This is a genomic window from Teredinibacter purpureus (assembly GCF_014217335.1).
GTDB lineage: Bacteria > Pseudomonadota > Gammaproteobacteria > Pseudomonadales > Cellvibrionaceae > Teredinibacter > Teredinibacter purpureus.
The window spans coordinates 173,015-230,685 of the sequence record NZ_CP060093.1 but is presented as its reverse complement, the minus strand read 5'-3'; the positions used below and the strand labels follow the sequence as shown (position 1 = coordinate 230,685).

The 57,671-nt window shown below is 43.0% G+C and carries 54 protein-coding genes (1 of these 54 cut by a window edge); 41 read left to right on the top strand and 13 right to left on the bottom strand.

Annotation, left to right across the window (positions count from 1 at the left end; all coding sequences use genetic code 11):
* The first annotated feature begins 176 nt into the window (after positions 1 to 176).
* From H5647_RS21830 to H5647_RS21805, 6 genes are all read left to right on the top strand, one after another.
* Positions 177 to 362 (top strand): hypothetical protein, encoded by a 186-nt coding sequence (locus tag H5647_RS21830; RefSeq protein WP_045861806.1) that lies wholly within the window; start codon positions 177 to 179, stop codon positions 360 to 362.
* Positions 355 to 1,053, top strand: a complete 699-nt coding sequence (locus H5647_RS21825; RefSeq protein WP_045861805.1) for a hypothetical protein — start codon at positions 355 to 357, stop codon at positions 1,051 to 1,053. The genes H5647_RS21830 and H5647_RS21825 overlap by 8 nt, the downstream gene beginning before the upstream one ends.
* Positions 1,054 to 1,070: 17 nt before the next feature.
* Positions 1,071 to 1,649 carry a phosphoribosyltransferase gene (locus H5647_RS21820; RefSeq protein WP_045861804.1) on the top strand — a complete coding sequence of 193 codons (579 nt, stop codon included), beginning with the start codon at positions 1,071 to 1,073 and terminating at the stop codon, positions 1,647 to 1,649.
* A gap of 170 nt (positions 1,650 to 1,819) precedes the next feature.
* Complete coding sequence (locus tag H5647_RS21815) at positions 1,820 to 2,437, top strand: hypothetical protein (RefSeq protein WP_162926489.1); 618 nt, start codon at positions 1,820 to 1,822, stop codon at positions 2,435 to 2,437.
* A 73-nt stretch (positions 2,438 to 2,510) separates the two neighbouring features.
* Entirely contained in the window at positions 2,511 to 3,089 is a 579-nt protein-coding gene (locus H5647_RS21810) for a hypothetical protein (RefSeq protein ID WP_045861802.1), read from the top strand.
* 270 nt (positions 3,090 to 3,359) lie between these two features.
* Complete coding sequence (locus H5647_RS21805; protein ID WP_045861801.1) at positions 3,360 to 3,632, top strand: hypothetical protein; 273 nt, start codon at positions 3,360 to 3,362, stop codon at positions 3,630 to 3,632.
* 31 nt (positions 3,633 to 3,663) lie between these two features.
* On the opposite strand, the gene H5647_RS21800 is transcribed toward H5647_RS21805, so the two are convergent.
* Complete coding sequence (locus H5647_RS21800) at positions 3,664 to 4,941, bottom strand: Fic family protein (RefSeq protein ID WP_052692311.1); 1,278 nt, start codon at positions 4,939 to 4,941, stop codon at positions 3,664 to 3,666.
* A 243-nt stretch (positions 4,942 to 5,184) separates the two neighbouring features.
* Between H5647_RS21800 and H5647_RS21795 the strand changes: the two genes are divergently transcribed.
* The 8 genes from H5647_RS21795 (at position 5,185) to H5647_RS21760 (ending at position 9,180) form a co-directional block, all read left to right on the top strand.
* Positions 5,185 to 6,255 carry a hypothetical protein gene (locus H5647_RS21795; protein WP_045861800.1) on the top strand — a complete coding sequence of 357 codons (1,071 nt, stop codon included), beginning with the start codon at positions 5,185 to 5,187 and terminating at the stop codon, positions 6,253 to 6,255.
* A gap of 95 nt (positions 6,256 to 6,350) precedes the next feature.
* A complete protein-coding gene (locus H5647_RS21790) occupies positions 6,351 to 6,518 on the top strand; it encodes a hypothetical protein (RefSeq protein WP_162926488.1) in 168 nt (55 codons plus the stop codon).
* Positions 6,519 to 6,534: 16 nt separating this feature from the next.
* Positions 6,535 to 6,969 carry a DUF6908 domain-containing protein gene (locus tag H5647_RS21785; protein ID WP_045861799.1) on the top strand — a complete coding sequence of 145 codons (435 nt, stop codon included), beginning with the start codon at positions 6,535 to 6,537 and terminating at the stop codon, positions 6,967 to 6,969.
* Between the two features lie 144 nt (positions 6,970 to 7,113).
* Entirely contained in the window at positions 7,114 to 7,731 is a 618-nt protein-coding gene (locus tag H5647_RS21780) for a hypothetical protein (protein WP_052692310.1), read from the top strand.
* A 125-nt stretch (positions 7,732 to 7,856) separates the two neighbouring features.
* Positions 7,857 to 8,015, top strand: coding sequence for a hypothetical protein (locus tag H5647_RS21775; protein ID WP_162926487.1), 159 nt, complete (start codon positions 7,857 to 7,859; stop codon positions 8,013 to 8,015).
* A 16-nt stretch (positions 8,016 to 8,031) separates the two neighbouring features.
* The gene (locus H5647_RS21770) at positions 8,032 to 8,265 is read left to right on the top strand and encodes a hypothetical protein (protein WP_162926486.1); all 234 of its coding nucleotides are present in this window, start codon (positions 8,032 to 8,034) and stop codon (positions 8,263 to 8,265) included.
* Positions 8,266 to 8,532: 267 nt separating this feature from the next.
* Positions 8,533 to 8,850 (top strand): hypothetical protein, encoded by a 318-nt coding sequence (locus tag H5647_RS21765; protein ID WP_045861797.1) that lies wholly within the window; start codon positions 8,533 to 8,535, stop codon positions 8,848 to 8,850.
* Positions 8,851 to 8,955: 105 nt separating this feature from the next.
* Entirely contained in the window at positions 8,956 to 9,180 is a 225-nt protein-coding gene (locus tag H5647_RS21760; RefSeq protein WP_045861796.1) for a hypothetical protein, read from the top strand.
* Positions 9,181 to 9,520: 340 nt separating this feature from the next.
* Here H5647_RS21760 and H5647_RS21755 read toward each other — a convergent pair whose 3' ends face one another.
* Positions 9,521 to 10,732, bottom strand: coding sequence for a hypothetical protein (locus H5647_RS21755; RefSeq protein ID WP_162926485.1), 1,212 nt, complete (start codon positions 10,730 to 10,732; stop codon positions 9,521 to 9,523).
* A 597-nt stretch (positions 10,733 to 11,329) separates the two neighbouring features.
* Between H5647_RS21755 and H5647_RS21750 the strand changes: the two genes are divergently transcribed.
* On the top strand, positions 11,330 to 11,947 hold the full coding sequence (locus H5647_RS21750; RefSeq protein WP_045861793.1) for a hypothetical protein: 618 nt from the start codon (positions 11,330 to 11,332) through the stop codon (positions 11,945 to 11,947).
* Between the two features lie 36 nt (positions 11,948 to 11,983).
* Here H5647_RS21750 and H5647_RS21745 read toward each other — a convergent pair whose 3' ends face one another.
* Positions 11,984 to 12,178 carry a hypothetical protein gene (locus tag H5647_RS21745; RefSeq protein ID WP_045861792.1) on the bottom strand — a complete coding sequence of 65 codons (195 nt, stop codon included), beginning with the start codon at positions 12,176 to 12,178 and terminating at the stop codon, positions 11,984 to 11,986.
* A 229-nt stretch (positions 12,179 to 12,407) separates the two neighbouring features.
* On the opposite strand from H5647_RS21745, the gene H5647_RS21740 reads away from it, so the two are divergent.
* The 12 genes from H5647_RS21740 to H5647_RS21685 all read left to right on the top strand — a co-directional run bounded on the left by H5647_RS21740 (position 12,408) and on the right by H5647_RS21685 (position 25,422).
* Entirely contained in the window at positions 12,408 to 13,199 is a 792-nt protein-coding gene (locus H5647_RS21740; protein WP_045861791.1) for a hypothetical protein, read from the top strand.
* 161 nt (positions 13,200 to 13,360) lie between these two features.
* Positions 13,361 to 13,843, top strand: coding sequence for a hypothetical protein (locus tag H5647_RS21735; protein WP_045861790.1), 483 nt, complete (start codon positions 13,361 to 13,363; stop codon positions 13,841 to 13,843).
* Positions 13,833 to 14,177 carry a hypothetical protein gene (locus H5647_RS21730; RefSeq protein WP_162926484.1) on the top strand — a complete coding sequence of 115 codons (345 nt, stop codon included), beginning with the start codon at positions 13,833 to 13,835 and terminating at the stop codon, positions 14,175 to 14,177. Before H5647_RS21735 ends, H5647_RS21730 begins: the two co-directional genes overlap by 11 nt.
* Before the next feature lie 181 nt (positions 14,178 to 14,358).
* Positions 14,359 to 15,198 (top strand): hypothetical protein, encoded by an 840-nt coding sequence (locus H5647_RS21725; RefSeq protein WP_045861789.1) that lies wholly within the window; start codon positions 14,359 to 14,361, stop codon positions 15,196 to 15,198.
* A gap of 116 nt (positions 15,199 to 15,314) precedes the next feature.
* Complete coding sequence (locus H5647_RS21720) at positions 15,315 to 15,716, top strand: hypothetical protein (RefSeq protein WP_045861788.1); 402 nt, start codon at positions 15,315 to 15,317, stop codon at positions 15,714 to 15,716.
* 13 nt (positions 15,717 to 15,729) lie between these two features.
* Entirely contained in the window at positions 15,730 to 15,987 is a 258-nt protein-coding gene (locus tag H5647_RS21715) for a hypothetical protein (protein WP_045861787.1), read from the top strand.
* Positions 15,988 to 16,092: 105 nt separating this feature from the next.
* Positions 16,093 to 16,593 (top strand): LPD11 domain-containing protein, encoded by a 501-nt coding sequence (locus H5647_RS21710; protein ID WP_162926483.1) that lies wholly within the window; start codon positions 16,093 to 16,095, stop codon positions 16,591 to 16,593.
* Between the two features lie 232 nt (positions 16,594 to 16,825).
* Complete coding sequence (locus H5647_RS21705; RefSeq protein WP_045861786.1) at positions 16,826 to 18,010, top strand: ribonucleotide-diphosphate reductase subunit beta; 1,185 nt, start codon at positions 16,826 to 16,828, stop codon at positions 18,008 to 18,010.
* Between the two features lie 252 nt (positions 18,011 to 18,262).
* Positions 18,263 to 21,043, top strand: coding sequence for a ribonucleoside-diphosphate reductase subunit alpha (locus tag H5647_RS21700; RefSeq protein ID WP_052692308.1), 2,781 nt, complete (start codon positions 18,263 to 18,265; stop codon positions 21,041 to 21,043).
* Positions 21,044 to 21,524: 481 nt separating this feature from the next.
* A complete protein-coding gene (locus tag H5647_RS21695; protein ID WP_045861784.1) occupies positions 21,525 to 22,343 on the top strand; it encodes a SprT-like domain-containing protein in 819 nt (272 codons plus the stop codon).
* Between the two features lie 698 nt (positions 22,344 to 23,041).
* Positions 23,042 to 24,268, top strand: a complete 1,227-nt coding sequence (locus H5647_RS21690) for an AAA family ATPase (RefSeq protein WP_045861783.1) — start codon at positions 23,042 to 23,044, stop codon at positions 24,266 to 24,268.
* 2 nt (positions 24,269 to 24,270) lie between these two features.
* Positions 24,271 to 25,422 (top strand): ParB N-terminal domain-containing protein, encoded by a 1,152-nt coding sequence (locus H5647_RS21685; RefSeq protein ID WP_045861782.1) that lies wholly within the window; start codon positions 24,271 to 24,273, stop codon positions 25,420 to 25,422.
* A gap of 5 nt (positions 25,423 to 25,427) precedes the next feature.
* Here H5647_RS21685 and H5647_RS21680 read toward each other — a convergent pair whose 3' ends face one another.
* Positions 25,428 to 26,447 (bottom strand): site-specific integrase, encoded by a 1,020-nt coding sequence (locus tag H5647_RS21680; RefSeq protein ID WP_052692307.1) that lies wholly within the window; start codon positions 26,445 to 26,447, stop codon positions 25,428 to 25,430.
* A 461-nt stretch (positions 26,448 to 26,908) separates the two neighbouring features.
* Here H5647_RS21680 and H5647_RS21675 point away from each other — a divergent pair, with 461 nt between their 5' ends.
* The 8 genes from H5647_RS21675 (at position 26,909) to H5647_RS21640 (ending at position 32,754) form a co-directional block, all read left to right on the top strand.
* Positions 26,909 to 27,298, top strand: a complete 390-nt coding sequence (locus tag H5647_RS21675) for a DotD/TraH family lipoprotein (protein ID WP_200911677.1) — start codon at positions 26,909 to 26,911, stop codon at positions 27,296 to 27,298.
* Positions 27,299 to 27,308: 10 nt separating this feature from the next.
* Positions 27,309 to 28,178: a type IV secretory system conjugative DNA transfer family protein gene (locus H5647_RS21670; protein WP_045861780.1), complete on the top strand. Its 870-nt coding sequence runs from the start codon at positions 27,309 to 27,311 to the stop codon at positions 28,176 to 28,178.
* Positions 28,175 to 29,428, top strand: coding sequence for a type IV pilus twitching motility protein PilT (locus H5647_RS21665; protein WP_045861779.1), 1,254 nt, complete (start codon positions 28,175 to 28,177; stop codon positions 29,426 to 29,428). Before H5647_RS21670 ends, H5647_RS21665 begins: the two co-directional genes overlap by 4 nt.
* Positions 29,425 to 29,715 (top strand): IcmT/TraK family protein, encoded by a 291-nt coding sequence (gene icmT, locus H5647_RS22515; RefSeq protein ID WP_045861778.1) that lies wholly within the window; start codon positions 29,425 to 29,427, stop codon positions 29,713 to 29,715. The genes H5647_RS21665 and icmT overlap by 4 nt, the downstream gene beginning before the upstream one ends.
* On the top strand, positions 29,708 to 30,757 hold the full coding sequence (gene parM, locus H5647_RS21655; protein ID WP_052692306.1) for a ParM/StbA family protein: 1,050 nt from the start codon (positions 29,708 to 29,710) through the stop codon (positions 30,755 to 30,757). The genes icmT and parM overlap by 8 nt, the downstream gene beginning before the upstream one ends.
* A 10-nt stretch (positions 30,758 to 30,767) precedes the next feature.
* The gene (locus H5647_RS21650; protein WP_162926482.1) at positions 30,768 to 31,286 is read left to right on the top strand and encodes a hypothetical protein; all 519 of its coding nucleotides are present in this window, start codon (positions 30,768 to 30,770) and stop codon (positions 31,284 to 31,286) included.
* A complete protein-coding gene (locus H5647_RS21645) occupies positions 31,283 to 31,891 on the top strand; it encodes a hypothetical protein (protein ID WP_045861776.1) in 609 nt (202 codons plus the stop codon). Before H5647_RS21650 ends, H5647_RS21645 begins: the two co-directional genes overlap by 4 nt.
* Before the next feature lie 467 nt (positions 31,892 to 32,358).
* Positions 32,359 to 32,754 carry a hypothetical protein gene (locus tag H5647_RS21640; protein WP_162926481.1) on the top strand — a complete coding sequence of 132 codons (396 nt, stop codon included), beginning with the start codon at positions 32,359 to 32,361 and terminating at the stop codon, positions 32,752 to 32,754.
* 880 nt (positions 32,755 to 33,634) lie between these two features.
* Here H5647_RS21640 and H5647_RS21635 read toward each other — a convergent pair.
* A complete protein-coding gene (locus tag H5647_RS21635) occupies positions 33,635 to 35,887 on the bottom strand; it encodes a DotA/TraY family protein (RefSeq protein WP_162926480.1) in 2,253 nt (750 codons plus the stop codon).
* A 238-nt stretch (positions 35,888 to 36,125) separates the two neighbouring features.
* Between H5647_RS21635 and H5647_RS21630 the strand changes: the two genes are divergently transcribed.
* The 6 genes from H5647_RS21630 to H5647_RS21605 all read left to right on the top strand — a co-directional run bounded on the left by H5647_RS21630 (position 36,126) and on the right by H5647_RS21605 (position 42,177).
* On the top strand, positions 36,126 to 36,620 hold the full coding sequence (locus tag H5647_RS21630; protein ID WP_045861772.1) for a type IVB secretion system protein IcmW: 495 nt from the start codon (positions 36,126 to 36,128) through the stop codon (positions 36,618 to 36,620).
* Positions 36,613 to 37,239 (top strand): hypothetical protein, encoded by a 627-nt coding sequence (locus tag H5647_RS21625; RefSeq protein WP_052692305.1) that lies wholly within the window; start codon positions 36,613 to 36,615, stop codon positions 37,237 to 37,239. Before H5647_RS21630 ends, H5647_RS21625 begins: the two co-directional genes overlap by 8 nt.
* A gap of 9 nt (positions 37,240 to 37,248) precedes the next feature.
* Positions 37,249 to 38,400 carry a hypothetical protein gene (locus H5647_RS21620; protein ID WP_045861771.1) on the top strand — a complete coding sequence of 384 codons (1,152 nt, stop codon included), beginning with the start codon at positions 37,249 to 37,251 and terminating at the stop codon, positions 38,398 to 38,400.
* The gene (locus tag H5647_RS21615; RefSeq protein ID WP_045861770.1) at positions 38,400 to 39,596 is read left to right on the top strand and encodes a hypothetical protein; all 1,197 of its coding nucleotides are present in this window, start codon (positions 38,400 to 38,402) and stop codon (positions 39,594 to 39,596) included. The genes H5647_RS21620 and H5647_RS21615 overlap by 1 nt, the downstream gene beginning before the upstream one ends.
* The gene (locus tag H5647_RS21610; RefSeq protein WP_045861769.1) at positions 39,593 to 40,726 is read left to right on the top strand and encodes a hypothetical protein; all 1,134 of its coding nucleotides are present in this window, start codon (positions 39,593 to 39,595) and stop codon (positions 40,724 to 40,726) included. Before H5647_RS21615 ends, H5647_RS21610 begins: the two co-directional genes overlap by 4 nt.
* Before the next feature lie 110 nt (positions 40,727 to 40,836).
* The gene (locus H5647_RS21605; RefSeq protein ID WP_045861768.1) at positions 40,837 to 42,177 is read left to right on the top strand and encodes a hypothetical protein; all 1,341 of its coding nucleotides are present in this window, start codon (positions 40,837 to 40,839) and stop codon (positions 42,175 to 42,177) included.
* A 100-nt stretch (positions 42,178 to 42,277) separates the two neighbouring features.
* Here the strand turns inward: H5647_RS21605 and H5647_RS21600 are convergent, their stop codons facing one another.
* From H5647_RS21600 to H5647_RS21565, 8 genes are all read right to left on the bottom strand, one after another.
* On the bottom strand, positions 42,278 to 44,839 hold the full coding sequence (locus H5647_RS21600) for a TraM recognition domain-containing protein (protein ID WP_052692304.1): 2,562 nt from the start codon (positions 44,837 to 44,839) through the stop codon (positions 42,278 to 42,280).
* A gap of 2 nt (positions 44,840 to 44,841) precedes the next feature.
* On the bottom strand, positions 44,842 to 46,170 hold the full coding sequence (locus H5647_RS21595) for a secretion/conjugation apparatus DotM-related subunit (RefSeq protein WP_045861767.1): 1,329 nt from the start codon (positions 46,168 to 46,170) through the stop codon (positions 44,842 to 44,844).
* A complete protein-coding gene (locus H5647_RS21590; RefSeq protein WP_045861766.1) occupies positions 46,160 to 46,651 on the bottom strand; it encodes a lytic transglycosylase domain-containing protein in 492 nt (163 codons plus the stop codon). The genes H5647_RS21595 and H5647_RS21590 overlap by 11 nt, the downstream gene beginning before the upstream one ends.
* The gene (locus tag H5647_RS21585) at positions 46,644 to 47,348 is read right to left on the bottom strand and encodes a hypothetical protein (RefSeq protein ID WP_045861765.1); all 705 of its coding nucleotides are present in this window, start codon (positions 47,346 to 47,348) and stop codon (positions 46,644 to 46,646) included. The genes H5647_RS21590 and H5647_RS21585 overlap by 8 nt, the downstream gene beginning before the upstream one ends.
* On the bottom strand, positions 47,348 to 48,151 hold the full coding sequence (locus H5647_RS21580) for a hypothetical protein (protein ID WP_045861764.1): 804 nt from the start codon (positions 48,149 to 48,151) through the stop codon (positions 47,348 to 47,350). The genes H5647_RS21585 and H5647_RS21580 overlap by 1 nt, the downstream gene beginning before the upstream one ends.
* Positions 48,141 to 48,584, bottom strand: a complete 444-nt coding sequence (locus tag H5647_RS21575) for a hypothetical protein (protein ID WP_162926479.1) — start codon at positions 48,582 to 48,584, stop codon at positions 48,141 to 48,143. The genes H5647_RS21580 and H5647_RS21575 overlap by 11 nt, the downstream gene beginning before the upstream one ends.
* A gap of 176 nt (positions 48,585 to 48,760) precedes the next feature.
* On the bottom strand, positions 48,761 to 50,938 hold the full coding sequence (locus tag H5647_RS21570) for a DNA topoisomerase 3 (protein ID WP_045861762.1): 2,178 nt from the start codon (positions 50,936 to 50,938) through the stop codon (positions 48,761 to 48,763).
* An 83-nt stretch (positions 50,939 to 51,021) separates the two neighbouring features.
* Positions 51,022 to 57,671: the 3' end of a hypothetical protein gene (locus tag H5647_RS21565; RefSeq protein WP_045861761.1), read on the bottom strand. It continues 7,582 nt past the right edge of the window; only the last 6,650 of its 14,232 coding nucleotides appear in the window; its start codon lies beyond the right edge, outside the window; it ends in the stop codon at positions 51,022 to 51,024.

The window sequence follows — 57,671 nt, the reverse complement described above, 5'->3', positions numbered from 1 at the left end:
ACCCCCACCCCCAGCGAACCCCTTTATTCGCCGAATAGGCAGCTGAGCGGCTTGTATAAGCGTTCCCACCCGTACATCCAATGAGAAATGTGACTTTTCCCAACAAACTGGTGGTTTAGACCCATAAGATCACTTAACCTTTTGAGGAGACTCTCAGGGTAAATTGGTGAATCCCCATGGCTACAGACAAAAGTGATACTAAATCGAAGAAATACATTCCTAAATTCTATGTCTCTCAGGCGGTATATGATTCAACCCCTCCTGAAGAGAGACAATTATTGAATTATGCGATTGACACGGATGAGCCGCTAACGCTACCAAAGACCTTCAATATGCCAAAGGATGCCAATCCTCATGAGTAAGGGGTTATCGGTCGCCGAGGCTCAAGCAGTAGCTCTTTCCTTTGTTGAATCTATGAACTATCAGGTACCGCTCGATTATAAGATCCGAGATTCTTGGAAAGAACTCTATGGTTTTGATAGCCTTTGTGGGGGTGCGTTCCACTCAGCAGAAGGGCAAGGTGATCGTGGATTTGCCACTATTGCAGCAGGAAATCATAGAAGCAAAGAAGCGTTGCAGAGAACATTGCAGCATGAAGTACTCGGGCATTATTTAATTAACACATATACCCCGACTGAAAAGAGCGATGTGATTAAAAAAATCATGGACGCCGGCCAAAGTAATGAGCCTTCACTTGAAAGGCATTGGAATCAGGTAAGAAACCAATATTCCGAAAAACATCCTTCGGTTCAAGCAGAGGAAGTATTCGCTTTAATTGCCGAACGTGTGGAGGTTAACCACAATCACCACTTTAAAACTACGGATGACATTCTAAACAGTCCGGGAGTAACCCTATCGGGGATTCAATCTACTATTCAGCACCGAATAGATTTGCTAAAGGCAGGAGACCTTGAGCAACAGACGTTCCCCAGTAACGACGTACATTCTCAGATCAATCTGAAAGGATTTGAACGTCGTGCAGGAGATTGGATGGCAGACCATCAACGAACGGAAACCCCTTCCCCAACCCCGTCACCAAGACTCGGTTCCTAGTAGCGGAAACGACTCTAATGCCATTTATTGAAGTCCGATCCGCAGCTAATTATTATCACACGCCACAAGCAAGAGAACTCGCCCATCAGCTAAAGGAGGGCTGTGTGGTTGCCGCAGCCGCCATGGCCAAGGAAATGATTCGGCTGCTACCACAAAACTGTACGCTGATACCCATACCGGGCAGGGATGGGAAGGCAACAACCAGTCTCACTCTGGCAAATAAACTTTCCGAACTCACAGGCCTACCCGTTAGCGATGTGATAAAGGGTGCTAAGAGAGAATCCCTTTACGGCATTAAAAAAAGAGGCGATATCATCGATGGAAGCTTTTATGGGTATTCATTGTCGTGTGCAAACGTTCCTGATCGCGTTGTTCTGATTGATGGTGTATGTGATACGGGGGCAACAGCCCTTGCTGCAGCTAGCCTCTTTAAATTTAAGGCTGAGTTGGTGGCTCACTCAAGCCACTTCGCTGCAGGATTAGGCACCTTGCAATCCACACCACCTAATTTAGGTTCTCGAATTGATTCTTGGTTGAACCAGTGTGAGTCGCCGGAACCAGGCAAGCAACAATCAAAGACATCACTTCGAAATTAACAGCCCTACGTTGATATGTATATCGCTATCGCGAAAACATTTTAATTCAGTGGGCGGGTGGCCGTGCGTGTCGCCAGATTTCTTCTAAAACTGCACACCTCCCAATAACGCGTTACGTTATTCCTACCAAGCAGTCATGGTGGCTGCAAAAACTTTCAGGAGACGGTTATATGATGACACATTCAGTATTATCCATGACTAATGAGCTAATGTTCGAGCGGGCGAAAACTATTCCGAATGTTACCTTTAATGCTAAAGCATATTGCGAGTCCTTGGGATGCTATTGCTTAGAAGTTACATTTAATGATCCCGACTATCCAGAAGCGAACGGCCTGTCTATGTATAGCGTTATTGATGGCGTTCCAATGGAGTTAGATCACGGAAGTAATGATGATTGGTCGCCTATTGTTAGTGCGTTCTCTCAGGCAGAGGCCGACTTCATTAAATCGGTTTTTGCCTTGGATGTTCCTATTATTCCACCGGCTGGAGGTGAAGACTTTTATACCTATCTCGATCTAAAAGAGCGAGCTGGTTACTTGTGGGATCAGGATGTACTGAAAGCTAAAAACGACGCTGTCATTGTCAAGGATGAAGCTGATGGATTGGTCTCGATTAGCAATGTAGACGTTCTTGATGGATATGCCAAGAACGATGTTGCTAGATCGGGTTTTAGCTTTTCGGAAGTGAAAAATTGCTGGCTTGGGCCCGTTACGAAATTGCCTATTCGTTTTATCGGAAATCTTACCCAGTCTCGCCATATCGCGCAGAGAGACGCCTCTCCCGCATAGCTGATGATATCTATTTAAAAGCTTATGTTGTTTTAGCGCACGATTTCACTATTTATAAACAGCGGAGAATAATATGGATTTCGATGAGTTTTGTACAAAGGAGAATCTAACTCCATACAACGAAGATGGAACCGAGCTTGGTTCAAGTTTGGAGCGTTATGAAGAATATAAGGCTGAGATACACCCAGTAGAAGCTAATGCGGCCTCTCAAAATAATAAAGGAAAAATAATAATGCAGTTAAAAAATTATACCGTTATTGCCATTAACAGAGATTCTGGACAGATTATTAGCCATCACGTTTCCGCTATATCTTCTAGTGAAGCTTTCGTTATTGTTTCAAAAATTTCAGATTTGGATTTGGTTGCTGCCATTGATGGCTGGATTACTGAAGGAGAGGGTGTCGAGTTCCCTGGAAGCGCGACGGTAGATTCTGATACTGTTTTGGATCAGCCAGAGGTCTTTGGTGGGCAATCGGTTTGTGACTTTTACATGGATGATGAGTATACCCCTGATTCGTATTGGATATCCTTGGTAAGTGAAGGTGCCACGGTTATTACACCTGCAATTGAAGGCAAGGCCGAGCAGCTGTATATGCGCGTAGGTGGACGAAAAGCTGAACAGAGTTCCGGCAATAAAGGTATGGGGGAATAGATCATGTTAATCACTAGGATACGCTTAAGAGCCATCGAACACTAGAGGCTGCCACAAAAAAGGCTGGTGATCATGGTTTTGTCTATTGCCCAGTTTCTGACAAGATTTTTCAGGTTCACATGATGTCTGATGGCAATCTCAAAAGATTTGATATAGTTGATGAGGCAGTCATGTGTAACACCGGTGGTTTTGATATGCGGAAAGCTATGGCTGAATTTGATATCTTGTGAAATTTAAAAATTGCAATTTTAACAGAGAGGAGAATGTTGGATGAATACTCGATGCTTCGTGGATGTAGATGGGCACATTTGGTCGATAAACCATAAGGGGGAGAGTAACTTCCCTGATGATATTGAGTTGACTGATGGTACGGTACGAATATTAGGTGTAAAAGATTGCTTGGGGCCAGGACGCGAAATCACAGAAGAATATCAGCTGTGGCCCTCTCTAACATCTTTGGCGATGGTTCTTGAGCAAGATATAAGTCCAAAACACACTCAAAACGATATATATGCTGTTGGTAGTAAGCCGCCTGGGTTTTGAGTAGGGCTCGGCAAGCGGCTCGCTAAATTAATTAGCCAAGCTTCGGTGATTTTCCAGTACTTTCTTCAGAGTTAATATGAGTTTTCCACTCTTTAACTCTATCTGAAAATCCCTGATCTTCGACTTTCGTCGCTACCCTTTTTCCTTGTGATTCTAGTTTAAGCGCACCCCCGCTCAAGTTTAGTTCGTAGCGCGCGTTCCGCCCTATCTTTTCCAATGGGGTGAGGCAGCCTTTCTGGACAAGCTCGGCCAGATCTCTTGTCGCGGTTGCCTTCGAACATCCAGTCATACCCATGTATTTTTTGGCGCTTATGCCATACTGAAACCCTTCTATACCAGCATTGAATACTTTATTAATTGCTTTTACCTGCCTTACATTCAGGTCTTTTTCCTCATTGTCATTCCAGAATCTAGCTTTTTGGAGAACAAATTGGACTTTATTCAAGGCTTCTTTCTGCGCCAGCATAACGGTGTCACAGAACCAATTAACCCAAGGTGTAACATTCATCTCTGGCTTGCTTGCCTGGTGCAGCTGCTCGTAATACTCCTTTTTATTGCGCTCGATAGCAGATGATAAACTGAGCAATGCTGGGCCTCCTGCGTCTTGCGCCAATGCCTGTTCAGCAATAGCTCGACCTACACGACCATTTCCATCATCAAACGGATGGATTGACTCGAACCATAGATGCGCAATTGCGGATCGCTCAGGGCCAGAAAGGTTTTCTTTCCTGTGAGGATTGAGAGGGCTGCTATCGTTATACCACTTGAGGAAGCGGCTCATTTCTTCATCCACTTGATGGGAAGGGGGTGCTTCGTAATGTACCTGTTCATACCCTATCGGGCCTGAAACGATTTGCATCGGGCTTTCTGTTGTCCGCCACTGTCCAATCTGTAAGTTTGGCTGTAAAAGGCTTCTAGATTCAGGAGGTAACACTAATTGATGCCAATGACATAGTTTTTCTTTAGACAAAGGCTCTGTGTACGTCTTTCGAAGGTCAACCATAAGTGCGGAGATCCCCTCGGCTTTTGGATCGATTACGCGAGTCGGAGGATTGCTCAATCCGAGGAAATTCTTTATTGAGGAGCGCACATCTTCGGAATCAAGAATTTCCCCTTCAATCTGGCTAGTCTTTATAGCCTCATTGACCATAAGGCCTATGTACGCCTCGTTTTGCAAGCTTTCTTTTAACTGTCCCACGCCTCCGGATAATCGGCCAGACTCCAAGGCATACGAATACAGCGTATTCCGTATTTCGCGGTCATTATATGTAAAGTTGGGCCAATCTGGGTGTTGCCAGCAGTATTTCATGGTTTTGAGCCGTTAAATCACCTTTATTGGCTCAGTATATACGTGTATATGAGCCGTTTAAAGCGTTTAATCAGCTCATTCTCCCGTCAGACGGGTAACACGTGGAAGAACGTTTCGCTATCGTTCAATTTTGTATCGCATTCAGTGGTTATTGGGGCGTTTCCCCGATTCGTGCAGACTGTTCATATGTACAGTACGTTGTGTCTAGTGATTATATGATCAAACCACTAGGAGACAACCAGCATGACACATACCGCGCTTACCAATAACGGTGCTTCTGAGAAAGCAGATTCAACGAGCTACAGTTTCATTCGCGAAAAGATTATCGCGATTCGCAAAGGTAAAACCGTCGTTGCAAACGAAGAGATGCTTGAACTCATTGAGATGCGATGCACGGCATCAAACCTTAACCTTGAAGTTGTAAGTATCCCAAACCCTCAACAAATCGGTACCCAGGATGCATACCTGGCTGGGTACATTTCAGCACCTGAAATTGAGCAATATCGCTTGAATAATGGCCTGGAGTGCCCGCAAGAAGTGGCATTGTTGAAGAAAATTGCAGAGGTATCCGGCTACACACTGACGGAGGCCTACTCGCTCCGCGAGGCGCTACCCCATGGGATAAAGCGCGTAACAGCACTTCAAGAAACTTTGGCCAAATGGCAATGGAAGGCCAGTATCACCCAGATGGCGCGTGACATAAAGGCACTCGACCTGAATACCAAAGACGGTTTAATGCGTGCAATTCAGATTCAATTGGCCGAGGAAAGGCGGCGAGCAGGCATTCAATACGCCAATAAGTACTACTCCGAGTACCCAAGCACCAAAACGACCGAGCTGGAGAAGCTGGAGAAGTCCTATGAGGAGGACTTGAGTGCTCCGCAGATGGTGTGCAACGAGATGATTGCTGATGCGATTCTAAACCGCGACATCCAGGTCTTAACCAAGTACTTCATTGAAGGCCTTTTCAAATCATGCGAGAAGGTTTTTGGCATGGCCACCGGCATTAAAGTTGCCAGATTAAGTAAGGCCAATAAGAAGGCCGCTTTGATTGGGTGGGGGTCCACTGGTGGTAAGTGCGAAGAGGGGAGTTCGGAAAAAGTCAGAATGCTAACCAGCAAAAAAGATTCCGGTACCGACCTTGCCACAGTGAAAGTCATTGGCTCGACGGCATACGCCTATATAGACACTGTACCTAGCTTTCATCGAGGCGTGCACGAAGAGATTTTACGTAATGAAGGTATCAACCCAAATGATATTACTTGGAAGTTTTCTGAGGAAGAACTTCGCATGGTAAAAAAACATACGCATTGATAGCCATGTTGGGAGGCGCGTCCTCCCAATTTGACAGGGTTTAATGATTGAGTACGTTGTTAATATCTAGAAACATAATTAGCGAGAAAAAATAAATGGTTAAATTCTATGATCCAAACGGTAATTTTACGTACCAGAAATCCTTGAGTGACGTGGACGCTTATAGTCAATCTATTAAAAACCACTTCTATTTTGGTGGTTATGCTTTAGTAGATGGTGAGCGAATAGGCTCGCACAACACGCTTGCTTCGCTGCAAAAATAGCTAGGGGAAAAAAGATATGAGAAAGACGGTATACGAAACCAACTATGATCGGCTTGTTAAGCTTGGAATTGTTACAGAAGGCCAAATTCGACCAAATGGCAGAAGTCAGTCGGGCGGATATATGGATTTAGTTCTAGAGCGTTTGCCGCATTTAGATAATGTTTATTCAAAAGGCTCTTTGGCGGTTTCGATTGCTCACTACTTTGAGCAAAATGGTGATTTATGTAGTGATCCAGAAATGGTATTGCTTCTCCATCCAGAAATAAAATCTGTAGAGGCATTTAGCTTTAATCAGTCATTACCACCTTATTATCAAGAGGTTTTCCCAGAGCCAGGAAAAGTATGCTTGGCTTACAAAAAAGATCAGAATAATTTTCTACGGACGTGGTTAACTAACTTGATAAATCAACGCCACGGAAAGACTTGGGCGGACAGTATGGAGGCCGCGTAAGCGGCTTTGACTATAAAATTGGCCATCCCTGTGAGGATTTTAATGGAGGTCAGCGTGATGGATAGTCACCCCCATACCTCACCAGATTGCTTGCCTGATACGTTTATTTCACCCAATTTCCCATAGAAAATAAAGGATGTACCAATGAACAATTCATCTAAAAACGCAATCGCAATTGATGATTTAAAGGCGGGAGTGATTGTAGAAATAATAGGGCCATTCTCTGATAGTCCATATCTCGCTCGATCTCTAGGCAATTATGGCCCAGGGGCTAAGGTGTATTTGGCCAATGTGGAGTCTTCCGAAACTCCGGAATCTATGGCGTCAAAATTTCAAAACAATCAAATGCCCGATTGCTTTGTTTGCTGGGATCACGACATAAACCTCAAATATACAATGTCGCTTGTAGATAATTCCCTACATAGCCCAGCTTGGAAACCACAAGGAGAATCTATGCAGTTCGATGCGCAGCACAGCCCGGTTTTGTCAATTAACGCACCCGAATGGTTTGGCGAGGCCGAATTCCTTCGCTGGTTGAATCGACGAGATCGGCCCTTGATGACCTGGCACACGCGAGGAGAAGAGCCTAACGAGTGGAGTGACATTATAGTCTTTGTGGATCCTAGCCTGAATGGTGAAGGCTCTGAATGTGGCGAAATGCCAGATAAGTATTGGCAAGTGATAGTGGGGGCTTGTCAATCACGCTTTAACCCGTCTACCGGATTCCATGTTGTCGTAAGAATTACCAATCTTTGCGAATAATAATGTCTATTTTAAAGATCCAGTAGATAAGCGGTGTTTTCCTCCATCGCTGATGACATGTATTAAAAAGGTTATATTTCTTCCTAGGCGATTTTTATTATTTATAAAACCCGAGGAGAAATACGATGCCTAAATTTTTGCGTGAAAAGTACCCCGATTACAATTCTCTCTTAACTGCGTTGCACAATTTGATTGATAAGCGCGGTGACTGTTCTTTGAACCTCAGTAGCAGTGAGAGAGAAGAGTATGAGGCGCTTTGCGAGTGGTACGGTGATGCTCACTGATCATGAGGGAAAAGTAATGTCGATTGAGCGTATCGATGAGATTGCCCTTAGAGGCTCCCAGTGGGCTGAAAATGATGGTGTTGGTATACCTTCTGGAATTGAGAGCGAAATGGATTTAATGGCGTTTAATGCGGGGGTGAGTAACGCTAACATTAGACTTGGTTTGAATGTGGAAAAATATAATCCCGTTCAATCTTCCGTTGAGAGATACCACGACAAACCCGCTTCTCGATCTGACCTATCAATGTAGTTAGGCTGTGAATAAAGATCCCAGTGCTAAAAAGGCATTAAAGGGGAGCAATATAACCGCTCCTCTTATTATCTATCCTGATTAGAGGCTCTACTCCCATATAACCTAAAGCAGTCTATCCATGATCCGTGTTCAGACCGAGGGGTAGCGCTACCGCGCTAATATTGGATCCATAGAGTGGAAGGCGGCGTGAATTTCCAATAAAACGACACTTCTCACCTGAATAGAATACGTTGTTCTCATCGACTAACAATATGGAGACAACCAATGTTTAGCAATCATGATATAGACAAAATCCAATTTCCTTTTGACGAGGCGAAAAACAATAACGACCTCAGTATATTTGAAGAATTTTTAACTCAGGAGAAGGCTAGCTCAGACGCTCAGTATATTTGTGATATTACCTGGAGCGTAGACGATATCAAATCTATTCGTCCAGAATGGAGTGATGAGGAATGCGCCGAGGCGGCAAGATATGTAGCCAAAGTGCTACAAGATAGAAGTACGGAGGAGGGTTGGCAGATTCTAGAGGATCTTCTTTGTTTTAAAACACAGGACGAAACGAACAAAGAGTGCGTTGCATAACGGTAGCGGTCTTAACTATAGGTGTTGGGGGTGCCACCCCCATATCCCGCTAATTTGCACTGCTACCCCTATTTGATACGTTGTCCTTAACAACAGGAGAACGCCATGAACCGTCCATACACTTCAAGCATCTATAACGAGTCATTAGTTGTAGCTAAATACATTGGCTACATAGGGAAAGATTTAACTTTATTTGAGGTCAACGACAAGAACCAAACCATGAAAAGTTACCCAATTAAACCAGCCGATGTCGCAGAAGAGCACGCAAGTAAAGCGAAGGCGCAGCAGCACACGGCCTTTAATCAAGTAAAAATATGGACTCGGCACTAACAAGAGGATTTTGAGATGTGTTTAGATGTAGATCTACAGCCAATAAAGGCGCGGATACAGCGTTTTACCATTAAATCTTTCGCTACAGATTACGTTGTTTTTGGCGATTGGCGTGTTGCGGCTCATGCCGGGGGATATTTTCTGTTATCGGACACCGGTTTAGTTTCCGTAAGGATGAGCAGGACGTTTTAGCGTTTTAGGTGATTGATATCAACTTGGATACCATTTCCAACTACCCCTAATTTGTCCCTTGAAGCTGATCTTGTATAAAATAATGAGACTATTTCAAGAACAGATCCTACCAATGTGACGATAATACATACGTTTATTCTTAATTAACTTAGACATTGTCAGGTTCCCCACAGCGAACATAATCTACTTTTAACTGATGAATGAGCTCCTTTTTGTCATTTAAAATACAGAACTCACCCGCTGCCTGGCCGTATATTCGACTCTTTAATTCCTCGCTCTTTCCGGTGTAAAAACGAGAGTCTTCTATCTGCCCTATTGCGTGATCAAAGCCCATTTTATAATAGGTCTCATAATCCTCTGGAACACTACCATGTTCCAAAATACATACCTTTGTACTAGACTCTACGAGCCTTTTGATGCCGTTTTGCGCTTCGCAACTAGAAATATGATCAAGCGTCCCAAGTCCATCAAAAACAACAAAGACAGACGATGCTTTCAATTTTAAATGCTGTTCAGCAGACACAGAAAGATCGTTGACAAGCCGTTCTAGTGCTGGCGCTAGCTCGGAGTGCTGAAGCTCAAGGCTATTAATATTGTGAACGCATATTCCATCTCTTAAAAACACTTCAGATACGGGAACATCTTTATGCGTTTTTGCACCATTTACATGAAATGAATGAGCTCGTAGATGGTTGTCGGCGAGCCAAGATATATCTCTAACAGTGCCCAGCGTTCCCGTAATATTCAACCAATAAACAACAGCCCCTTGGGAAATCGCTTGAGCAGCTAGAAGCATGGCCGCTTGAGTCTTACCAGACCCTACTCCGCCGGAAATAATAACACGATCTACTTCATAGGCTATTTTCTCTCCTCCACTATTTCCTCCCGCCATCTGTAAAGTGCAATTTACTGTAAAATCATGGGGCATTCTGTTTTGTGTAGGAGAAAAAGCAGGCTCAAGTGACTGGAGAGTTCTATGTAACACCAAGTTTCCGAAGCTGCTAAGCATTACTTCTTTTTCTCGTCCAGATGATTCGGAGCTTCGTAGATTAACTAAGGGAGCGTTGGATGTTGAGTTAAAGCTAAAAGCGCCAGGTCTTCCACATAGGACTTTTAGATATCTTGAAAATTGATAGTCACTAATGCGCGGCAGTTTAGCCTTAATTTCCTTTAGATTAACCCAGCCTTGAGCACCTGAAGCAACACCAATAGCGAGCAGTAGCCGTGCGTGTTCTATTTTCAGATCCATCCCAAACGATGTAAGAACATCAATAGATGCCCCCAATGAATCTAGCTGATTTGCAGTCGTAGAGCTGGATTTTGTCATTCTCCAGCCTATAGCGCGGAGCCAAGTTTGCATAGGTTGCCTCATAAGGTTGCAAATATGCAACTATTGCAGTGGTGCAGGGATACGTCAAGAGAATACTACCAAAAACGTCAGAAGACCGTGAAGACTCTAGAGTGTTCGATGCTGCAATATTCTGGTAGGGCATTTACTAGATAGCCTGACACTGGAGCGTCAAAACCGCATTTAATGATTAACGTCAATCACAGAAAGCGGATACCGAAAAAATAAAGGCCAACGAACTAGAAATTGCCACCTATGCCACCGGTACCGGCGCAATCCGCTACAAAGGCACTTTTCACGCTCATAAATTCAAAAGGGTAAATAGTGCTAATGATTACTTTGAGAAGGCTCTGGCGGCTTCTGGGCTGACTGTGGTGTGTTATGGCAGCAAGTCTGAGATGTATGAAACTAAATTTGCGGCTATTGTAGTGGCCGCTTAACCGTTTTCGCGCTATATTAAGGATTAATAGCGCAACACCCTCCAGCTGAAAAACTTTTTTATTCCGATTCAACTTGCATCGAAACAAAAATGTTTCTACTAGATTCGCGCATGACTACTTCTAAGGCTACGTTGGCTTCAACTTAAACGTAGATACTTAGGAGATAGAGATGCCTTCACACCCCCAAACCCTCGCACACAAAGAATTTAGAGCCTCTGACCGTGGAAAGGAGTTGATTGCTCAGTCTGAAGCTGATGCGGCCAGTTTTCTTTTCGACCTACAATCCGGTGAGTTGAATGCGGATGTAGCAGAGCACCTTACGGCACACGAAATATATGTGGCTGTTACCCTAGCAGGCTCTTTGTCTTTTGAATTGTCTAATACGCGGCATACCGTTACTCCCTACTACCAAAATCTCAATGAAGATGACGCTTTAGCAATGCTCCAAGATGTTCAAGCCACCATAGAGAGTAGCCTGATCAATCTAGCCGTAGAGTCTCAGGATAACGACAAGGAGTACTTCCCAGGCGCGACTATAATGGAGATTATGGATATCTGCGCACCTGATATTTTTGGTGACTACGATGTTCCCGAAGAGGTGGAAGAGTGGCAATGGATAGAGAACAACGCCTGCTTTTCCCATGGGCGTAATGGAGAGGAGGGCATATGTGAATTCGTGCTCAATGTGAGCTATGAGTTTAAAGAGATTCCGGAGCGCCTAAAGGGGGTTATTGCGAGCGCACGTGAATGCGCGTGTGGCTATATCCTGATCCACCAAGGTACTTAATTTAAGCTGTATTAGCGGTGATCGTGAAGGTTGCCGCTAGATGGTGTGCCGTTGTTCCCAGGTACCCTTTTCCAAAGCTGTCTGCGCATCGTCTTTTGAATCATAGTAACCAGACTCACGAGTGAAAGGACTATCGTTAAATTCGGTGCCTAAATAGAACCCGGCAGCAGATTTCATTACCTTTAATTCCAGTTCCTTCCTGCCATATTTTAACGCTAAAACGCCCAACACTTTTTACGCTCCTAGTCTAATCGCTTGTTACAGCGGTCTTGATGATTTATGGCAAAAGGATACAACGGTTACGCTAGCGTTTTACAAGGGAAAAAGATCATTAAGTGGTGATTGGGGGTGGCGTCCGCTTATTCTTCCACCCCCACATGACATTTCTAGCACGTTCGCGTCTTTCGTCTGATTAGGTACTTTGTATTTAAAGTAATACATCACACAGGGCGGATGAGGCATGAAAAACTCGATAATCGAACTACCAAAAACACGCGAAGATTGGCGCGCTTTAATGAACACTCATTCGTGTTCGTATTTTTACATCAAAGACGAAAATCTTGCGATTTCTTTAGGTAGCGCAAGCTCCGGTACCATTCGCATTCTAGATACCACCAACGTCTATAAGCGCGGGAAAACCTGTACTAGCTACGTCATCTATGGCGAAGAGTACGAGGCGCGCTGGGAAGTTCTGGAGGCGTTTCAGCTTTCTTGCAGAGCTATTTTTGATGCTTGTGCGAAGCTCCCTTTTAAAGAAGGTAATAATGAGGCTCAAAGCCTGATGGGTTTCCCTGTATACAAATCTGAAAGTAAGGGTGTGTCTACGTATTCACCGGCGCATCTTGATCGCCTCAAACCACTTAAGGAAATCCCTAAAAAATGGTCAGTTTCACACGTTATAAGATTGCTTGCGAATGACCAATTTGAAGGCTTGGCAACCGAGTCACGCTATACCGACGACTACGCTTTTGATGCGGCTTATGAGTTCGGTAAAGGTAGCTACGACAAACTTGATATGATCGAAAAGCTTGTAGAGCGTCCCAGTGGCTGGTGGTTTAACAAGGGCGAGAAAGACGGGGGTTATTTGGGAATTAACTGCCACTCATTTGACTATAAAAGTTGCACTATCCGCTTAGAAGGCAAGGGAGAGGTTTCTGAGGTCAAAGAAGAGAAAGGTAACGTTATACCGTTCAAAACCGAATTGCCCGCGAATGTTGACCGAGTCAAAGTTGCTGGTATTTTAATGGCCTAACGACCAAAGCCTAGCACTACATATAGTGTTTGGGCTTGATATAACCCCGCGTTTTCTGACACCTCACCACTATATGTTGTGTTTTGCTTTCCTTCAAACGTGCACACTTCTTATTGTTGGTTACTTTAGCAATACACGATAATTATTATGCGGAGAACACCATGCAAGAGACCGTAACCCTAGTCCACGACCAAAAACGTAAGGCCATTCAGTTCACTGAGGGTAAGCTTCAAGGGGCAGACCTATGGTATCCCTACGATAGGGATAAATGCGCTCTTTCCGTCGCAGTAGAGCAATTGCTGACCCTTAACGGGATTGCTCTCAAAGTGGTAAGCGTTGAAAGAACCCAGCAGCGCCACGTTTACGAAGATTTTATAATTACCTATGAGGCCAAGAAGCCTAAATTCACGGCGCCGATTACTATGGCCACCAATGAACACCCAGACGGACACAATGCAAACGCAACAATGAGTTGTTTGGCTAACGGTGCTTGTGTGAGTATTGCCGTCCACCTAGACCAAGCTCACTTTAACGGTTCGCTGGACGTTCTACCGGTTGAAGTACTGGCATCCCTTCGCCCACTATCTGCAAGTGAGGGGATTAGTTCTATCAATATTGAGATAGGAGATGACGATGCAGAGTAATGATTGCCATGGATGCAGACATGCGCCCTCGAATTGGAGGGACTATTCTCAATTGCCCACGTGCACCCAGCCAAGCCACACGAGCAATCCTGGGGGTATTTGGCAGATCTATAACAGAACCGATTGCGCATGGTTCGAGGCGGGAGAGAGCAGGGTTGTCGTGCTCGATACGCTCTACGACCACAAGACGAATAGAGAACTAGAAGATTCTATACAGTATTGCAAAGATCGTTTGGCTGAATCCCTACCTACGCTAGGCGCAGATCATAATGTTTGCCGAAGTCATAGGCTTCAAATTGAGTGCGAGCAAAGATTGCTCGATTCCCGCATTTAGTCACATACGGCAGTGAATGTACTGCCGTCTCTCCTCAAACATTTTTGCTCGTTTCGCTATCGCTTCACGGATAACAAGATCATGAAGTGGATAGGTGCCGGCGGGATTCCATGTAGATTGCCAGTAAGCCCTGTATTGGTACTTTGAACCTATCAAAGTTATCAACCTTAGGATATTCGATATGGCTTATCACACACGCACCCCCATCACCAATGATTTGGACTTCCATGCTTTTACGCGCGATCGCATTACCAAGGGAGAGGCCTACATGCGCTGTGATGATCGTGATGTGTGCCTTGATTACACCTATAACCTATACGGTAATGAAGGTTGTGCGTCCCTATATGTGTCAGATGTTACGAACGCATTTAAGACCGGAAAAACATGTAAGGGTTTCTGGCTTGAGGCACGAGGTCAAGAAGCCATACAAACACTTGATGGTTTATTGGCAGACGTTGATTACGACATTCCCGCATTTATTGATTGGTGCGGCGCTCTTGAGATTGACTACGAAGTTCGCGGTGAAAAACATGTAGACCAAGCGCGCAGCATCACCATTAGCCAAAGGGAAAGCAAGGGAGTTGAGACGTTTTCTCCGCTAGCGCTCGCCCACCTAAAACCTTTAAAGGAAATACCCAAGAAATGGACGTTATCGCACGTACGACGCTTATTGGCTGCTAAGCAATACAGCTATTGCGGGACAGAGCTTCGCTTAACCGACGACTACGCCTATGACGCGGCTAGTGAATTCGGTAAGGGAGAGTGTAGCGGTGAAGCGTTTTTGAAAGAACTGACTGAGGATTCTTCAGGGTGGCGTGTATCTAAGGCTGGCGGTCACTGTAACGATGGCGACAGCCTAGCTGTTTGGTGTCATTCATTTGAAAAACGAGTGATCAAGATTGATCTGAATGCAGGTAAGGCAAAGGTCAATGAAAGTAAGGGTGCCAATCCCCAGCCTATTATTCCGGTTATCGCAGCCAACCTAAGTGAATGCAAGCCAGCTGGTATTTTAATGCATTAGTTTGCTCTCAACTTTCGAGGGTAAAGCCATTTCTAGTGGGCCTGCCCTCGCTACCCCTTTCTGATACGTTAAATCGTAATAGCAATCTATTCAAATCACACACAAGGTAAGTAAAGATGAGCAATGAGAGTAATAGTAGTGATCGTGTAGTGCCAGTTCGCATCCACGCAAGTGTGTCTACGATGGTCAATCTTGATGGGGGAGAAAGCCCTAGCGATATTAAAAATAGAGCAGTTGATATCTATCTGCATGGCGCTGGCGAGCAAGGCCATATCAATAAAGAAGATATGGGGGCGGATAGCTATAGGATTGTAACGAATGCAGAAGAGGAGATGGTGCTGGTAAACAAAGGTTTTCTGCTTGCACTAATAGACACGGCTAAGCGTACTACATTCCTTGAAGCCGTCTACGACGATGAGCGCAAGACCGATTACGATTGGGTTACCTTAGCGGATCTCATTGATGGGATATCACCAGAGGAGATTCAAAGCCTTACACCACCGATTCCTACACTTTAGCGATGGGGTGTTTATGAGAGACGCTAAGCATGCAGAGTTCCTCGAGCGTAAGCTTTCAGGTGAAACCCCTTCTTTTAAAATCGTGGGTACCAATAAGGTTACGGGTCACTCCGTTGATTATAAGCTTGACCGCTATTCAATCCCCGAAGCTTACTGTTCTGAGAGGAGTGCGCAGTGCAGGTGTGATGAGCTTAATAAGACGGCGATTAACGGTGTTTGGTCACCGGTGCTGATGTCAAAGGGAGAAGTTCAGAAACTGTACTCGAGTTAATTCAGATAGCCAGTGGGGGTGGGGCTTAGCGGCCTTCACTGTATCTCAGACCCGCATCGTAAATGGATTTCTTCGTCAGTTGCGTTTCCTTATTGGTGCGATACGTTGGCAACACTTAATGACTATCAGGTTAATACACTAGGGGAAGGTAAATTTGTGGATAATTTAATTTTAAATAATGGTGAAACTGCGACATTTCTTTACGTAGACGATTGGTCTCGGCCTGTTTACAAGTTGAAGAGTGGCACTAAGGTTTGTTGCGTAAATTGTGACGGTACATATTTGCACACGATCAGCGCTGGTAGTGGCGAGCCAGACTCCCCCATTAGAGACGAGTATCAGCCAACAAATAAGACTTCAATTGTAGAAGAATTACCGTCAACTCAAGATTTTACTTTTGATTATATGTTCCTTGATCGATTGCGGTGTGATTTAGAATATTATTTTGGCTTTGGTAATCGCAACGATAAGGTGCTTCATTACCTAGATGTTCATAATCATATTGCAGAAATGAAAAATCGGCTCGATGCTTTTCCAAAGGACAAGCGTCCTGAATGGTTGACTGAAGATGATATCTCCAATTACGAATCACGTTTAACGGCGTGATTGAGCAACGCTACCTGTGTTAATTCAAATAACTGGCGGGGGTGGCGTTCAGCTGCTTTCACAGTTTCCCAGACTTCAGCGCCCGTTTCGCTATCGCTACACGGATAAAAAAAACATTAAGTGGAGAGAGGTGGGGTTAATCTGGCGACCTTTCCATGTGAATTGCTGGCACTTCTTATTTAGGTACGTTGTTCATAGGCAAATATCAATATGAACTGCGGAGAAAATAGCCATGTTAAATTGGAATGATTTTGACGATGAGTCTACAGGGTCTGTAAATACTCAAGAAACCCAACCTTCGATAGAAGCATCCCCACAAATAGATGTGGTCGAGCAAGCTAAAAAGAGCGTTGAGAACCTAGATATCGCTCCTGGCTTGGAAGAGCTTGAAATGGGTGCAGCCCGTGTCCAGGTAGACGATAAGAAGATGATCAACTGCCGAGCTGACCTAAATCAGCTTGTTCCTTTCAAATATGACTGGGCATGGCAGAAGTACTTAGATGGATGTGCAAATCACTGGATGCCCCAAGAAGTTAATATGTCGAAAGACATTGCTATGTGGAAGGATCCTAATGGTTTGACTGATGATGAGCGTTTAATCATTGAACGTTCTCTTGGGTACTTCTCTTCAGCTGATTCTCTAGTGGCCAACAACCTTGTCCTGGCTATATACCGCTTAATTACAAACCCCGAATGCCGTCAGTACTTATTACGACAAGCATTTGAGGAAGCTATCCACACTCACGCATACCAATACTGTGTTGAATCCCTAGGCATGGATGAAGGCAAGGTTTTCAATATGTATCGTGAGGTTCCTTCCGTAGCCAAGAAAGCTGCTTGGTCTATAACGCAGACACGCGGTATATCTGACCCCACATTCACGAGCGGTACTATTGAGACAGACCAAGAGCTACTTCGTAACCTAGTGGCATTCTATGCCGTTACTGAGGGTATTTTCTTCTACTGCGGATTCACCCAAATATTGTCTATGGGACGACGCAACAAGATGACAGGTGTTGCTGAACAGTTTCAATACATCTTACGCGACGAATCAATGCATCTTAATTTTGGTATTGACGTGATCAATCAAATCAAAATGGAAAACCCGAAGCTATGGACTGAAGAGTTTCAACAGGAAGTCATTCAGATGGTTCTTGAAGGTACTGAGATCGAAATACAGTATGCGAAAGACACTATGCCTCGCGGTGTATTAGGTATGAATGCGGCAATGATGGAAGAGTATTTACATTACATTGCAAATCGTCGATTGGCACAGCTTGGACTGCCAGAACAATTTAAAGGCGCTAACAACCCATTCCCATGGATGAGCGAGATCATGGATCTTCGTAAAGAGAAAAACTTCTTTGAAACTCGTGTTGTTGAATATCAAGCAGGTGGAGCACTGAACTGGGATTAACCCAGTTCTTTTGCTTGGAGGGCTGCTGTCATGTCGCATAAAAATCCATCACTCCTTAACCTGAATAGAACGCTTATGAAGAGACAAGCCTTCATTGAGTGGGGTAAGTATTTACCTTTCTAGATGACTTGATGACCGGCATGGAAAGGGTACTTTAGCTACATGTCATTCATACACGATGATATTTATATTAAAGCGGACTTAGTGCCGTAATTATTAACAAAACAAAATCATAGCTAGTGGAGAATTATTATGAATATATCAGCATTAACGCCTGGACAGATTCGAGTTATTAAGCGAGACGGTAGGGCAGTTGAATACAATGATGACTTAATCCGTATCGCAATCACCAAGGCTTATATGGATCCCCGTGTTATAGGTGAGGGGGGTGCTGTATCAGCAGAAGTAAAAGATAAGGCCATTAAAGTTACGGCATTAGTTTCTGATGTGTTTAAAGCACGTATGCCTTCTGGCGGTACTATTCATATTGAAGAAATACAGGATCAAGTTGAGCTTGCTCTAATGCGATCAGGTGAGCATCAAGTAGCTAGATATTATGTTCTATATAGAGAGGAGCACTCCAAACAGCGTGCTCTTGAATCTACAGGTGCTGAGAAAGCCAATGGCTCCGTCCTTTATGTTACCAATGCTAATGGTGATAGAGAGCCTCTTGATATTGATCGTTTGAATGTAATCGTTAAGGATGCATGTAAAGGCTTATCAAATGTAGACAGCGATGCAATTATAAGTGAGGCATTGAAGAATCTCTTTGATGGAGTGGAAGAGAAAGATGTTTCTAATTCACTAATCATGACAGCCCGATCTCTTGTAGAGCATGACCCTGAATACTCCTATGTAACTGCTCGCCTATTACTAGACTCTATACGCAATGAAACCCTTCCTGCATTGGGGGTGGCTTACTCAGCGACTCAGTCAGATATAGGTTCAGTCTACAAAGAAGCACTATGTGCATTTATTCCTATGGGGGTGGAGCACGAACTTCTCAGCCCTATGTTAATGGGTTTTGATTTAGAGCTATTGGGTTCAGCCATCAAGCCAGAACGCGACAACCAATTCACCTACCTTGGTCTACAAACTCTTTACGATCGCTACTTTGTCCATCATGAGGGCCAACGCCTTGAGCTTCCTCAGGTCTTCTTTATGCGTGTGGCCATGGGGCTTGCTTTAAAAGAAGACGATATCAATCTGCGGGCCATCGAGTTCTATAACTTACTGTCTTCGTTCGACTACATGTCTTCTACGCCGACTCTCTTCAACGCCGGTACCCGACACAGCCAGCTGTCCAGCTGCTACCTCACCACCATTCCCGATGATATGAAGGGCATCACCAGCGCGTGGAGCGATAACGCCATGCTGTCTAAATGGGCCGGTGGACTGGGCAATGACTGGACTCCCGTACGTGCGCTTGGCGCCCACATCAAAGGCACCAACGGACAATCTCAAGGTGTCGTACCCTTCTTGAAAGTCGCCAATGATATCGCCGTAGCGGTGAACCAAGGCGGTAAACGTAAAGGCGCTGTCTGCGCTTATCTCGAATCCTGGCATCTCGACATCGAGGAGTTCCTCGAGCTGCGCAAAAATACCGGTGATGATCGACGTCGCACCCACGATATGAATACCGCTAACTGGATTCCCGATCTGTTTATGAAGCGTCTTTTTAGCGATGAATCGTGGACTTTGTTCTCCCCTAACCAGGTACCCGAACTTCATGATTTAGTGGGCAAGGCCTTCGAAGCCAAATATCAAGAATATGAAGCCAAAGCCGCTGCGGGCGACATCAAAAGTAAAACCATTGACGCCAAGGCGCTATGGCGAAAAATGCTCGGGATGATTTTTGAAACCGGACACCCATGGATTACCTTTAAAGATCCTTGCAATCTACGCAGCCCACAACAACACGTCGGTGTCGTACACAGCTCAAATCTATGCACTGAAATCACCTTAAACACCAGTAACGATGAAATTGCCGTGTGCAACCTGGGATCCGTCAATCTTGCTCAACACGTCTCCGATGACGGTATCGATCGCGAGAAGCTGAATGCCACCATTAAAACCGCGGTGCGTATGCTCGATAATGTGATTGATATTAATTATTACGCCGTACCACAAGCAGAAAAGGCCAACCAAAAACATCGACCAGTAGGCCTTGGCATTATGGGGTTCCAAGATGCCTTGTACCTTCAGAAGATTCCTTACAGCAGTGAGCAGGCCGTTGCCTTCGCAGACTTGTCTATGGAGCTTGTTAGCTTTGCCGCCATCGATGCCTCGGCAGAATTGGCTAAAGAACGCGGGGCGTATCAAACCTTTGAAGGCTCACTTTGGAGCCAAGGGGTGTTGCCTATCGATAGCATTGATTTGTTAGCGGCCGAGCGTGGACAGGATTTCTTGAAGATGGATCGCTCTTCGACCTTGGACTGGGATGCATTGCGCGAGAAAGCCAAAGCCGGTATGCGCAACTCGAATGTCATGGCCATTGCGCCGACTGCAACGATATCGAACATTGTCGGTGTGACCCAATCCATTGAGCCCACTTACCAAAACTTGTTTGTTAAATCCAACCTCTCCGGAGAGTTCACGGTCATCAATCCTTACCTGGTCAAGATGCTGAAAGACGAAGACCTATGGGATGCCGTCATGGTAAACGATCTCAAGTACTACGAAGGTTCGTTGAAAAACATTGAACGCGTTCCCGACTACATCAAGACCTTGTTTGCTACGGCCTTTGAAGTCGAACCCAAGTGGATTATCGAAGCCGCCAGTCGTCGTCAAAAATGGCTGGATCAAGCTCAGAGCCTAAATATCTATATCGCCGGTGCCGATGGTAAAAAACTCGACCTCACGTATCGCATGGCTTGGATACTCGGATTAAAGACTACCTATTACTTGCGTTCACTGGCCGCTACAAGTACCGAAAAATCCACCGTTAATACCGGTACCCTCAATGCTGTTAACCCCGTATCACTGCCCAAGGCATGCAGTATCAATGACGAGGATTGTGATGCCTGCCAGTAATGTTTAGTTTCACCCTCCGCAAGCTTTAGCCCCTCTTTGTAGGGGCTTTTTTTTGTCTTTAATTTGTGAGTTATTAAAGTCGTTAGTCGCCGCCAATACCGAAACACTTCACTGCCAATACACGTTCACTCTCAACTCCCAAAGATTGTAATGTCTTCCAGTCGAATTTATTTTCCCCTCCGTAAACTCCAGCACCTCATTGCAAGGGCTTTTCTAGAGTTAAATTTCAGCCATACATTGCGCACCCATTTGGTGCGCTCAAAGACCGCAAAAACCCTTCGCGCTATCGCGCTTTGGGAAAACCTCTGACCGCTATCGCGGTTCAGCAGGTACGTCAGGCGCTATCGCACCTTCCTCCACTTACAAAACCGCAACACTAATTTCCCTAATCTTTACCACTAAATATATTCATGTATTTTCTGGATTCTCCTACCTGTTTTGCTATAATTGTTTTGTACAAAACAATTTATGAATCGGGCATATGAAACATACACCAACAGAAGAGCTTTACCTTTCATTGCAATCTGCCTTTGATCATTTCAATCAAGAGCTTTTTGAGGGGGAGCTTCCAAGTGTCATTTTTACGATGCAACGGAAGAACAAATGCATGGGGTTTCTTTCTGCTAATCGATGGGCGTCTCCTTTAGGTGAGGGGTATTGCCATGAATTAGCCATTAACCCTACATACGTTGGTAAAGCATCGATCCTAAGTACGCTGCAGGTGATTTGCCACGAACAAGTTCATATCTGGCAGGTCATTCGCCCCGAAGAAAGGAAGTGCAGTAGGAGCGGATACCACAACAAAGTGTGGGCAAATAAAATGGAAGAGATTGGTTTAATGCCGTCTTCTACTGGTGCTCCTGGTGGTGCAAAAACAGGTCAGAATATGAGTGACTACCCAATAGAAGGGGGTAGATTTTTGGAGGTTTGCAGAACACTCATTAAAAAAGAAGAGTTTAGGATTCCATGGTTTGATCGAAAAGCAGAACCAGTATTCGGATACCAGCCAACTCCGGAAGTTTTGGAATACTTAAACACTGAAGGTAAAGGCGAGAACAGTCACGAAGATAATCCTGGGGCGACAAGTGAAGAAACTTTTCAAGATATAGCTGCTTTACTTTCCGCACCTCTCTCAACAATGGTTGGACAGGAGGAGCAACAGGTTTTCCTTCAGGCGGCCAAATCAAATCAAACGCGAACCAAATACCAATGCCCTTCTTGTACGACCAATGTATGGGGAAAGCCAAATTTGGCAGTGAGATGTGAAACTTGCGATATGAGCTTTGTTTCGGTTGGGTGAACTCATGTAAAGCGAACTTAATCAGAGGATAGGGCGACCAGTAAAACTACTAAATGCGAGATAGGGGTGATTATCCAATGTCTTGATTCTTGCTTTCTTGGATATTACATCTCCATCAAGTGAAAAAGCACTTGGATTTCGGGATAGATATTTCTGCTCCTTTTTATTCTATTCCCCCCGTTACTGCGCACACGTAACACCCTGTTACACACTTCAATTGGACGGCGTTACCCCCTGGAGCGTAACACTTCTTTTTTAGGGTAAATGAAAATACTTGGAGACCCTCCACTAATCCAATGGATATTCTGTAGTGCGGTTTCCGGCACACTATCAGGAGAAACAATCTATATAGATCGCTTATTGCGGTTTTCGACACCCAAAGAGAAGACTCCTAGCTCTAGGCCCACCAGAGTGCGGTTTTCGTCTTTTTAGCCAAGAAAAGTTCTTCCTCATTGCTTTTCGTGCGTTTTACGTCACTTTGCGGGCTTTTTGAGGGCCGGGCGCACCTGTGAAGCTATCTATATGCTCGTTGATCCCCACTTTCCTAATATACCAGCACAAAGCGCTTGTTTCCGTAATAACCTAATGATATTGTGATTTTGCGTAATTACACGAATTATTACTAGTTTTGCGTAATCACAAGCTTTTAGAGTTTGTTTGCGCAACTCTAGGTTAGAATTGATATTTGGAGGACAAGTATGAATACACCGCTAAGCCAACCTAAAATAAAAGGCTCTGATGTATTCGGCCATATGAGGGTGCAAACAGAGAAAGCATTGCTAGCTTTGCTGAAAGACTCTCAAGGGAAAATGAACTTTGATCTACAAAGTAGACCTCTTGCTAGACTCTTTACCCCTCAGGAAGCAGCAAATATGGTGGGGGTCTCTGGCACGACCCTGCGCAAGATTGAAGAAACTCTCGTTAAAGATGGTCGAATTGAACCTGTTGAAAAGAACCCTAAGACAGGTAAGCGGCTAGGGTATACGTTTCATGTTATCCAAGAAGCTAGGGAATATCAGGGAACATTGCCGTGGAGGGATCCTGAAACGGATCCATGTCTTATCGTGGCTGTTATTCATTTTAAAGGAGGGGTTGGAAAGACTGAGACAGCCTCAAACTGTGCTCGATCTTTAGCCTTAAAGGGTTACCGAGTTGGAATTATCGATTTAGATCATCAAGGTAGCACCACGGGAAGTTTTGGTTATCTTCCTGATTATCACTTTAAGAAAGAACACACAATCATCCCTTATGTCACTGGTGAGCAAGAGACCTTACACTACGCCCTCCAAAAAACGGCATGGCCAAACATCAAACTGATACCAGGTTGCATGGCCTTAGAAGATTTTAACTGGGCGCTTGCTTTTGATGCTATGGATGCTTCGTTTGAAGAGCGAAAGGAGCTCCACTATGAGCTGCAGCGAGGTATCGATACCATTAAAGATGATTTCGATGTGATTTTGATTGATAGCCCTCCCAGTTCATCTATTAATTCCTTTTCTATCATTGCTGCCGCCAATGGGATAGTTATTCCTTTGCCGCCGGCTAAGCACGACTTAGCCAGTACAGCGCAATTTGCAGCGATCGGTGAAAAGCTGACGTCAGGAATACTGGAGGACAAGTATTACCACTTTTTTCGATGTCTGATAACCAAATTTCAGAACCAGGGTAACCGATCAGACAACGATAAGGATTTCAGAAGTATCTATCAAAGCTACATGCCGGATTGGTGCTACGAAAAAGTATTTCGTCAGATGGCACCAATAACAGATGCCGCAGCGGAATTTACAACCGTCTATGAGATGGAAAACCCAAATAAAGACATACTGAAAGAATTGGATCAGGTATTCGAGCAGGTAGAGTTGGATATTATTAGCCATTGGCCATCCAAGAAAGACTATCTGACGAAGCTAGGCTACGGGGGTTAGCCATGAGTAGGAAAAAACGCGATATGTCGAAAGTCCTCTCTGGAGCGAATGACGAGTCTGCACAAATGGGGTTGAATGAGGACCAAGGACTGGGGGGCATTGATGGTATTGTTGGTCGACCAGGTACTATTGAGGGGGGAACTTCCTATGATATACCGGCGGCCACTTTATCAAATAGTGGTGTGCCAGCATCTAAGCGAGATGATTCGCTCAGTAAAAAACGTCGTTGGATTCTAGAGCTTGACCCAAGGAAGTGTAGACGCTGGCTATACTATGATCGCTTCCCTGAGTGGTTTACGTACGAAGGATGTCAGGATGTCATTGATTCTATGGAAAAGCGAAAGCGTCAGGAGTTTCCTGGCGTTGTTCGGAAGTTAGATAACGATCCAGACGGGTACGAGTGGGAGGTGGTATTCGCAGGTCGGCGACACTTCGCAGCAAGCTATTTAAGTGATAAGCATGGAGAGGTGTTCCCATTTATTGCCGAACAGCGCGATATTACAGATCAAGAAGCTGCGGAGTTGATGGATCTTGAAAACACCAAAAGAAAAGGTCTTTCGAATTTTGAGAGCTGTGTATCTTACCGTCAGCAATTGGGGAAAGTACCCGGGTTTGAACCTATATATGAAACACTTAATGAGCTTAAAGATGCAATCTTAGGCAGTGTTGAATTTGACCATGGTGAGAAACCACCGACAAAGGCGAGCTTTAGCCAGATGGTGGCTGCTGGCGAGCTTAATGAAGTTGAGGAGTTGATCTCTCTATTCCAGGGGCGAAGAATAAAGATAAAATGGACACTAGCTTATCATTTAATGCAGGCATGGAATAAAGGAGGTGCTGCCCAAAAAGCGATTCTCCGGAAGGCCGATCAATTGCGAGATTTTGCAGATGATAAGCCCGTTGATTGGTTACTTAAAGCGCTGATAGGAGCTCCAGATGCTAGTGAAAACAAAGAAGACGCTTCGAGCCATTCCTATAGTAGAACATTCAAAGATGATGGCGGGGCGCCCATCATAAAGGCTAAGCTTGCAAAAAATGAACTTAACCTGAGAATTCCTATTGATAGTTTGAAGGACAACGCAGAAGCGGTGATTGCTGAGCTTGTAGGGCAGGCAATGAAAGAAGCCAAAAATTCAATCGATAAAAAACGTTAATCTACCTAGCGCGCGCTTTGACCTGGACCCTGTGTTTGGGTCGGGCGCCCTTGAAAAATAAGGCGCACTTTCGCCACCTCTCCCTTGTTTGGTTTTGGTAATCCCCCCCGTGATCGACCGAATTTTGCTCTTCCATAATGAACGCTAGCTGTATCGTCCGTTGCATGTCCTACAAGGGCGGCAATCTCCTCTCTCTTGAATTTAGCCTTTTTAAGGTTGGCGATAAACTGGTGCCGGCAAGAATAGATTGCTACTTTTCTCGTTGCAGAAGGGAAAAGCTTTTTAACCGTTCGGTATAAATGTCCGCGGATGCGCTTATAGTAGTCATGCCATGTCTTTTCCTTCCCTTCAGGCGAAAGCCAGCCATTCGGCGTTCGAGGGTTTGCATACTGCAGGGCTAGTCTAATAAATAGAAGATCTTTGTCAGACATTTCAGATAGATGAAGGTGCCTATATTCGCCGTGAGCTCGACCGTTTGTGGCTTTAGCATTTTTTACTTTTAATAAAGGTAAGTCTTCACTGGAATAATTATCGATTGGATCTGTTATCAAGAAAGCCGATTGCCATTCCTCTGGTCGTAAACCCGTAATAAGAGTGGCCTTAAAAAACGCTAAAGTGGGGCGTGCCCAGTAGGATTCTTTTGCTGTTCTTTGCAAGTGATTAGCAATGCTATCTTCTTCATTCTCAGTAATAGATTTTTTCTTCCGGGCAGAAGTTCGGCGATCTGTGATCGGGTCTTTTTTTATGTCTTTGCATCCTTCATTCCCTTCGGCGAATAGCTTTTCGGACAGCTCAATCTGATTCTTATGTTGTAAAAACCACACTAAAGAAGCTTTATATTGTCTCCATGTGGAGGCGCTAATCTCGGGTTTGAGTGCAATTGCCCATTCGACAAAACTATTGATATCTGATGTATCACCTGCAGTTTTTTGAAAACGATCCAATAATGATTTAGCGCGATCTAAATACGCAACTTTTGTTTCGTCTGATTTGCTAACTTCTATTCCGTCGTTAACTAATGCCACTTGGATTAATCCCACTCAGTAAGCTGATAAATAGAAAATAATTAATAACAAATGGAAAAATCTTATTCCATTAAAAAATTCAGAAAACAGCAAGTCCTCCTCTTTCATGCTGTCGTGCTGCACGTAGGCAAAGGGAAGCCCGATTTATCTTTCGAAAAGTAGAGATTTTCTTTGCCGCCGTGTATTGACTTTGATTGAATGTGATTACCGGTTTAGTGCGGTTTTCTGCACTTAAGCGCTGCTTAGCCGCACGAAAGAATAACTCATTAATTACGGCTTTCGGATCGGCACCAATAAAATGATACAGATGATTGCGCGCTACGTGCGTTTTTCGAATCGAAATAGAGAGGTTTTAAAAAATGCAAAATTGGAAGATGCTCATTTTAATAGCGGGAGGATCTATTGGTTTATCTGCATGTAGTTCGAGCCCGCTAAGGGTAAACGAGCCTGATCCGGCGGCGATGAGATTAGCTCAGGTAGCAGAAAGTATTCAGGTACACGACAATGACTTGGCCGATATAGAAATGGCCCGATACGTAAGAGGTAACGGTAAAGGCCCCGATGCGATAGATGTTTCGATGGTTCCTTCGCTGGAAAAAGTTGTTTCATTGGGTGCCGCTTGGCATGGGCCAATTGACAAGTTGGTTGACAAGTTATCTGTATTAGCGGGACTGAATCCACCTCGTTATTTAGGCGTTAAACCTTCTGGAGACGTCATTGTTAATGTTAATACAGACTATCGCCCCATCATTGATATGTTGCACGATGCTGGAACTCAAGCTGGAAGTCGAGCAAATCTCACGCTGAAAGCAAAAGAGCGTTTGATCGAAGTCGAATATGTTCCTTACTAGGAGAACTTCTATGACTCCTAGATTAACGCACTTAAAAGGGATCGTGTTTGTCACGCTCACTATGTTGCTTGGGGTTAATAATACAAGCGCAGAGCAAGTAGAATTTGCACCTGAGATGCCAGAAAAGGAGATGCCACATCGTCTCAAAGAACTTTACAAGATAACTAAGAAGACGGGTTACGATAAAGACGATCAAGGCGTAAAACAGATCAGGCTACGTACTCTTAAGCAAGCGGCGTTTTCCTGGGGTGTTCAAGAAGGGCTCTACTGGCGCTATCAAAATATCGTTGAACTGATGGAGTCACAATCTTTAGAGCTACATACGGTATTTAGCTTTAACAAGTTTATAGTTGATGGAAAAATGCTGTTGCCCTCAATTGTGCAGGCTGAGCGCATATTTGATCAGACCTCCGACACCTCGGTAAGAACAGTAAACGTATCATTTACTCTCGATAAGCCAGCAAGACTTGTCCCGCAGCCTCCTACATGGCGTGATTATTTGATTCGATCTGTCGATGAACCTCAAAAGCCTCATGACGTAATTTTTCCTAGAACATCGGATGAGCGTGAGGTTTGGATTGAAAATTTAAATCGCGGTTGGTACGAAGGGATAAAACAGGCTGATGATATTTACGAAATCGACCTCCGTCAAATGACAAAAGATATTGAGGGAATGTACCGTTTTCGTAAGCTTCTGGTGATGGGTGTTGTAACTATGCCTCGGATATCTTCATCAAAGTATTCTGTTATGAAACTTGATAATGGCAAAACAATTAATCTCAATGACGTAGTTTACTCCATCACAGCGCAATCTGATTTTACCGATACCGATAAATGGGAACCGTTTTTTAGAAGCGGTCGTGCAGGTGATAACCAATGAGTCAGTTAATGTGGGAAGGGGAAGATCCAAGAAGGTTTACAAAAGAAAAGTTTGATGAGTACTTGCTCTGGTGCTTCGATGAAGGAGCTTCGGATATTCTGATTGAAGTTGGTGAAGTTCTTGGGGCCAAAATCGATGGAGAGATAAAAAGGGTTGGACAAAGAATACTATCTTACGAGGAAGTTTCTGAAATATTAATCGAAATTGATCAGCATGCCTCACCAACACTAATTAAATCTGGTGAGCCTTTAGACTTTCGCTATTCGGTGCTTAGAGAAATAAGTGAAACAGAGGAAGAGTTAATTCGATTCCGTGTAAATGCTACGGGCTGCGAGCCACCATATGGGGCTAAAGATGGACTTGAGATCGTATTGAGAACAATCCCTGGCACTGTTCCTCATTACGAAGATTTGGGTATTCCAGAAGAAATTATGGAGGCTTGTTCGGCAAAGTACGGAATTATATTAATAACAGGTCCAACCGGCTCTGGTAAGTCAACTTCTATTGCAGCGATGCTTCGAGAAATAGTCGAAACAAGACCAGTACACCTTATCACTTACGAATCTCCCATAGAATTTAACTTAAAGAGTATCCCCAATAGAAAGGCGTGGGTAGTACAGAGTGAAGTCCCTGGCCATATTTCTGATTTCAGAGTAGCAACTGCGAATTCATTGCGTCGAGCGCCTGACATAATTTTATTTGGTGAAGGTCGAGATAAAGAAACAATATCTGCATGTATTCGTGAATCTCAAACGGGTCACCTTGTTTTCAGTACCGTGCATACGAATGATGTTCCAGGAACAATTTCTCGCATGGTTGATGAGTTTGAGCCCTCGGAACGACGTGGAACAACAGCAAAGCTTGTAGATGCGATGCGTATGATAGTGCATCAACGATTGTATCCTCGTTTGGGTGGCGGCCGTGTCGCTATTAGAGAATATCTTTCGTTTAGCGATGAAATGAGAAGACATTTGCAAATGTGCTTACTCGGTAAAGACGATTTGGGTACGGATATACGCGAACAACTAGAAAAAAATGGCAGGCCACTTCTTACTGATGCGATTGAGCATTTTCGTGCAGGTAATCTCGACCTATCACAATATGCTCTTATTGTTAACGAGGTCGGGAAGCCGGAACGTGATATGGCAATCGTTGCCGACGTGGCTAATGAATTATATGCAGCTGGAAAAATAGATAAAGAGTTGTTTGATTCTTGGATGAAAGAGTTTCTGGAGAAGCATAACAAATGAAATTCTACGAAGATGTTCAATGGCGTAACTCCGGTTTAGCTGCCCGAATGGGGTTGGGTGTAGTGTCTATTGATGCACGCGCCTTCTTACCAATCTTAGGACTAATTCTGCATATTTCTTGGACGACGCTTTATGTTTTTATGGCTGTGGTAAGCCTATTCGCAATCCTTGAGTTTCTGGGATATTCAGCGCCAGTAGCTCTTAGAAAACTCCGCTCATTAATAGCGGGAAAACACCGTTTTGTACAACGAACAGTTTCACGACGCAGGAGATTAATCAATGGTTGAAGCAGCATTGAAAAAAAATGAAGAATCACAAGCAGTAACTCCTATCTATACCGACATCATCGATGTAGCAGTAGATAATGGTTATGCTGATCAAAAGGTTGCCTTTTGGGCTACTAAAGATGGTAAGCGATTTATTGCTGAGGTGTTATTGCCGTCCCGAGCGCAGATGGGAGCAATTAATGTCGCGATTGATGGTAAGTCGGCAGGTGTCTATGACATTGATGGAGAGCCATGGACTGTTGGTCGAGATGTTACTGAGCCGGAGTCTATTCGGGGTGAGCGATACTCGTATTCAGAGATGAATGCTGTCTTAGTCAATCATTCGTTAATTGCAGCTGGGTTTGCTGGTAGAAACGTTCGCATTTCTACTGGGCTACCCTTTGAACATTTTTTCAAAAATGGGCAGCCCAACAAAGACCTCATCGAAAAGGTTAAAGCCTCCTTAAAGACGAAAGTTAATCCGAAAGGTGATTTTAAAGCTGCAATTATTAAATCTCATGAATTGTACCCTGAATCTACCGCAGCTTTTGTCGACTATGCCGTTGATGAAGAAACGGGAGATATGAAAAACGAGATTGAAAATGGCTTGGCTGTTGTTGATATTGGTGGAAACACTACCGACATTACTTACATCAACTCGGATAATCAAATTAATATCCAGCGTTCGGGATCAAAAAAGCTGGGTGTTCTTAATGTGCGAGACCGATTACGTCGGCTGATTCAAGATACATTTGATGTTGCCGAAGTGAGAGATGCACAGCTCGACCGTGCTCTGCGAACTGGTTCATGCAAAATATTTGGTCAAGATCAAGATGTGTCTGAGCAGATTGATGCAGCAAAGAAGGAAAGCGTTAAAAAGCTTATGAATTACGTTGAAGAAACAGTCGGAGACGCTGGCGACTTGGATATGGTTTTATTTGTCGGTGGCGGTGCAGCAGTTTTGGGTGATGTTATTAAAAAGTACCCGCATGCACACGTACCGGATAGGCCCCAGTTTGCGAATGCTCGTGGAATGCTGAAGTACATGTCTTTTGTGGTTTGAGTAATAGTCTATGACAGTCGAACATCGCCTCGCGTTTGAGTTGTATAGGGTGGAGGGCTTGGAGTCTTCAGCCCTAGACTCTGTGATACAGAAAATATCTATATCAAAACGCTCTCATGAGTATATCAGGAGAATAATGGTACAAGGTTTTCTGCTTGACCGAATTCTTGATAAAGCTGGCGTAAATATTCCGGACTTAAAGTCTGCAATATGTGCAAATTACTCTGGGAGTGAAAGCGAAGAGTTCAAGTTCCGACTAAACATTGAACCGGACGCCGAGCTAATCACGCCGGAAAAAGAGATATGGACTACGGTGTCAAAAATATCTAAGCGAGGAGGCCGTAAAGGCTATCTTCGAGATCTTTTCCTTCATGGGTTCTGGTTTGAAACCTTACCATCTAGGGATGCGAACATTATTAAACGCGTGTTTTCAAATAGTGCTGAAGATGAAATTGGTTTACCCGTTGTTCCAGTGGTACCAAAACAGAATTCAGCTAAATCCAAACTTGGAGGATTAATGCCCTCATGAATAAAAAATATCTAACTTCCTTTATCGGGGTTGCGTCCATATCATGCTTGGCGCTCACTTCGCTAACCGCCAATGCGAATTTCTATGTTGATTATCAAGGGACTGATAGTAAAACAGTTAATGCTGAAGAGCTGCGAAGATTGAAAGGCGCGCCAGATGGCTATCGCATCTTGGCTGATAAAACATACGGAGTAGTTCACCAGGTAGGCAAGGGATCATCCGTAAACATAGAGATTTTTGGTGCTGAACTGGCGCTTAAAGACGCCATATCTATGATGATGCCAGACAAGTGGATCGCATACATTGATGAAAATCTAGAAAATCCGGTGAGCGTAGATTTTCAGGCCAAGAACGAGCCTTGGATCGGTGTTTTGGCTCGTGTTGGGATTAACTATGGTTATAGATTCGTAGTGGACTGGGATCAGAAATTGCTGCAAATATCCCCGGATGAGGACTTTGTCGCTCCAGACTATAATGATCCAATTGCGCTTAAAGACCCGCACTCCGGCCGAACTATTTTCGTCTATTCGGCAAAGCCTATCGCTAAAGGTGGGGTGATTTTAGTTGATGGGAAAGCTATCCCTGTCAAACTGGAAGATAAATAGAGCGTTAACGTCAATAAGTGTTTGCTTTTTGATCGTAACATGTTACGCTTTATCTAGGTTGGTGCAATATATGGTTTTTTCGATAGACGATTCTTGGTACTTGATGTTAATAAAGCTGTTAATTATTAGCTTATCTATGTCCATAGTCTTTTGGTTGATCAAGATGAGTGCTTATAATTTCTATGAGAGGATGCTTAAGTTAGTTTTCTCTGTAAAGTCGAAGAGTTTCTTCGTGCTAATTAGGGGCGGTGGCGCTTCGCTGGTTAATGTTTTGTTCATCTGGCTTATGGTACAAGGTGCTATTATGTTGGCGTCTGGGTATTCAGGTATATCCCCAAAGCAGTTGATGCTGTGGAACTACCAGGAGGTTTCTTTTGGGCTTGTTGTGTTTGGGTTGTCGCTATTGTGTTATGTGAAGTATGGTGCCAGAAAATTATCTGGCTAGTTAAATGATTGGAGGCAATAAAATGGTTGATTTTGTTTTGACTAGCTCCGAAATGAACAAATGGGCCCAAAGGCTTGCTGCCGAAGATTGGACTTGGATTACATGGAAGTGGTTATTAGGAAACAGCGCGCTGATTGTAATTTGGCTGGTGTTTGTGCTTGCGGTAGTTCAGATGCTATTACCAAAATCACGTCAACGATTGTCTCGCGTAACTGGGAGAAATGTTGATGGGAGCACAATTTTCACTGGTATAGTATTTACTTGGCTTGCAGGGACTTTTTCTCATGGCGCAATTTTTGGATCGGGACCGTATGGTTACTGGCTGCAAAATTGGCTAGGGGAATCGACATTTCAATATGTTGCTGAGTGGACGTACACTTACTTTACCCTTTTTGGTCCAATTAAGTTCTTCTTGTAAAGAGTATCTCTTGCCAGAATAAGAAGAAAGATTACTCTTAAAATTTTTAGTAATCTTTCTTTATTTCATACTAAAAAATATAGTTCTACATTACTGCACTAGAATCTGTAGCCTTCTTCCAAAGAATAAACGAAGATAAAAATCCTTCATTTATATTATTAGAGTGTCATAATCCACTGGATTTGAGGGTATTGTGACTTTCGGTACAAAGCGTCACTAGACAAAAACGTATCACTATTTCTAAAACTTAGACCCTTCCACGGACTATCACCTATTAATTACGCTAGAAGTTCAGTCAAGTGAATGTCAGTATTACTCAGCAATAGTGTAAACAAAGTTTATATACGTACTAACGGATAAATTGAGCAAGATACTCAGCTTTTGGATACTCATTGTTTATTGTGGTGACGCGCCTGATCTAGCTGCAATAAGCTAAACATCAATAGATTGACGGTATCCTTCTTTTCTTATTCGGTAATAATGTGTTTCCACGTATACCATAACCCCTCCATATATTAGCATGTTAGCTACGGCTACAAATATACAACTCTTATAGAACGGCGGCTTAAACACAAAATAGTACATATAGCCGATATCTGTGAACCAACAATGGCTCACTCCCGGGAAAAAATTTACATCTATTTATGTGAGAAATATCGTGCGCCCGACTCGACAGATTTATCGCGGATGTTTTTAACCCGCGATGTTTTCTTTACGAGTATAGTGGTCAAATTGATCGTTGTTACAGGAGGGTAGAGGAAGTATGGAAAAGCATGGGAGCAAATATGTCTGGCCAGACCAACTGCTAAAGTAATAGTCTCTTAATAGAAAGCAGCATACAACCGGAGTGGTTATATGCTGCTAATTTTCAGCCATATATTTATTTAGTCGAAAGCATCTTACTTAGCTTGGACATTCCTTGTTTTGCTGCACCGCCAGCAGCCCCTCCAACACTACCGCCACCGCCACCGCCACCGCCACCGCCGCCACCGCCGCCGATCTGACGGTTTCTATGAGCAGAATCAACTGACTTGGCAACGCCGCCGACAAATATCGAACGATTTTGTTGCTCTTGGCTGGCTTCTCCTAAGTTTTCTGCGCCGCCACCAATATATCTCAAGACTTTATCTGGTACCTCGTGAATTAATCCATAAGCGCGGTGGGCGATTTGCACCATTAAACCCGTAAAAATTGCTAGCATCCCAAAAAGCGTTATAACACCAGATAGATGGCCACCGCTCATGGAGCTCATTGCGGGAATGAATAGTAGCGATACAACCTTGCCCATTACGATCATTAACACCATCGATGCAAAAAAACCAAATATCATTAGTGTGGGGCGCAAAAATAGGGATAGCATAACCATATATCCAGCCATGGCTCTCTGTCCGACAAATCCATTACCCTCCGGCATTGCATGGCTTGCGGCCCAAATAGGCGCCGCGATCACAGCTTCTATTAATAAAACAAACCATCCGGCAACCCCCATGATCCAAAGAATTAAAGGCGTTGCGGGTAAATAGAATGCAAGCATTATTGCAATTGGTAAAAGAAGAATTCCCGCTAAGAAGAGAAGATTGCGTCCTTCTTGAATCAGTGTATTGGCTATAGAGGCAGGAAGCATTAATCCGGCCCCAATAAAACCACCTTTTGCGTCAGCGACATCTTCGGCGGCTTCTGCAGCAACATGAACAGGGAGAGAAGCAAGATAACCTATCTCGACAGCTGTAATTATATAGTGACCGATGGCTGACATTCCGGAAACTGGGTCTGGATTTGTAAGGGCTAAATCCATAATGTTTTTAATCCGGTCTAAGACAAAATTTAAACTCCAATCATCTTCAGCGTAGCTGCTTCTCTCCATCGCAGATACTGTATTACCATATTGATCATTAACGAGCATACTGGAGAGATAACTTTTTAATCCAGACTCAAACATTGAATAGTCGTCGTTTTCTTTTGCTTTTTTGGTTGGGCTTTCAAGTTCAGGTTTAACGTTAACCATAGTTTGTGTTTCGGCGTTGATTCTTTGGAAGTCCCAATACCATGCACCTATACTTATCCAGCCGGCATCTCGTGCGCCCACAGACGATCCTGACGTATCAGGGTTACCACCATCCCACTTATTTAATCTTATAGTAGCGATTCCTGACATTGCGGTATTTACCGCATTCTGGTAACCGTTTTTATATGTTTGAACAGCTGAATTTAGTGCATTTAGATCAGGTAATGGCTGAGTGTCATCCACTGCATAATTGACAATAGATCTAGCAATCGGATCCATATCTTCGTCTAGATCTGCCGTTAGCTCAATTATACTTTGCTGGAATGCGAGTACAGGTGCTTCTATTGCAACACCTTCGTCTATTTCAGAAAATTCTAAAGTGACGGACCCGCAGGGGTTAGTTCCATAGCTTCTTGGAACCCCAGCTGAAAATCCGGATATCCATGCCGCTGCGTACGCCCCTCCAGCAGAAATAAGATTATAGGTACTATCATATCTTTGGGATACACGATGTTTTGGTGATGACGGAGTGGATTGCGTTTGTGCTGAGTTTGCCATTGCCGAATTTTGGTTGTTGTTGACGAGCTCCACTGGGTTGTCTTCAATATTAATATGCCTATCAGCCGTATTAACCCCATGCATACAAACTCTGGATTCAAGCATGCTAGTAGCAATGCTTTCATATTTCACGCTTATGGTCGGAGGGTATAAGCTGCCAGTCGAAGCCATATAGTCCAAAGCTCGTTCCCAAGATGAATTTGCTAAGCCAATACCGTGCCCGGCAATCCAAATAACACCGATTTGCATTGTTGAATAGCCACCTGAAAAAGGAAGTACGAGTGCAAGAGCTACAACCATGCGAAGTGGTATCCACATAGTGCTATACATTTTTCCAAGCGGGTTTCCTTCGTGAGCTGAATTGAGTACACCCGTTAAAAAAACATATCCAACAACAAGCCCAGTAAAAACGAGCATTCCAGTGTTAAGCACTTCTGATAAAGCTCCTAGAATCGAGTCTGGATTAGCCGGGCCGGTACCACCAATAATAATGTCCACCACACTTCCGAATATATACCGTAAGTATTCAACGCTTTTATCGTTAGGCTGGACATCTGTAATAGATGCCATTGCGCCGCTGGCATAAAATAGAAGTCCGACGCTAACTAAAAATATCTTACATGCCGCTCTACTGCCCATTGGGGATTCCTGAATTAGCTGTTAGGTAACAATCTCTACTTTTAGAGAATTTTGCCTTGATCCGTACTTGATCAACGGCGCATTATTAATTATCAGATTGTCAATAGAACGCGCTTTGGTCAACGCAAAAGTGCACATTTCTTCAATTAATAGAAGTGGTAGCTAACAGATGAATTCATTCTTAATTGATTTGCAGGAATCAGCCATATCATCTCACTGGGAAAAGGGAGATAAAAGCATATTGGCGATACTCGGAAATATGCAAGATAGAGAAAGTTGGGTGCTAGATGAAAATAAAGATCTATTAAATGCGATTGTAGAGTGGGCTGGTAATCTTACAGGGCTTCAACTTGAGCAGGCAGTTGAAGAAAACCCAATAGCGATAATTAAGATACTTGCATTTATGAAGAGTAAACGCTCGTTAGTTTTTATCCAAAAGATTGAAGAGCATTTCCCTGGGGCAACGTCCGATCTTCTACTTGAAGCATTAGACAAAATAAATACGAATGAAATGGATACACGAGCTGAAAGAGTGCTTAGGGATAGATTGGTGGCTCTATTCAGAGTGGATCTTCTCGAGCGTATATTTTCCGATGAGCGTTCTGAAAAAATTAAACAAGCAATAAAAAACACTACTGAAAAATATGGGGGTATATATGCATAAGTTGGCTAGCCTATTGATAATTACTTCAGCGTTTATATCTCTATCTTCAAATGCACAAACAACAATTGCTGAACAGCAGCAGCAGCAAGTTCAAACGCTTTTAGCGGATATGAATCAAAGTGCAAAGGAGGTTGCTGACACTGTAATTTCGGATCCTCAATCCGCAATCGACGCTGGTTGTCTTAGCAATATCCAAGGCATTGATCTAAGCGTTTTTTCCGTAGACTTCACCAATATATGGGGAGCTCTTTATAATGCAGTAAAAGATCAAATTGTAAACTCGGCATGCACGGCCGCAACAGATTGGGTTAATAACCAAACTGCAGCACTTGATACGACCCTTCAGGCTCCATTTGGACTAGGTTCAATTAGTGTTGCTCAAGGTTCGGCGTTAAATGACTGGCAAAGCGCTCTGAGTACAGATGTTGAAATGGATAATACCGAACTAGCTACACAAGTTACTACCGATACATTGGGGCAAGTTCCTCCGCCCTTGGTGATTAGCGGAGCGATAAATAAAGCATCTGCTAATCAAGATACTCCCGGGCATAATAAAGAGGATTGGGAAAATAGAATTGAAGATGCTCTTGATGTGAAGCAACTTTGGAATGAAAACTAGGGTATTGTCATGAGAAATAATGTATTTATATTTGCCGCCAGTTTTATCTTCGCGTTCCCATTAACTGCTAAAGCAGGATGCGATCCCTGTATTCAGGCTGCCGCACAATCGGCGAACGCAACAATGACAAGCTCAATTAATGCTGTTACTACTTCTGTGCAAGCGAATGTATCGGCGACTCAGGCTCTAAATACTTCAATACAAGCAGTAAATACAACTCTGCAAGCAGCCATCAATTTAAATACACAGCAGCTTCTACAGGGCTTATCGGCATCCACTAATCGAATTGAATTATCCATTCAGCAAAACACCAAGACAGTAGAGCGTATGACTGATCATACGGTAAAGAGTCTAGTAAAAGCGTTAAAGGACGTTCGGGTCGCCGAAGAGGTTTCCGAAAACAATAAAACCTACAGTGATCAGCTGGCTCAACCTTTATCCGGAGTTATTGGAGCGAACCGAGCCCCACTTCTTAAAGAAGGTTTTGTACAGTCCAATCAGATCTGGAGGCAAATGTCCGATGATATGCATGAATGGAACAACAATACTAGCGATGTAGATCAAGCTGGATCGGGAATGAAAAAAGCAATTCTTTTAACGGAAGGTGATGATGTTTGGAATCCAATTCCTCTTGTTTCTGAGCGTCAAATAACTAGAGATCAATCACTAAATTTACAAAAATTGCTAACCATGTTAGTAAACCCCGTTCCACTCCCTGCGGCTACAGAAGAGCAAATGGCGTCTAGCCCTAAAGCAGCAGAGTATGAATTTGATAGAAAACTCCTAAATGCTAAATTAGGGTTAGCGCATTCAGTTCTAGCAAAAAGCATTGCCGATAAGCAACCATTAATTCCTATCTCTGCCAATGATTGGCAACAAGGTTATGTTATGGCAACTCCTGACTCGGAAGGTAATGTAAGTATTTTAAGCATGTTGGAGTCTGAAACGATAGGTAAACTCTCTTCTGAGGGATGGTATCAAGATATAAAAACAAAAACGGAAGCGGGAATTCTTAGAGAGCAGGTTTATCAGCAAGCAATTAATAACCATATGCTTCTCCGTTTGGTTGAGCAAGAAGAACAAAAACTATCGATGCTTGCATTATTAGCTATCTCCGAGTTAGAGGAATCGAAGCCTGTTGTGCCTGCCAGGAGAAACTAATGTTACTTAATTGCATTATAAAAGCAAAACGTATATTGCCGTTTTTTATTCTTGTTTGTTTACCGTCAATATCCTATGCGAATTTTGGATTAGGTCCGTGCTGCCCGCCGTCAGTATGCGGGATTATTCCGTGTGACAGTGGTTGTGCGGGAGCCGCAATAAATCAAATGGGAACAAATATATCCAGTGGATTTAACAACCTCAGCAGTGCACACCAAGATCTAACGAGCGCAGTACAAGATGCAATTGACGCGATGACTGATCTAGGGACTGATGTTAACGATGCTTTAATGAATCAGAACAGTGATCTTATGGACGGATTAAGTGCTTCTACTGCGAAAATTGAATTATCAAATAATGTCGCGACGAAGTCGCTTGAAAGGCTAGCCGATCACAGCGTTAATTCACTTGTGAATGCTCTAAAGGAAATAGAAATAGCAAGATCGACTTCAGAGAACAACAGACTGTTTGGAGGTAATGCGAATCCTGTAAGTGGTGAAACTGGGGCAAACCAAGCTATTGCAATTAAAACACTTAACGCCCAATTTAATCAGATATTGATATCCTCAACAGAAGAGTTTATTGATTATGTTAGTGATGAGAATAGTACCTCATCAGGCGCGGGTAATGGGCAACACAGAATGCAGTCACTTACTATGCTGGCAGATAACGACCGACTAGATAGGATATTAACATCGCGGGTCCTCGAGGGAGATGAATTCCAAAGTTTGCAATTATTGATTGGGCTTGCTGTTTCTAAATACCCTTTGGTCGAAGACAAAAGTATCCTTGATGAAACCTATAATCTACGTCGGAAGCGAGAAATATCACTTCTGGCAATGACATATAGTGGTTTGCTACATGCGTCCATGTCTAAAGTTGGATTGGTTGATGCTTCGTGGGCTGACTATTACCAAGATGCGAATACTAACCAGAGTGGTGATACAAGTTTAATCGCTTTCTATGAAGCTGATATAAACGGACGGCTAACAGATCCAGAGTGGTGGGGGTCAATCCTGAGGTTAAACCAAATAGGCCTCCAGCGTGAAAAAACATACCAAACAGCTGTAAGTGGACACTTGAAGGTCCAACTAGACAATCTATCGTCGTCGTCAAATGATCTGTTGGCCCTTATTCTTGCAAAAAAACAAGAGTCTAAAGCGGAAGGGTTGAGCGGGGCACATAAATCCTTATGAAATTTAAGATTCTGATATTGTTCTCTGCCCTTTCAAGCTCTGCATACGGGTGGCAGCCTTGCCTACCATTTTGTGATGCGGGTTGTGGTGGTGCCGCACTTCAAGCAATGGGAGCATCAGTATCTTCTGCGCTTCAAAGCCAGGCGAGCGCTAATCAACAGTTGTTACAAGGTCTGAATGACACTACCCAATCCACGGTAAGTTTGGGTACTGACTTAGTAGATGTTTGGACTTCTGATACGATGGATCTATTAGGGGCGCTGGATGCTAGGACGGCTAAAATAGAGCTGGCAAATACCGCGACAATAAAGGCTCACGAATTCTCAACCGATGCGATAAACAATGTCTTCGTTCAAACCCTTCGTGAAAAGTACCTGGCAGAAAAGATTAGTGATAATAATCGGGATTTTTCAGTATTAGCAATGCCTGAGACCGGAGAGATTTTGTCGAACGGTGCGGATAGCATTAAAGAGAGTTATTTAAAGTCGGTACAATTGGGAAATGAGATTTCCAATAATCAGGCGGTTTTCTCTGAAGAGTTATCCGCATCAGACACGGCTATCGCATCGAATCATAGGTTGATGGCGAATGATGATGTTTACGAAGGCCAAATTATTAATACTGAAAAGACGTATAGCCAAGAAGAACTGACAAACATTCAAACACTATTAACATATCTCTCTAATCCTCACCCTTTGCCTATTATCCCTAGGAAAGATTTGTCTTCTCCTAAGGCTCTTGAGTATGAGTTATCACGACGCGTACATAATTCAAAGATAGCTTTCGTGTCTGCAATTGTTAATCAAATGATTTCTGGTAGAGCGCAATTTTCTGATCCAGATTTTGTTAGATCATATGTAAGTAGAAGCTCTAGCTACCCAGAAATGAGTATGACGGAAACATTTGACGCCCTTGTGAACGGTCGAATTACTTCAGACGGGTGGTTTATGAATATCAAGATTCAAACAAAAACAGGGTTAAATCGTGAAATTACGTACCTCAAATCTGAGGAAAACGCATTGTTATTCTTGCTATCTCAGCGGCGGGAATGGCGGAATCAATTGTTGGCAATCCTTGTTACGCAGGGGTTGAGTCGAAAGATTGACGAACTCGATAATAATGAATCATAGATCATGCTGCCTTATATTTAAGGCATTCTATGGATTTAAGTGGCTGTTTCATTTCAAAAATGTATAAGTGCGTACATAATTAAATAAATCTATACCGCGAGGACAGAGAAATGGATGACGAAAAAATTAATGACAATACCGTCGTTCAGTTTGAAGGTAAACAGGAAGAAGTAGACCAGGATAAAATAGATCTCGTGATGGGAGATCAACAGCCTCTTGGTTTGGATGAGGGGTACGTGCCTACAGACGACGCAGATACACAAGATCTATTGAGAGCTATGGAGGAAGGAGAATTTCCTGAACCAATAGATGATCAAGATTTTAGTGAAGAAATCATACCTGACACCGCCGCTGAAATGAGTGACGATATTCGTAGTATGGTTGAAGAACTGGCTGGGGAGTCTAACACTCAAGATGATCAAGAAGATGAGGATCAGAAAGAAGAGGACATTGAAGAGCTAGAACAGAAACAAAACTCCAGTATCGATGATTCAGAAAAGGAGTTACCTGATCTAGAGGTAAAAGAGGATCAGTTGGAAAATTCAAATTCTGAAAAGGCTTCTACCAGCCTAGACGATACCGATTCCAATGCTGAGTCTGAAAAGGTCGTTAGCTCTGAAGCCAAATCAGAAGACGCCCTAGATGGAGACAAAAACAAGGATGAAGACAAAGAAATATTTACGAGTAATGAAAATAATACGCCTACTGATTATGGGTACCCACAACAACAGCAACAGCCAGGAATGATGCAAACTAGTGCGCTAGGTGCGTTTGGCCATGCATTCGGCTCTGTAATAAATGGAGTGTTTAATGGAATAGGGATGGCTCTAGGTACTGGTGTTTCCGCTATGCGACAAACTAAAGAGGCGTTTGACACAGGATCTGGGGGCGCCACCATATCCAATAAGGTTGAAGCTGGAGCTCATTTTCATTTTAATCCTGCTCAGAAAGCTATGGAAAACAGCTTTAACCCTCAACGTGTTGATGAGTGGAAGCAAGCAAGAGTTGACAACGAGTTTATTAATCTCCAAACCGATATGGATGCGCATATTCGATCTGTTGATCGCCTAAAGCAAACAGAGTGGGCTAAAAAACTGCATACTATTGAGGAAAGTGGCGATCCTGAAATGCTTGCAAAAGCACCTGCGATACTAAATATGGCAAAATCAAAAACGGATTTCAAGGAGGCTGACAAGGATATTTCGTATTTCCAGGGTCATATTGAACAGCGTGCAGAACGCTTAAGTGGAATGCTCAAAGAGTCAAATCAAGACCCTCAGCGCTTGGAAGATTTGATGAATAATTGGCAAGAACAAGCGAAGAAACGTCTGGAAGATCTTCCCGATTCGAAAGACAAGCAGGGGATTTTAGAGCGTATTCAAAACTCTGCGCAGAATATCATGGCAGGTCTTCGTTCTCTTTTCGGTGCCGGACCTACCCAGCGAATGTAAATTAATATTTCAATTTATATATTTAAAAAGGCCGATCCTTCAAGATCGGCCTTTTTTATTCTTCTACTTATCATAACTATATTTTGGTATGTAGTATTAATTAGTCTTCCAGTGAGTGTAATGCGTCCCATAGATCGTCCACATCTTCGGGTTTAGACTCGATATCATCTGAAGGATACATTACAGCGTCTGTAACTCCTTCGATAGCGTCAAGAGCTACAGATTGGGATTCCCGTTCAGGAACGCCTGCAAGGCCGTTAATCTCAACCATACTGCCGTAAATACGACGAGCTTTTGTCAGACCACCTTCATCAGTATTGGACTTGAATATCCAGTGGTTTTCAGCTTTAGATAGAGCGGTATTGATTCGTTCAGAAAACTCATCTTTCGCTTCATTAACGGGCTCTTCTTCAATGGATTCTTCTCCCATCAAATCATCCATATCCATTCCTTCCATGCCCGCAAAATCATAATTATTTTTAGTCGCACCCGTCTTTCTAGCATCCTCTTTTTCCTTAGGTGGTTCGTTACCTAATAAAGGTTCAATATTGTCTTCAGGTTTTATGGTGCTTTCTTGGACTTTATTTAGGCTTTCAATTGCGCTTGACAAATCCTGATTTTCATTCTGGGCAATTGATCTAACATCCGATGCGGTGGAGGTAGGAATGTGCGGATCATTCGCGCTAACAGTTGCCAGCAACCTCCATGGCCAGCGATCATCTTCGGTGAAACCATTTACTACGGATAGCTTGTCTAAAGTTGGTATATTTCCAATTTCAGGAGACTCTCCGCTAGCAAGGATTCTCTCTAATTCGATATTCTTAGCCACCTTATCTTGAAGCAGCTCCAATGTATCTGGATCAGGCGACTTTACTTTTAACATTCTATTGATTCGAAAATTGCTAACTAGCTTTTTATCATCAATTCCGTGGTGAAATATTTGTACTCGATGAATGTTTGCCCGCTCAAAAACATGCCCCTCACCCTCTCTTTGCTCTTTAAGATCTTGGAAGTCGATTCTGTCAGCATCCCTAATACCAGCTGATATATTGGTTTTGTAAGTATCCATGCCATCAACATCTTGCTCCCAGCCGGCTCCCTCAGCTACTTTCATTGTTCCAGCAAGTTCTTTAAATTTTCTCCAGGTAATTTCAGGATCCTCAAGAGCCATTAATACTTTTAGCCTAGTGTTACCAAAAATCATATCGGCCTCTTGTTCGGAAGCCCTCACAAAGCCAGCAAGATCTTGACCCGCGAAGACGACAGACATCCCAAGGCCGCGGCCCTGAGTTGCCGTTACAGCGAAACCATCAACAGCAACTTCTGCATATTCATCCACAATAATTATTGTTGGTATTCTTAGATCAATCGGCAGTGAGTCAATTACATCCTCGCGATTACCTTCAGCTTTACCACCCAAACCCTGGGCCATTGCGGTACGGATACTTGATAGAACAACTTTTCCTAGGGCGGCTCTTTCTTCGCTTGCCTGCTCCATGGCGGGGACAAGAACCACGAGAATCCTATTGTTCATAACGATGTCTACGAAATCAGCATCAGCTAATTCCGTTTCGTATATGTGTCCAAACGTACCGGCCAAATTAGCTAATACACGTGTAAAATAACCTTCAGCAAAGCCGAATTGACGGGCTACTTCTTCTGGCTGCTTTTCAGGGGGTAAATTTGAGTTGAAACCTGGTAGGGCCTTCAAAAAAGTACCAATAGATTTTACAGTTCTCTCTGAAAGCGAAATATTTTGGTAATGGACACCTGAAAACTCTATATGATTCTTTGCAAGCTCCATCATTTTGGTTAGCCCAATGGATTCCCCAATAAGCGAAGGCGTAATATTGATGACACCCATATCGCGCAATTCCACCAGAGCGGGCATCAATACATTTAGAACAGCAATTGCTTTATCAGAAAATACTTTATTCTCTGCGCCGCCGGCAGGCATCAATCCAACTAAGGTTTGCGAGCAAGTCCCTGCAGTGCCTCTGGCAAATGGGTTGGTTGTATTCGATAGTCGCTCCCAATACCTTTCCTTAAGGGATCTATTGCCTGTAATGTAGTTAATAATACGCAGGTCATCTTCTCTTCCGAATATTCTTGCTAAGGTAGCAAATTGAAAAAGAAGTTTAGGTGCAGCTTTTGCATCTACGTATATTATTCCGCCTCCCATACAGAATGCGGTACACGCGGACAGGGAAATCAGTGTTTCTGTCTTACCTGCCCCAGTTGTACCGATAAGAAGCATATGCGTTAAAAGATCTTTCCCCGCGATCCATACCTCGGTTCTACCTTTCCTAAGGTTTCCAAGAAGGATTGTGCCACTCGCTTTGTTAAATTTGTTAGCTTGTCCTGGTTTCGGATCGTTATAGTCGATCTGCCTAGAAAGACTGCAAGGTAGTTTCATTGGGAGAGAACGATTTGGGCGAGCGCCGCCTGACCACAACGCAATTGTTATCGATAAAGGAATTGATAACCATGCGATGATCGGGTTGTAAAAGGGGGCCGCACAGAATATGAAAATAATTACGATAGAAACATCCCATTTCGGAGCTTCGTCTCTAAAATATTCAGTCGTTCTTCTCGTATCTTTAAATGCGTATTCTTTTCTAACGCGCTGTTGTTCTTCTGGGGCTCTGTATTGTACGGACATCGTTAATTGTCCTCCTTAGGTGTCTTTGGAAGATCTTCTGGCAGGGGAATCCAGCCCTCTCTAAACTGTAAATACTCTTCAAATTCCGAGACGGCAGTTTCTACATACGGTTGATGGAGAGGCCCGCCTACTGATTTTTCTGCAATTTTATGAGCTCGAGCACCGGCAGCCTCACTCCACCCGCACTGACCTCCTTCTTGGTTTAGGGAATACCATAAGACTCTATCGACAACTTTAATCCAAAGAAATAGGGGGGTACCTAGACGGCCCTTGGTTCTTGCTGCTTCAAGTAGGCGAGCCATTACTGTATTAACATAGGCATGTGAACTAATTAACTCTTTAATTTCCGGGAGTTTTTCATATTTTTCGATAGTTTTATCAATACCGGTAATATCTATTTCTGCGGAACTATTCTTTTTCTTTGGGGGTTTCCAACTGCGATTGAATTGATCTAATAGCGCAAAGGCTTCATCTTTACTTCCAGCTGCAAATGCAATAAACGCACTGTATAGTGCTCGAGTGAAAGGTGCTAAATCAGTCGACCCTGTCCATGGCTTTCCAAGCTGAGAAATAAAAAGCCTTTCAGTTTTAGTCCGATCTAAAATGCATCTATTATGCAGTTTAGAAATTCCCCTGGAATAATCATCAATAACATACTCCATTCCTTCCTTTCTTGATTTCGATTTATCAAAAGTTGGAGTAACTTTTGTTGGTAGTAATTGCCCTTTGAAATCCGCAAGGTACACTTGTATCAGGCCGTTTTTTATTGCGAACCGAATCGGTGAATCTTCTCTTCTAAAGTAGCCTTTATCGGGGTCTATTTTTAAAAGGTCTTCAATAATCGCTGGGCGAATTTGGGGGAACTGTGACATAGTAAATTTGGCGAGGGTAAATATATTCATCACTCTAGATAATCTGGCTGCTTTTGATCTCTTCCAAACGTATACGATACATAGGATGGAAATCAACGGCAAAAATAACCTAACTGAGTATCCAGTGAGCTCAGCAAAAGAGACGAATGTCTTAAAATCTACCGTTTTAGGATCTGTACGAGGTAACCAATACTTGTAGTTAGGTAGGTCATCAATAACATGTTGTGGTATTACGATATTTAAGTAACTTTCAGGCAACCCTATGCTTGCCGACCATGAATGAATAGCTTCCAAAATCGGCAAAGTAACATATGCAATCTTTATAACTATCAGTGAAATAAAAGGGTGGAAATTAAACCAAACGATTAGGAGGAGTACGAACACTAGAAGCAGCGCACCACCAACAATCATTAAGGTATCGTTTCCTCCATTATTGTAAGGGGAACTCTTAGCGCTCATTGTCCTTTACCTCTAGTAGACTTGTTAGATTTTCGACCCACTTTTCCTGATATCGACTATTTACCTCCGGTGTCTTTGAGTGATAATTAGCTGCGACTTGAAAGAATGTATTCCAGTCAGTGATATTTTCCTTTCCTTTTTTATCCATATGCCCTCGAATTATGTAGGCCCCGGCCATAAGATTTATGCAGCCGTTGTAACGTATGTCGACGGGGAGCACCCCGAATTTGGTATAAAACGTATTCCAGTTCGAGCTATTTATCTGCATAGGGCCGACGTCCCATGTGCCGTCACTATTGTTTCTTATGTGCCCTTCAGAAGCGCCCTCTGTTTTGAGGTATGCATCCAATATTATTTCCGGAATATTGAAGCGATCTGAAATTTCGGATTTACATTTACTAGTAATTGGCGATGCATGATAAGCGGAAGGTGGATCACTAACGGCCATGGATACATAATCTATATACGAGTAATCAGTCATGTTCTTCCTCAGCTATAGCTTCAAATTCATTTAGTTTGTTCGATATCCACTGGTAATCTTTATACGTCTTTATTAGCGCGATGGTGCCGACAGAGATACAGACTATTCCTGAAATAATATATTGATTTAGCCAGCTGATGATAAACCGATCTTCATATCCAGGATGAAAGCCAAGCAATAAAAACATTAGTCCTACAAGTGAAAACCCCAACCAGATAAAAAAGGTAATGATGTTTACTCTGTGTGCTTTTTCAAGATATTCTCTTGTCAGATTTTCATCACTGTCTGAATTATTAAAAACCCTCATGAGCCCTTTAAATGACAGCTTTGTCATAGTTCCAGCTTTATATACTGAGCCATTTAGTATATTTTTGGCTCCTTTTTTGTAGACTGGATCTCTCCATACCGCAAAAGGGGAGGTTACTGTTCTGTAGATGCCAGATGGTTTGTAATGGTCGACCGGCAGTATTACACCAAGAGACTTGTCTTGAATTTTTTGCTGCTTACTAAAATCTATTGATTGCGCTTTTGCTAGAGCACGTTCTTCGGCTTCTCGAGAGTCTTTAGCCCATACCCTGATGTTTATTTCTTCAATATCACCATTTTCACGAATATGTATTGGGACATCGAACTGACAACCATTTCCAAATTTCTGAAGATATAAATCATATGCACCATCAATTAATGATCTAGCCATCAGCTCACCATCCTACTGTTAACATAGATAGCATCCACGAAGCCGTTCATCGCAACTTTATATGTACGAAATATTGTCTCAAACGATATATCGTTACTTACGTTTTCATCTGACATTGATGAATATCGTTGATTATCTTCAAATAGTTTTATTTCTCTCTTTAGTATTGCTACAAAGATATTTCCTGCCTGCAGCGTTATATGTCCCGATACAGCCTCAGCATCTTCATAAGGTATATGAAACTGTGTAAGTTTCTCTACCGCTCGTTTAGCTGACTTGAGGACTTCTTTGATGCATTGAGCACACATAGTGTTTTCAATCTCTATTCGAGGATGTACATGGAGAACACTAAATATTTCACCTGTTACAATAATGTTTGCAGTAATTTCTTCTCCTGAGTGCGTCTGTATTTCTCTCAGACCGATTTCGGCACTAATACCTTGCTCCTCAAGAGAGGTCACTACGGGATCAACCAGTGACTGGAAAACCTCTTGAGAGTTCTTCCAGTTTTCTGCGACGACTCGGATACAGAATGCATTTATCGCAGAATTTTCATATTCAGAAACGTTTATTCCTTTGTTTACTAATACAGTTTTTACGCTATCAATTAGAGATTTTGTTGCGTCTAACATCTCATCAATATCTTTATCAATTTCTAGGCTGTCATAGTTAAGTGCTGCGGCAAACAATGGGCCGCATGTTCTTATCCCGTTTACGATATAAGGTAGTGGGGTTGGTGAATTGTCTTTATTCTTATTTTCAAGATTGTTTAGAGCGTCTAACGCAGGATTTTCATCTTTCATTTACCTTGACTCCAGATGACTGTTGGATATAAGCTTTTTGAAACGCGTCCTGCATTCTTCCTGCGACAGTTTCTGAAAGATTAATAGTCTTATCCATATTTGGGAGATAGTCTAAACAGATTTGATTGTTGTAGTGTTTTGTACTTTTTGCCTGAGTGAGATGCATCGCTTCATGAATTGTTTCGCAAAGGAACGAAAGAGCGGTAGCAATATTCAGATCTCCGCCGGTATAGACGACTCTCATTTGTAGAGGCCCTTTTATATCGACTACCATCTTAAAAGGAAGGCTCATGCCAGGCATATCCGCATATCCACTTGTAATTTGAATGTGCTTGGCACGTTCAACTAAGACTGGAAGAAGTCCATTTCCTTCCATGCATGAACGAATAGGGAATTCGTAATCTTGTATAAATGCAGTGTCAACATCATGCATTAGAGAATACTCTGTTAGACATGACGCTAAGAATGTAACGATATGGCCACTGCCGGCAGGTTCAGAATATTCACAATTTGTGCAGACTGATGACCCATCTCCAATCTTCTCTTTAATATTTAATATTGCGTTACAATTAGGGCAACGTGTAAGTAGCGCACTAGGGGTTATATTTGTCATTCCTTCCACTCCGCATGTTTACATTCAGGAAATTTGTTACACCCCAAAAATATTTTTGCTGGTGATCCTTTTTCCCTGTTCTCTTTTGACGTACGTGTTTTCATTAATCCGTCCCGGCCAGTTTTTGTGCATTCTGGACAAGCGTTGCCGTCACCTTCAAGCGGGTAAAGAGGTGCCATCTTGAAATCTTTATACGACGTTTTGCATTCACGGTTAGTACATGGCCAATAATGCCCAAATTTCCCGGATCTTCGGATAACAGGAGCATTGCATTCCTTGCACTTGTATTTGTCATCAATAGCAAGGGCTAGGTCTGGTGGATTATCCAAAAGCATTCGAATCTGTGTTTCCGTCCAACTACCAATATTTTTTTCAAATGCGTTGTGATCAATCTTTTTTTCCGCAATTCGTTGAAGAGCTCTTTCCCAAATTGCTGTCATTGCCGCTGTTTTAAAATACGGAGGAATAGACGGGAATATTTCTCTCCCCATTGACGTAACAATTAGTTTTTTTCCATCAACTCTGAGGTATCCTATCTTTTTCAGGCGTTCGATAATGTCTGCCCTTGTGGCTTCAGTTCCTATGCCATCTGTTTCGCGCAGTTTTTGGCGTATTTCTTCATCTTCAATATATTTTGAAATGTTTGCCATCGCTGCAATAAGGGTTCCTTCGGTAAAATACTCAGGCGCTTTCGTACGCTTATCTAATACTTTTGAATCCGAGACTACTACGGACTCCCCTTTTCTCACATGCGGTAGCTGGTTTTCAGTATCATCAGAGTCGTCTTTATCATCGAGCAACTCTTTCCATCCGTTTAGTACAACAACCTTTCCTTTTGACTTGAATTCATACCCCTTACATACAGTGATTATGGTTGTAGATTGAAATTGATGTTTAGGCATGAACTGAGCTAGAAATCTTGAGGATACTGCCATATAGATATTTTCAAGGACTTCTATAGACCCGATGCCCTTATTTTTTTGATCCTTAGGCGAAAGGTTTTTATACCTGTCAAAGTTAGGCGGGCATGATGTGGGAATGATAGCTGTATGTGCTGTCGTTTTTTTATCGTTGTAACATCGAGGCTTGGATCGAATATCTAAGTTCAGATTGTCTGACGAAAGATTATTCGCATCAATTATTGTGGTGCAGATATTAGCTGCGTCATTAAAATCCCCCTCACTCAAGTATGAACAATCTGTTCTTGGGTAGGTAAAGGCTTTCAGGTCCTCATAGAGATATTGACATGTATTTAAAACCTGCTTTGCAGCGTATCCCCATTTTTTTGAGCAGTACGTTTGCAATTGAGAAAGTGAAAATGGAAGAGGGGCAGACTGTGCTTTATCTTCGATATGGACATCTTTTATGAGCCCCTGAGAGGATTGAACCGATTGTTTTACGGCTTCAGATTTTGCCCTATCAATTAGGTAACCGTCTTCATTGGTTAATTCTGAAGGTATCACCCATTGTGCCAGATACTTTCCTATTTCAGCGGTGAATTCGATTTCGAGAGCGTAGTGAGGTAATGGTTTAAATTCTTCGATCTCAATGCATCTATTGTGGACAATAGAAAAGGCAACGGTTTGTACGCGTCCAAGTGATAACGTTCCTTGATACCCTTTGTTTTGAGCTAAACAAGTGTATAAGCGCGTAAAATTTATTCCCACCAGCCAATCCGCTTGAGATCTGCATAAGGCTGAAACCGAAAGAGGACGATACTCAGAATTTGGCTTTATAGTCGAGAATGCTTTATCTAAGCCTTTTGTGGATAGATCAATTGGCCATAGTCTAAAAACTGGGCCTTTGAATGGGGAGTGCTGAATCACTAGATCTAATAACGCACATCCCTCTCTGTCGGCGTCAGCGGCTGAAATGATACGTGCTGATTTCGCACACAAATCATGTACGATTTTCAGTTGATCTTTGGTTCTCTCAACCGGCCGGTATTTAAATGTCTTTGGTATTATGGGGAGTGCTTCGAGGCGCCAAGGACCACCCCATTCACTGGAATATTCTGAAGGGTCGGCTAGCTCATATAGGTGACCAAGACACCAGGTCATCACCCAGCCATCACCAATGATGTAACCTTTTTTACTTTCGGTTTTCCCCCCTTTAGCCAAGTGCTCAGCTAAGGTTTTAGCCAAGCTAGGTTTTTCAGCAATATATAGGTCCATAGCGCTCTCACTCTTCTAAGTACTTTGAGTTTGTGTGAGCGCCTTACCGTGTTCAATAAAAAAATGTCGAAAAGCGTAGTTTTCTATCCTACGCGCATCTTACTTGCGCGTAGGGGGATTGACTCTATTGCATCAGTAAACTTTTCTAGTGTTTGATGGTTTTTATCTATTTCATCGTTAGCTGATTCTGATAGATCCGTGTTGATTTGTTTCTGCATATCTAAAGCGTGTAAAAGCTCCTCTTTCTTTGAAAAAGGCTTCGATGCAACATCAACTAGTGATTCGATGGCAGAGCTATGCTTAGATATCTCGCGTTCAGCGCGCTTAATATCAAGACTCAATGATTTATCGTATGTCATCAACGATTCCACCTTAGCTTTTACGGATTTAAGATCAGATACTACGCGTGACGAATCTTTATCCCCAACTCGCATTGCCCATTGGCCATCCATTAATCTATGGCTAAGAAAAAAAGGAACGGTTCCGATTGTTCCTAGGTGGATACGATTTTCTCCTTTGTAGGTATTGTTTTCATTGTGATGCTTTAATACTTTACTAATTTTTTTTGATAACTCGCTTTGGCCCGTATACCTATGTCCATCGATGATTACTTCGGAATTATTTGTTTTAATACCAGCAATTAGTCCTTCGGTTTTACCTATATACTCATTCAGTGAATCGATCCGTGATTGATGATTGCTTATCTGGTTAGAATTATCCCATTGGGCGCGCTTATGGAATCTTTCTGCCGACTGTAATTTCTCGACAGTAGAGTCCACTTCGATCTTTTGCCTAATAAGTGGATTACCAGTTGTTATAGCCATAACTTCTGAGTAGGTTGGGTTCAAATCTTCATCTATTTCTCGTGCTGCGGATCTAGGATCGACTTTAGCTTGTTGAATAAATGCAGCCTTCCTCTTTAGGGTTTCCCACATAAATAGATCAAAAGAATCTGACTGGGTATAGTTATACCTTCTAGTTTGGTCGTTGGTATTTCCAGGTCTTTCCATTCGGCCGCCTCTCTGTTCTAAATCCCGCGGGCGCCAGGGGGCATCTAGGTTATGCTGCGCAACCAGTCTTTCCTGAATATTAGAGCCTACACCTAACGTTTCAGTAGATGCTACAACTACTCTAATAGCACCAGAATTTATATCTCCTTCTAGCTGTTTTTTCTTTGCGTCAGTCTTATAGTCCTGTGAAAATGCGATCTCTTTTTCTGGGATGCCTGAACTTACGAGCTTATTCTTTATATCTTCATAAACACTAAATTTGTTTTTATTGGGCACCCCCATGTCGCAGAAAACAATTTGTGCCAATTTTTTATTTTTACCTGCTTCCCACTCCATAATTACATTCTGAATACACTGATTGACTTTGCTATTAGGGTCATCCGGAATTCGAGGGTCAATCAGCCTCATGTCTAGACTTGCCTTTCGTCCATCATTTGCGATCTTTAGTAGGTTATCTTCTCTGTTGTCAACGCTACCTGAGCGTGTAGCTTTTGCGCGTTCTGCGAGATGCGCCATATACATTCTTAACCAGGCTCCAGAATCAGCTGCAATATTAATTTCCTCAACTTTGGGCTTGGGAAGTTTGAGTTGGGCGTCTGTCAAAACGTCGGCTACCTGCCGGTACATCATGACCATCTCTGGGATATTGGTGAATTTCGATAGGCGAGAGTTTTCTCTATAGCCGGTGCCTTCGGGGTTCACTTCAACTGTTTTGACAACTTCTCCAAAAGTCCCCATAAACGAATCAAAGCTTTCACATTGTGATGCTTCAAGTATATCCGGGCCTAAATAGCGAAGCATCGTATACATGTCAGACATGCTATTTCGTATGTCTGTACCAGTTGCAAATATTACCCCCCGATAGTCTTCATTTAGATCTTGTATATATCGCACGGCCATGAGCATGTTCATGGCTCGCTGACTGGAGCTAGTGTTGACTCCAGGTACGTGACTCATCTGGGTTGGAGTGAAAAGGTTGAGGTAGTTATCCGCCTCATCTACGAATAGTGCATCTACACCGATTTCGTTCAAATATAGAAAATTATCTTTCTTGTCGCCGTCGACCAATTCTTCGATCTTCTTTTCGAGGTTATCAAGTGAGCGCTCAAGGCGCTTAACCGTTAGCTGAGCTGCTCGATTATCGGTACCAGAAAGTTCATTGAGAGCTTCCTCGAGCTTATATTTTTCCTGTTCGATTACAGATCTTTGATGGTCAGGAGGAGTCGCTATTTTGTCAAATGAGCTTTGAGCGATAACCACCATATCCCAGTCGGATGTCGCAATTTTTGCTGTAAATTCCTTCCTAGCGTTTTTTGAAAGCTGTTTTGGATCAATGACTAAGGTATTTGCACCGGGATATAACTCCAAAGCCATTCTTCCAAATTGAGACAGGATATTATTGGGAACAACAATAAGGGGTTTATTGTGAATGCCTAGTCTTTTGCCCTCCATTGCCGATCCAACTAATTCAAGGGTCTTTCCTGCGCCTACCGGATGGGCGTTAAGTGTTCGCCCTTCGAATATATATCTCTGTATAGCCGCTTTTTGGCTGTCTCTTGCTTCGAAAGGCTTGCCTTTAAGAGTAGGACTAATACCATCCAATCGGACACTCGCGCCGGAATAGTGTGGCTCCACATAGACGTTATATCGATCGTTATATAACTTCTCCAATCGGCTGAGCCTATCAGGGTCGGACCAGATCCATTCTCTGAATTCTGTATTGAGAGCGTCAGCCTTTTGGTTAGCTGCTAGAGTTTCATCTCTATTAACCACTGTGGTTCCATTATCAAGCTTATCACGCACAACAATCTGTCGGTTGTTCAATAGCTTCTCAATCAGGTCGATCGCGCTTAGCCGTTTTGTTCCCCACTCTTGGTACACTCGTCCTTCATTCGTCGAAAGTTCCCATGCGTCTGGTTTAACGGACCAGCTCCCACCGAATTGACTCACACCATATTTATCTTGTGGGTTACGAAGATCGTTTTTACCACTAACGATATGCGCGGCAAATGAGCTTATATCATCTACAGGTATCCACGTGGCACCAAGCCTCACTTTAATATCGTATGATGGAATAGGGGTAGGCATCACTTCTTTAAGAGCTGATATGTTCCGTTCGTATTGACTGTCCAACTTTGCAGCATCTTTAGCGTAGGATAGTTTTTCTCCTATATTACCTGACAGGTATTGTTCTTTGGTTTGCCACGAATTAGTTTTTGGGTCTAGGTAGATCATTGGTCCTAACTGATCAGCAATTGAATCCCATGGCTCTTCTGTAAGGCTCGAAATATATGCTGTATCGATCGAGCCCTTAACCCCAAGTGAAATATTTAAAGCTTCTTCTGCTGATTCAGCTTTTGACGGAATGGTTGATTTACGTATTGTCGCTTCAGTGAATATGTCTGTCTTAACATATTCATCTTTATTGGAGCCAATTTTTTCTAAGGCAAGTAACAGCGGAGAATCAGGATCAGCTGAAAACAGTCTGCGATTTTTTGTAGAGTTTAAATTTCCGTGGTCGTTGACGAAACGATCATATGATGAATTTAGGCTTGCTTGTAGTTCCAGAAGTTGGTCTTGGGTATAAGTTCCGAGCTGCAGGTTTATTGTATCTTTAGCTAAGTCCCTAAGGGCAACCATGCCTGATATTTTTGCCCGGTCTGAGTCGCTTAACTTTACCGGCATAAAGGTGTTTTCATAAGAGCTGGTTACCTGATTGAACTCAGGGGTTACAATACCGACTGCGCCATTTGAAACCACATAATTACCCGCTTTTAGGCTCTCTTTGGCTTCCAGCTTTTGTAGAGGTGCATCCTTTACAATTGAAGTTTCAATATTTTCGGTGTAGATATTCTTCGGCAGGTTATCAATTCTTAGTTTGACCTCATCGGCAATGGTGCTACTCCCACTATAGGAAGTGGCGAGCTCCGGGCCATGTCTACCGGACACCGCCACCACGTCACCAATTACCATCGAAGGGTTGTCTAGAAAATATCTATTTAAGGGCAGGCTAACGCCTTCTTCTCTACCTGGTACTTGATACTCGCGTTCGATTGACCAAAGCCATGTATTATCCTGTGGTTTCTCGTTTTCTTGGCGTTTTCTTAAAATGATGATGTCGGCATTGACATCAGTGCCCGCATAACCGGTAAATGTTTTTCTAGGTAAGCGTATTGCACCTACTAAATCCGCTTTTTCGTATAGATGCTCCCTAACTGCAGGGTCTTTTTTGTCTAGTGTTCCCGTGGAGGTCACAAAAGCAACTAGACCTCCAGGCCTAACTTTATCTAGTGACTTTGAGAAAAAATAATCGTGGATCTTAAAATTGTGTTTTTTATACTCACTATCGAAAACCTTAACATCACCAAACGGTATGTTTGATATAGCGATATCAAAATAGTTATTTGGTAGCTTGGCTTTCTCATAGGGCTCAAGGTGAATGGATTCGTTCCCGTATAGTAATTTCGCGATACTTGCGCTTACGGGTTCTATTTCTTTACCAACAAACGAAGATGAGTTCGCAATACTCTCTGGAGAGCATCCAATGAACTGCCCTGTACCCGTACTAGGATCAAGAACCTTTCCTCCGCTGAAACCAGTGTGTTGAACGGCTTCCCAAATTGCTTGTGTGATAGTTGGAGGAGTATAAAAAGCAGTTAGCACGCTTCGTTTAAGATGCTCATACTCTCCACTTTGTAAGCTAGCTATTAGATCAGATTTGTCCCTGTTATACCCATACTGGCTAAATACACTCGACAAGCCGCCCCAGCCAGTATATCTAGACAAGATTTCCTTTTGCTCGTTTGAGGCCGGTACCCCAGAATTTAGCAGATCTTTTCGCACTTCAAGCGCCTCAATATTAAGCCTCTTTCTGTGCTCAGGCCCCTTGGCTACATCTGACTCAAGTGTTTCGCTTAATTGAAAACTGACTCCTCGGGTTCTGGGAGCACTTCGGCCAATACTATTTCCTGTGCTTGAACTCGTATCCGACGATGATAAGTTGCCAGCTCCAGAAATTCCGCCGCCACCGGGGCCGGGTGCTGGGTCGTGAGGCGGCTCATCGTCACCTCCATTGCCGTTGTGATCCTCTCTTGCAAATTTAACAACGTTGTCTCCCAGTCGTTGGTCAGTTGAAGCTCCTGCGATTTCGTTGGGAGCATTGACTCCAAGTGATTCTTCGCGATTAAACCCCATTGATTCAGTGGTGCTGGTAGCATTTCGGTATGTTTCATAGACACTATCCTCGTTTAGATTTGAGCGTTGCTGTACGGCAATGTTTCGGGTGATTTCTGCTGGGCTGACAAATGTATCACCCGTGTTAAGAATTAGTTTGTTATCTGAACCTGTAGCTTTAAGAGTATAGGCATTGCCTTCCTGATAAATGGAGTAGCCATCCGGTAGTAGATTGTTATACTTTTCGATTTCTTCTGCCTGATCCTTAGCTCGATTTACAAACATAAGCGCTTTAGCTGCACTTTGGCCACCATCTATTTTCGACTCTTCATAGAGATCTTGGAAGTGCAAAACTAAATCTTTAGACTGCCCTTCAAACGTTGAAAGAATGGTTTCGTACTCAGATTGGAATTGATCTTCTGGAACTTTAATCGATTCACCGATATCTAGATCTCGCACATAGTTCCTTCCCGTCTCATCCGAGTAGGTAACAGGAATGTTTCTTGATTCCGTCGCCACTACATCTGCAGCAACGTGACCAATGTTCAGAGTTTCGTTTTCTATCCAGGCGATCATATCGCCCTCGGTATATCTTGGGCCTGAAGAGGATGAAGTGGAAAATTGACTAACTCGTTCCTGCAAGCTTTTCAGATCATCAAAATATTCAGCTTGGTTGCCAGCGTTAGTGTCCTTTATTTTCCATTGAATATTTAGATTAGAGCTAACTGGTGCGACAATAATGTGTGGTGGTATCGAATTTATTAGACTGTGGAATGAATCAACATTCAGGCCTAGCTTGTTAATTATTGAATACCCGCTCGCGCTATCGTTATCCGACGCAAGTAATCCGGCCACATCTTTTATGTTGTCAACATTTGATATATTGCCCAGTTCATTAGTATTTTTTATGAGAGTTATGTTGTACTCGTCACGCTTAAGTGAAATGTTGTTTTCGGTTGTAGGGAAGATACCCTCAAGTCTCAATCTTTGTTCTGCCGTATCTAGTATTTTCCCATAGTTCCTTTTCGTGATCTCAGCACTAACCATTTCGTTATTTTGGATAAGCCACTGCTTAAGGTATTCTGCTGGATTGATTTCTTTTAAGAAGTCACCTGCAGCATTCCTTATTCTTTTAGTATCGTCGGCAGTCAGATCATTCGTAAAATCAGCTATGCCTTGTGATATTTTTTCTTTCGCGAAAGCTATATCTGAAATTCTATTGATAATATCAACTCTGCTTCCTTTATTACTCGCACCAAGAACAGAGGCGTAGTCCATTAACTCATCTTTTTTAAGTTTGACAAGCTCACCTTGTCCATAGGTAGTTCTTGGGTCTATGTTTAGATAGTGCTCCGGTGCTACATAAGCTTCTGCCAGAGAACGGAATTCATCAAGGCTTAGATTTGGCATATATAAGCCAGTACTAGACAATAAGCCTTCAGTGAAATCGGGGGAAGGGGTATTTGAATTGCTATTATTGGCAAAGGATATCTCACGGAGAGATAGACTCATCTCTTCTGAATCGAAGGCGTATCCGATGAAGAATTCAC

Excerpts from the sequence above, each read along its gene's own strand:
- H5647_RS21830 (WP_045861806.1), top strand. The coding sequence starts at position 177 with ATGGCTACAGACAAAAGTGATACTAAATCGAAGAAATACATTCCTAAA.
- H5647_RS21825 (WP_045861805.1), top strand. The coding sequence starts at position 355 with ATGAGTAAGGGGTTATCGGTCGCCGAGGCTCAAGCAGTAGCTCTTTCC.
- H5647_RS21820 (WP_045861804.1), top strand. The coding sequence starts at position 1,071 with ATGCCATTTATTGAAGTCCGATCCGCAGCTAATTATTATCACACGCCA.
- H5647_RS21815 (WP_162926489.1), top strand. The coding sequence starts at position 1,820 with ATGATGACACATTCAGTATTATCCATGACTAATGAGCTAATGTTCGAG.
- H5647_RS21810 (WP_045861802.1), top strand. The coding sequence starts at position 2,511 with ATGGATTTCGATGAGTTTTGTACAAAGGAGAATCTAACTCCATACAAC.
- H5647_RS21805 (WP_045861801.1), top strand. The coding sequence starts at position 3,360 with ATGAATACTCGATGCTTCGTGGATGTAGATGGGCACATTTGGTCGATA.
- H5647_RS21800 (WP_052692311.1), bottom strand. The coding sequence starts at position 4,941 with ATGAAATACTGCTGGCAACACCCAGATTGGCCCAACTTTACATATAAT.
- H5647_RS21795 (WP_045861800.1), top strand. The coding sequence starts at position 5,185 with ATGACACATACCGCGCTTACCAATAACGGTGCTTCTGAGAAAGCAGAT.
- H5647_RS21790 (WP_162926488.1), top strand. The coding sequence starts at position 6,351 with ATGGTTAAATTCTATGATCCAAACGGTAATTTTACGTACCAGAAATCC.
- H5647_RS21785 (WP_045861799.1), top strand. The coding sequence starts at position 6,535 with ATGAGAAAGACGGTATACGAAACCAACTATGATCGGCTTGTTAAGCTT.
- H5647_RS21780 (WP_052692310.1), top strand. The coding sequence starts at position 7,114 with ATGAACAATTCATCTAAAAACGCAATCGCAATTGATGATTTAAAGGCG.
- H5647_RS21775 (WP_162926487.1), top strand. The coding sequence starts at position 7,857 with ATGCCTAAATTTTTGCGTGAAAAGTACCCCGATTACAATTCTCTCTTA.
- H5647_RS21770 (WP_162926486.1), top strand. The coding sequence starts at position 8,032 with ATGTCGATTGAGCGTATCGATGAGATTGCCCTTAGAGGCTCCCAGTGG.
- H5647_RS21765 (WP_045861797.1), top strand. The coding sequence starts at position 8,533 with ATGTTTAGCAATCATGATATAGACAAAATCCAATTTCCTTTTGACGAG.
- H5647_RS21760 (WP_045861796.1), top strand. The coding sequence starts at position 8,956 with ATGAACCGTCCATACACTTCAAGCATCTATAACGAGTCATTAGTTGTA.
- H5647_RS21755 (WP_162926485.1), bottom strand. The coding sequence starts at position 10,732 with ATGCAAACTTGGCTCCGCGCTATAGGCTGGAGAATGACAAAATCCAGC.
- H5647_RS21750 (WP_045861793.1), top strand. The coding sequence starts at position 11,330 with ATGCCTTCACACCCCCAAACCCTCGCACACAAAGAATTTAGAGCCTCT.
- H5647_RS21740 (WP_045861791.1), top strand. The coding sequence starts at position 12,408 with ATGAAAAACTCGATAATCGAACTACCAAAAACACGCGAAGATTGGCGC.
- H5647_RS21735 (WP_045861790.1), top strand. The coding sequence starts at position 13,361 with ATGCAAGAGACCGTAACCCTAGTCCACGACCAAAAACGTAAGGCCATT.
- H5647_RS21730 (WP_162926484.1), top strand. The coding sequence starts at position 13,833 with ATGCAGAGTAATGATTGCCATGGATGCAGACATGCGCCCTCGAATTGG.
- H5647_RS21725 (WP_045861789.1), top strand. The coding sequence starts at position 14,359 with ATGGCTTATCACACACGCACCCCCATCACCAATGATTTGGACTTCCAT.
- H5647_RS21720 (WP_045861788.1), top strand. The coding sequence starts at position 15,315 with ATGAGCAATGAGAGTAATAGTAGTGATCGTGTAGTGCCAGTTCGCATC.
- H5647_RS21715 (WP_045861787.1), top strand. The coding sequence starts at position 15,730 with ATGAGAGACGCTAAGCATGCAGAGTTCCTCGAGCGTAAGCTTTCAGGT.
- H5647_RS21705 (WP_045861786.1), top strand. The coding sequence starts at position 16,826 with ATGTTAAATTGGAATGATTTTGACGATGAGTCTACAGGGTCTGTAAAT.
- H5647_RS21700 (WP_052692308.1), top strand. The coding sequence starts at position 18,263 with ATGAATATATCAGCATTAACGCCTGGACAGATTCGAGTTATTAAGCGA.
- H5647_RS21695 (WP_045861784.1), top strand. The coding sequence starts at position 21,525 with ATGAAACATACACCAACAGAAGAGCTTTACCTTTCATTGCAATCTGCC.
- H5647_RS21690 (WP_045861783.1), top strand. The coding sequence starts at position 23,042 with ATGAATACACCGCTAAGCCAACCTAAAATAAAAGGCTCTGATGTATTC.
- H5647_RS21685 (WP_045861782.1), top strand. The coding sequence starts at position 24,271 with ATGAGTAGGAAAAAACGCGATATGTCGAAAGTCCTCTCTGGAGCGAAT.
- H5647_RS21675 (WP_200911677.1), top strand. The coding sequence starts at position 26,909 with ATGAGATTAGCTCAGGTAGCAGAAAGTATTCAGGTACACGACAATGAC.
- H5647_RS21670 (WP_045861780.1), top strand. The coding sequence starts at position 27,309 with ATGACTCCTAGATTAACGCACTTAAAAGGGATCGTGTTTGTCACGCTC.
- H5647_RS21665 (WP_045861779.1), top strand. The coding sequence starts at position 28,175 with ATGAGTCAGTTAATGTGGGAAGGGGAAGATCCAAGAAGGTTTACAAAA.
- icmT (WP_045861778.1), top strand. The coding sequence starts at position 29,425 with ATGAAATTCTACGAAGATGTTCAATGGCGTAACTCCGGTTTAGCTGCC.
- parM (WP_052692306.1), top strand. The coding sequence starts at position 29,708 with ATGGTTGAAGCAGCATTGAAAAAAAATGAAGAATCACAAGCAGTAACT.
- H5647_RS21650 (WP_162926482.1), top strand. The coding sequence starts at position 30,768 with ATGACAGTCGAACATCGCCTCGCGTTTGAGTTGTATAGGGTGGAGGGC.
- H5647_RS21645 (WP_045861776.1), top strand. The coding sequence starts at position 31,283 with ATGAATAAAAAATATCTAACTTCCTTTATCGGGGTTGCGTCCATATCA.
- H5647_RS21640 (WP_162926481.1), top strand. The coding sequence starts at position 32,359 with ATGGTTGATTTTGTTTTGACTAGCTCCGAAATGAACAAATGGGCCCAA.
- H5647_RS21635 (WP_162926480.1), bottom strand. The coding sequence starts at position 35,887 with ATGGCATCTATTACAGATGTCCAGCCTAACGATAAAAGCGTTGAATAC.
- H5647_RS21630 (WP_045861772.1), top strand. The coding sequence starts at position 36,126 with ATGAATTCATTCTTAATTGATTTGCAGGAATCAGCCATATCATCTCAC.
- H5647_RS21625 (WP_052692305.1), top strand. The coding sequence starts at position 36,613 with ATGCATAAGTTGGCTAGCCTATTGATAATTACTTCAGCGTTTATATCT.
- H5647_RS21620 (WP_045861771.1), top strand. The coding sequence starts at position 37,249 with ATGAGAAATAATGTATTTATATTTGCCGCCAGTTTTATCTTCGCGTTC.
- H5647_RS21615 (WP_045861770.1), top strand. The coding sequence starts at position 38,400 with ATGTTACTTAATTGCATTATAAAAGCAAAACGTATATTGCCGTTTTTT.
- H5647_RS21610 (WP_045861769.1), top strand. The coding sequence starts at position 39,593 with ATGAAATTTAAGATTCTGATATTGTTCTCTGCCCTTTCAAGCTCTGCA.
- H5647_RS21605 (WP_045861768.1), top strand. The coding sequence starts at position 40,837 with ATGGATGACGAAAAAATTAATGACAATACCGTCGTTCAGTTTGAAGGT.
- H5647_RS21600 (WP_052692304.1), bottom strand. The coding sequence starts at position 44,839 with ATGTCCGTACAATACAGAGCCCCAGAAGAACAACAGCGCGTTAGAAAA.
- H5647_RS21595 (WP_045861767.1), bottom strand. The coding sequence starts at position 46,170 with ATGAGCGCTAAGAGTTCCCCTTACAATAATGGAGGAAACGATACCTTA.
- H5647_RS21590 (WP_045861766.1), bottom strand. The coding sequence starts at position 46,651 with ATGACTGATTACTCGTATATAGATTATGTATCCATGGCCGTTAGTGAT.
- H5647_RS21585 (WP_045861765.1), bottom strand. The coding sequence starts at position 47,348 with ATGGCTAGATCATTAATTGATGGTGCATATGATTTATATCTTCAGAAA.
- H5647_RS21580 (WP_045861764.1), bottom strand. The coding sequence starts at position 48,151 with ATGAAAGATGAAAATCCTGCGTTAGACGCTCTAAACAATCTTGAAAAT.
- H5647_RS21575 (WP_162926479.1), bottom strand. The coding sequence starts at position 48,584 with ATGCATGATGTTGACACTGCATTTATACAAGATTACGAATTCCCTATT.
- H5647_RS21570 (WP_045861762.1), bottom strand. The coding sequence starts at position 50,938 with ATGGACCTATATATTGCTGAAAAACCTAGCTTGGCTAAAACCTTAGCT.